Below are 57095 nucleotides of genomic sequence, written 5' to 3'. Positions count from 1 at the left end.
GCCGCGGGCGTAAGCGCGGCGCTTGCTGTCCCGATCGGTCCTCGGCTTCGAGGACGTCACCTCCAGCACCATGGCGACCCCCTCGCAGGGCATCCAGGGGTCGGCGCCCTTGAAGAGCCGCAGTTCCCTGGGCGCGAACGTGCCGTCGGGAATCGAGTGGTCTTTCGGGTGGCTGCCCAAGCTCTCCAGCTTCAGGCCCTTGTTGCCGGAGAACTGCATCCGGGTCCGGGACCGTGCGTACACCTGGCACACAATCAGCTCGATGTAGTCCTCGTGATCCCCGTCCGGCGGCGGTGTCACAACGATCTCCCCCTCGATCAGTTCGGCCCGGAAGCCCTCCGGGGTGTCCAGGGCGAGGAACCCGTCCAGCAGGAGTTCCTGGGTGATCGGTTCGTGCGCCATCGCGGTCATGTCCCGCCCCTCCTTCGGTCGCTCGCCAGACTGGGACATCGCAAGATCACCTGTCCATGAGATCGGGAACCGTTCCCCCGATCGTGGCACGAAAGGGGCGCCTCCCGACACCGGGAAGCGCCCCTGCCCCACGTACAGCCGAAGATGCCTACGGCAGTGCCAGCATCCGCTCCAGCGCCAGCTTGGCGAAGGCCTCCGTCTCCTTGTCGACCTCGATCCGGTTGACCAGGGTGCCCTCGGCCAGGGACTCCAGGGTCCAGACCAGGTGGGGCAGGTCGATGCGGTTCATGGTCGAGCAGAAGCAGACCGTCTTGTCGAGGAAGACGATCTCCTTGCCCTCGGGAGCGAAACGGTTCGCCAGGCGGCGGACCAGGTTCAGCTCGGTGCCGATGGCCCACTTGGAACCGGCCGGAGCCGCCTCCAGGGCCTTGATGATGTACTCCGTCGAGCCGACGTAGTCCGCCGCGGCCACGACCTCGTGCTTGCACTCCGGGTGGACGAGGACGTTCACGTCGGGGATCCGGGCGCGGACGTCGTTCACCGAGTCGAGGCTGAAGCGGCCGTGGACCGAGCAGTGGCCGCGCCACAGGATCATCTTCGCGGCCCGCAGCTCGTCCGCCGTCAGACCGCCGTTCGGCTTGTGCGGGTTGTAGACCACGCAGTCGTCCAGGGACATCCCCATGTCCCGGACGGCGGTGTTGCGGCCGAGGTGCTGGTCCGGCAGGAAGAGCACCTTCTCGCCCTGCTCGAAGGCCCAGTCGAGCGCGCGCTTGGCGTTGGACGAGGTGCAGATGGTGCCGCCGTGCTTGCCGGTGAACGCCTTGATGTCGGCCGAGGAGTTCATGTACGAGACCGGCACCACCTGCTCGGCCACGCCCGCCTCGGTCAGCACGTCCCAGCACTCCGCGACCTGCTCGGCCGTCGCCATGTCGGCCATGGAGCAGCCGGCGGCGAGGTCGGGCAGGACGACCTTCTGGTCGTCGGAGGTGAGGATGTCGGCCGACTCGGCCATGAAGTGCACACCGCAGAAGACGATGTACTCGGCCTCCGGGCGCGCGGCCGCGTCCCGGGCCAGCTTGAAGGAGTCGCCCGTGACATCGGCGAACTGGATGACCTCGTCGCGCTGGTAGTGGTGGCCGAGCACGAAGACCTTGTCGCCGAGCTTCTCCTTGGCCGCGCGGGCGCGCATCACCAGGTCGGGGTCGGACGGCGAAGGCAGGTCACCGGGACACTCGACGCCCCGCTCGCTCTTCGGGTCGGCCTCACGGCCGAGCAGCAGCAGGGCGAGCGGAGTCGGCTGCACGTCGAGCTCCGGGGTCTGGGCGGTGGTCACGACACGCACCCTTTCTACTTTTCGTCTAACTGACGCTATCTATCATATCCGCTTCACGTCACTTTGACGATGGCCATAACGTCGATGTGACATGAATCCCCCTGAGGCGTTTTCCGCTCCGGAGACCATGTGCGAGCATGAAGAAGGAGCCGAAAGACAGGCGCCGGCCCGGAATGAATCCGCGGCCTTGCCGGTTGCACTCGTCGGCAAGCAGTCTCCGTACAACCCGGGAGAGATGTAGATGTCCGTATCGGACGAGACCAAAACCGTCACCGACGGCATCATCCTGACCGACGCCGCCGCGGCCAAGGTCAAGGCCCTGCTCGACCAGGAAGGCCGCGACGACCTCGCGCTGCGCGTCGCCGTCCAGCCCGGCGGCTGCTCCGGCCTGCGTTACCAGCTCTTCTTCGACGAGCGCTCGCTCGACGGCGACGTGGAGAAGGACTTCGGCGGGGTCAAGGTCGTCACGGACCGCATGAGCGCTCCGTACCTGGGCGGCGCCACCGTCGACTTCGTGGACACCATCGAGAAGCAGGGCTTCACGATCGACAACCCGAACGCGACCGGCTCCTGCGCCTGCGGCGACTCCTTCAGCTGAGCCGACGGCCCTGACATAAAAGCCTGACGCACAAGGCGGCGGCCTCCCCCACGGGGGCCGCCGCCTTCGTCGTGTCTCGCCGCGGTCTTCGTCGTGTCTCGCCGTGTCAGCGTGTCAGCGCCGATGCGCCCGGATGCAGCGCCCCGGGCTTCCCCTGGGGGATCTTCTCCCCGTCCGCACCGACCACCGTCCGCCCATCCAGCGGCGCGTTCAGCTGAACGGTCCTCACATACTCCTTGGCGATCATCACGCAGACCTTGTCCGGCCACGGCCGCGCGGTGACGGTGACGGTCACCTTGTCGCCGCTCTCCTGCGCCGCCGCCGAGTAGTCGGCACACACCCCGCCGTAGAAGCTCACGGTCAGCTCCCGCCCGTCGGCCGTGTAGCCCTCGACCTTCACGCTGTGCGGCTTCGGCGCCGAGGTCGGCCCGCCGGAAGGAGCCGTCGCCGAGCCCACGTACGCGGGATCGACCGCCGGATACGTCACCGTGTACGCGCCGCCCGCCGCGTCCCTGCGCACCGAGAACAGCCAGGACGGCACCAGCGTCTGCCGCCCGGCGACGGAGTGCGCGGCCAGCCCGAACACCGCCTTGTCGACGGTGACCGCGTCCGCGCCGGCGTCCGCCCCCGTCCCGGGTCCGGGAGTGGACGCGCCGCAGGGCTGCTCGAACCGGTCCTTCACCGGCACCGGACGCGTGCAGCCGCCGATCCCCATCCGGTGGTCGCTCTTCGGCGCCGCGTTCATCAGCTTCAACGTCTTCGCCGCGCTCAGGACGGGGTACGTGGCCCCCTTCACCGGCGTCCCCAGCAGCCCGTGCCCGCCGACCACCTCACCCTGCCCGCTGACCGTCAGTCCGGTGGTCCAGCCGTACGTCGGCAGCCCGCCGACCACCGGCTCGGCGTTGACCACCCGCTGGACGCCCATGATCTGGCTCGCGTCGATCTTCGCGTCGTCCAGCCCGGCCGCCTTCAGTACCGGAGCCGCGGCTGCGGTCGCCCTGGACACGCTCACCGGGCTGCCCGACGGGCCCATCGGGTCGTGCGCGCACAGGACACCCTTCTTGCAGTTGTCGGTGCCCGGCGCGTACCGGCTGAAGGTCCAGCTGCCCGGGGCGTCCCGGTTCACCGTGAGGCTCGGGCCGGTACCGTCCTTGCCGCCGACCCGCCAGATCCGGCCCTCGGCCGCCGGCGTCCCGTCGACACCGAGCGCGCGGGCGAGGCGGGCCACCGCGTCCTTGCCGACCTCGCCCTGCGGCACGTACACCGGGGCGGAGCCGGGGCCGGCCGGCAGCTCGCCATGGGCGACGTACGTCGCGCCGTAGGGGGCGGAGGCGACACCGTCCAGGGCGAGCGGCGGGGGAGTGCCGTCCCTGCCGCTCGCGCCGGCTCCCTCCGTACGGCCGCCCGTGCCGGCGCTCGCCGCGAGAAGGGCGCCACCCCCGCCGACCAGCAGCACGGCGGCGGCCACGGAGACGACGGCGAACCGGGACCGACGCCACCCGACCCGCTCACCGTCGGCACCCCGCTCACCGTCGGCACCCTGCGCATCACGGTCGGCATCCTGCGCACTGTCCGCACCGTCCGCCGCTGCGGTCGCCGGCTCGCGGTCCTCGGGTCGTTCGGTGTTCACCGCATCGCTCCTCGCTGGTCGTATCCCGCCTCCCCCGCGTGGGGGACGGCGATGGGACGCGGGAGGGGAGCGCACGGTTCCCGGGACATGCGCCCCGCGCGTCAGTCGCCGTAGTCGGACATCGCGTCCAGCAGCCGCGCGGAGCGCACCGGCACGGTCACACCGTGGATCAGGGACGGCGGCACCGGCCGTGACTCGGCGTGCGCGGGAGCCGCCCAGTGCGGTGCCATCCGGGCGCAGTCGACGCGCAGCGCGGCGAGGTCGCCCTCCAGGTCGGCCGGGGCGGGGGAGTGGACCTTGAGGTTCGTCATGACGGCACCGTAAGCATGGTCGAGTGCGCGAAGAAAGATCTACTATCGGGTAGTTTTGCCACCTACAGCGCCGGCAGTCGAACCGGTAGCGTGAAGTGTCAATCCAGCCTCCCGCAGGAGTTTCCCCGTCGTGCGCATCGCAGTCACCGGCTCCATCGCCACTGACCACCTCATGACCTTCCCTGGCCGCTTCGCCGATCAGTTCGTCGCGGACCAGCTGCACACGGTTTCGCTCTCCTTCCTCGTCGACAACCTCGACGTGCGCCGCGGCGGCGTCGGCGCCAACATCGCCTTCGGCATGGGCCAGCTCGGCACGAAGCCGATCCTGGTCGGCGCCGCCGGCTTCGACTTCGACGAGTACCGCGCCTGGCTCGACCGCCACGGCGTGGACACCGAGTCGGTCCGGATCTCCGAGACCCTGCACACCGCCCGCTTCGTGTGCACCACCGACGCCGACCACAACCAGATCGGCTCCTTCTACACCGGCGCGATGAGCGAGGCCCGCCTCATCGAGCTGAAGACCGTCGCGGACCGCGTGGGCGGCCTCGACCTGGTCCTCATCGGCGCCGACGACCCGGAGGGCATGCTCCGCCACACGGAGGAGTGCCGCTCCCGGTCGATCCCCTTCGCCGCCGACTTCTCCCAGCAGATCGCCCGCATGGAGGGCGACGAGATCCGCGTGCTGATGGACGGGGCGACGTACCTGTTCTCCAACGAGTACGAGAAGGGCCTCATCGAGACCAAGACCGGCTGGAGCGACGCCGAGATCCTGGGCAAGGTCGGCCACCGCGTCACCACGCTCGGCTCGCGGGGCGTGCGCATCGAGCGGGCCGGCGACGACCCGATCGAGGTCGGCTGCCCCGACGAGGAGCGCAAGGCCGACCCCACGGGCGTCGGCGACGCCTTCCGCGCTGGCTTCCTGTCCGGACTGGCCTGGGGGGTCTCGCTGGAGCGTGCCGCTCAGGTGGGCTGCATGCTCGCCACGCTGGTCATCGAGACGGTGGGGACGCAGGAGTACCAGTTGCAGCGGGCGCACTTCATGGAGCGGTTCACCAAGGCGTACGGGGACGAGGCCGCGGCCGAGGTGCAGGCGCACCTGAGCTGACGCCGGGGCGACGGCCCCTCAGCTCACCCGGCGTACCAGGTACGCCGTACCCCGTTCCGCCGGCTCCTCTCCGACGTACTCCTGCCCCCGCATCTCGCACCACGCCGGGATGTCCAGGCGGGCGGCCTCGTCGTCGGAGAGGACCCGGACCGTGCCGCCCACCGGGACCTGGTCGAACACCTTGGCCAGTTCGATGACCGGGATGGGGCAGCGTCTGCCGAGGGAGTCCACGACGAGTTCCTCGGCGTGCACGGCCGTCTCGGGGGCCGGTGCGCCCAGCTTCTCCCTGACCCCCGCCACGGCCCCCGGCAGCACCGCCAGGAAGCGCTCCACGTCCTCCTCCGCCGTCCCCGCCGGCAGGGACACCCGCACGTTGCCCTCGCTCAGCACGCCCATCGCCTTCAGCACATGGCTGGGCGTCAGCGTGCTGCTCGTGCAGGACGAGCCGGACGAGACGGAGAAGCCCGCCTGGTCCAACTCGTGCAGCAGAGCCTCTCCGTCGACATAGAGACACGAGAAGGTGACGGTCCCGGGCAGCCGCCGCTCGGGGTCGCCCACCACCTCCACATCGGCCACCAGCTCCGGCACCCGTGCCCGGATCCGTGCCGTCAGCTCCCGCAGCCGTACCGCCTCCTGGGCCGCCTCGGCCCGTACCGCGCGCAGCGAGGCCACGGCCGCCACGATCGCCGGGATGTTCTCGAAGCCGGGCGCCCGCCCCGACTCCCGCTCGTCCACCGGCCCTTGAGCAGCGAACCGTACCCCCTTGCGCACGGCGAGCAGCCCCACCCCCGACGGCCCGCCCCACTTGTGCGCACTGGCCGTGAGCAGCGACCAGTCGCCCTCGACCGGCCCCCACCCCAGCGACTGTGCCGCGTCCACCAGCAGAGGCACCCCGGCCGCCCGGCACACCTCCGCCACCCCGGCCAGCGGCTGCACGGTCCCCACCTCGTGATTGGCCGACTGGAGCACGGCCAGCGCGGTGTCCTCCCGGAGCGCCGCCGCATAGCCCGACGGGTCCACGGCGCCCGCCCGGTTCACCGGCACCTGGGTGACCGTCCCGCCGTCGGACTCGTGCAGGTCGGCCGAATGGAGTACGGAGGAGTGTTCTACGGATGACACGATCAGGTGGCGTCCCACCCGCCGCCGCCCGGCCAACGCCCCCGCGACACCCATGTGTACGGCCCGTGTGCCGGACGAGGTGAACACCACCTCGTCGGCCCGGCACCCAACCGCCTCGGCGGCCGCCTCCCGGGCGGCGTCCAGCAGCATCCGGGCCTTACGGCCCTCCCGGTACAGCCGCGCAGGATCCGCCCATCCCTCATCCAGAGAGGCCAACAGAGCCTGACGGGCGACGGGGTGTAGAGGAGCACTGGAGGCAGCGTCAAAGTAGGCCATACGGCAACGTTAAGACCCCGGCGGAGGCAGCAAACCCACGGGCGCGGGGCTGTTTCGATCGCGGCTCCGCCGCGGGGCGCGACCAGCCACAACGGGCCCGCGGCCGCCAATCCAGCTAACCAGCCACTCCAGTAGGCCCCCCTCCCCGCGAACCCCCGGAGGGGGTGGGCTAGGGTTTGGTCCGCATAAACATCCAAACCCCTGCCCGACGCAGGGCGGCGACCGACCAGCGAGAAGGCCGCAGCCGACCGCGCGGGCGAGACTCTCGGGAAGGCGCTACGTGAGTCCCAACGGCTCCGACCGCTCGCCGCGGCGCCCGATGCGGCGGAAGCTGCTGCAGGCACTGACCGCGGGCCTGGTCCTGGCGACCGCAACCGGTTGCACATACAAGGACTTCCCCCGCCTTGGCATGCCCACCCCGACCACGGAAGAGGCTCCGCGGATCCTCTCCCTGTGGCAGGGCTCCTGGGCTGCCGCGCTCGCCGTCGGCGTGCTGGTGTGGGGCCTGATCCTGTGGAGTGCTTTCTTCCACCGGCGCAGCCGCACCAAGGTCGAGGTACCTCCGCAGACCCGGTACAACATGCCGATCGAGGCCCTGTACACGGTGGTCCCGATCATCATCATCTCGGTGCTCTTCTACTTCACGGCCCGGGACGAGTCGAAGCTTCTGGACCTCTCCAAGAAGCCCGACGTCACCATCAACGTGGTCGGCTACCAGTGGAGCTGGGGCTTCAACTACGTCGAGAACGTCCCCGGTGTCCCCGGCGACGCCAAGACCGACAAGAACCTGGACGCCATTCCGGACCGGTTCAAGAAGGACTTCCCGGCGAACGCCGGCGGTGTCTACGACGCCGGCACGCCCGCCACGCGGAACCCGCAGACAGGCAACCCCGGTCCGACGCTCTGGCTTCCCAAGGGCGAGACGGTCCGCTTCGTCCTCACCTCTCGTGACGTCATCCACTCCTTCTGGGTGGTGCCGTTCCTGATGAAGCAGGACGTCATCCCGGGCCACACCAACGCGTTCCAGGTGACCCCCAACCAGGAGGGCACCTTCCTCGGCAAGTGCGCCGAGCTCTGCGGCGTCGACCACTCCCGGATGCTGTTCAACGTGAAGGTCGTCTCCCCGGCGGCGTACGAGCAGCACCTCAAGGACCTCGCCAAGAAGGGGCAGACCGGTTACATTCCCGCCGGCATCGCGCAGACGAGCCACGAGAAGAACCGGGAGACGAACAACCTGTGAGCATCCTCAACGAACCCCAGGGTGCCGCGGCAGCTGAGGACTCGTACGAGAACGAGCTGCCGGTCAGGCGCAAGCAGCCCGGCAATGTCGTGGTGAAGTGGCTGACGACCACCGACCACAAGACCATCGGAACGCTGTATCTGACGACGTCGTTCGCGTTCTTCCTGATCGGCGGCGTGATGGCGCTCCTCATGCGCGCCGAGCTGGCCCGGCCGGGCCTGCAGATCATGTCGAACGAGCAGTTCAACCAGGCGTTCACGATGCACGGCACCGTGATGCTGCTGATGTTCGCGACGCCGCTGTTCGCCGGTTTCGCGAACTGGATCATGCCGCTGCAGATCGGCGCGCCCGACGTGGCGTTCCCGCGGCTGAACATGTTCGCCTACTGGCTGTACCTGTTCGGCTCGCTCATCGCGGTGGGCGGCTTCCTCACCCCGCAGGGCGCGGCCGACTTCGGCTGGTTCGCCTACTCCCCGCTGTCGGACGCGGTCCGCTCGCCGGGCGTCGGCGCCGACATGTGGATCATGGGTCTGGCCTTCTCCGGCTTCGGTACGATCCTCGGCTCGGTCAACTTCATCACCACGATCATCTGCATGCGCGCCCCGGGCATGACCATGTTCCGCATGCCGATCTTCGTGTGGAACGTGCTGCTGACCGGTGTCCTGGTCCTGCTCGCCTTCCCGGTGCTGGCCGCCGCGCTGTTCGCCCTGGAGGCGGACCGCAAGTTCGGTGCCCATGTGTTCGACGCGGCAAATGGCGGAGCCTTGCTATGGCAACACCTCTTCTGGTTCTTCGGACACCCAGAGGTGTACATCATCGCGCTGCCATTCTTCGGAATCATTTCCGAAGTGATCCCGGTGTTCTCCCGTAAGCCGATGTTCGGCTACATGGGTCTGATCGCCGCGACCATCTCGATCGCCGGTCTGTCCGTGACCGTGTGGGCCCACCACATGTACGTCACCGGCGGCGTGCTGCTGCCGTTCTTCTCCTTCATGACCTTCCTGATCGCCGTACCGACCGGTGTGAAGTTCTTCAACTGGATCGGCACGATGTGGAAGGGCTCGCTGTCCTTCGAGACGCCGATGCTCTGGGCGACCGGCTTCCTGATCACCTTCACGTTCGGTGGTCTGACCGGTGTCATCCTGGCCTCGCCCCCGATGGACTTCCACGTCTCCGACTCGTACTTCGTGGTGGCCCACTTCCACTACGTGGTCTTCGGTACGGTCGTCTTCGCGATGTTCTCCGGCTTCCACTTCTGGTGGCCGAAGATGACCGGCAAGATGCTGGACGAGCGGCTCGGCAAGATCACCTTCTGGACGCTGTTCATCGGCTTCCACGGCACCTTCCTGGTCCAGCACTGGCTGGGCGCCGAGGGCATGCCCCGTCGTTACGCCGACTACCTGGCGGCCGACGGCTTCACCGCCCTGAACACGGTCTCGACCATCAGCTCCTTCCTGCTCGGCCTGTCGATCCTGCCGTTCCTCTACAACGTGTGGAAGACGGCCAAGTACGGCAAGAAGGTCGAGGTCGACGACCCGTGGGGCTACGGCCGCTCGCTGGAGTGGGCGACCTCCTGCCCGCCGCCGCGGCACAACTTCCTCACCCTGCCGCGGATCCGCAGCGAATCCCCGGCGTTCGACCTGCACCACCCCGAGATCGCTGCGCTGGAGCAGCTTGAGCACGCCGGTCACGGCGCCATCGCGGGCAGCAAGGAGGCCGGCAAGTGAAGATCCAGGGCCGGATGTTCATCTGGCTGAGCGTCTTCATCCTCGTCATGGCGATCGTCTATGGCGTGTGGTCGAAGGAGCCGGCCGGTACCACCGCACTCTTCCTGGCCTTCGGCCTGAGCGTCATGATCGGCTTCTACCTGGGCTTCACCGCCCGGCGGGTCGACGCGGGCGCCCAGGACGACAAGGAGGCCGACGTCGCGGACGACGCGGGCGAGCTGGGCTTCTTCAGCCCGCACAGCTGGCAGCCGCTCATGCTGGGCTTCGGCGGTGCGATCGCCTTCCTCAGCATCGCGGTCGGCTGGTGGCTGATCTACTTCTCCGCGCCGTTCATCGTGATCGGCCTGTTCGGCTGGGTGTTCGAGTACTACCACGGTGAGAACCGCACCCAGTAGCACGTGAGAGCGCACCGGAAGCCCGGACACTCCGTCAGGAGAGTCCGGGCTTCCTGTTTTTCCGCAAGTGGCGCAGCGCCGTTCCCTCGTACGGGTTACGTGGCGCGCAAATGGGATCAACGCCTCATAGCGTGATCGTATGAACCACACTCCGCGGACCCGCACCGTCGTCAGCTGCACGCTGCTGCTGACCGTCCTCGGCACGGGCGTCACCGCCTGCGGTTCGGACGGCGGCAACCCCCTCGCGGCCAAGCCGTACGACGCGGCGGACCTGATCTCCTTCAACGCCCCCACCGGTGCGGGAAAGCAGGCCGACCCGGACAAGCCCCTGGAGATCACCGTGAACGACGGTGACGACCGGATCACCGACGTGACCGTCCAGGACGCCGCAGGGCGCTATGTGGCGGGCGAACTCGCCGCCGACGGCAGCCGCTGGCACAGCACCTCCCCGCTGGCCGCCAACGCCCGTTACACGGTCACGGTGAGCACCGAGGACGGCGACGGCGCGCCCGGCCGCAAGGTCCTCACGTTCGAGACCGGCAAGCCCACCGCCCAGAAGCGGCTGAACATCACGCTCGGCCCGAACTCGGGCCAGTACGGGGTCGGACAGCCCATCACCGCCGAGCTCGACCAGGCGGTCAAGGACAAGGCGCAGCGCGCCGTCGTGGAGCGCGCCCTCAGGGTGGACTCCACGCCGGCCGTGCAGGGCTCCTGGTACTGGGTGAGCGACAAGGAACTCCACTACCGGCCCAAGGAGTACTGGCCCGTCCACGCCACCGTCTCGGTGCACAGCAACCTCGACGGCATCAAGATCGGCGACCGGCTGTGGGGTGGCGCCTCCAAGCCGCTGAAGCTCACCATCGGCGACCGGATCGAGGCCGTCACGGACGCCGCCGCGCACCGGATGACGGTCTACAGGAACGGCCAGGCGATCAACCAGATCCCGGTCACCACCGGCAGGCCCGGATGGGAGACCCGCAACGGGGTCAAGGTCATCATGGACAAGCAGTACTTCGTACGGATGCGCGGCACCACGGTCGGCATCGCCGAGGGCACCTCGGACTCCTACGACCTGTCGGTCTACTACGCCATCCGGGAGACCTGGTCCGGCGAATACGTCCACGCCGCGCCCTGGTCCGTGGGCTCCCAGGGCTATGCGAACGTCAGCCATGGCTGCATCGGCATGAGCACGGCGAACGCCGAGTGGCTTTTCAACACCGTCCGTCTGGGCGACATCGTCAAGGTCGTCAACTCGGGCGGCCGGCAGATGGAGCCCTTCGGCAACGGCTTCGGCGACTGGAACGTCGACTGGAAGAAGTGGGGCACCGGCAGCGCCCTGACCAAGGCCACCCCGGACGGCCAGGCGCCCGGACACGCGGTATACCTTCAGCCGACGGCGCTGTGAGGCGCCCCGAGCTCCTACGCGCTCAACAACCGCTTGTGCCGCAGCAGGGAAGCGAGCGAGGCGGCGAACTCGACAGGGTCCACCGGAAGGGTCACCGCGGCATCGGCCCGGCTCCACGTGGCCAGCCACGCGTCCTGAGGCCGGCCCATGAGCAGCAGCACCGGCGGGCAGTTGAACACCTCGTCCTTGATCTGCCGGCACACCCCCATGCCCCCCATCGGCACGGCCTCACCGTCGAGCACACAGACGTCGATCCCGCCCTTGTCCAGCTCACGCAGCACGGCGCCGGGCGTCGCACACTCCACGAACTCGACGAAGGGGACGTCAGGAGCCGGCCTGCGGCCAGCGGCCATCCGTACCTGCTCGCGGGTGTTGGAGTCGTCGCTGTAGACCAGCACGGTGGCGGTCGGCTGCATGGTTCCTCCGGGACGTCAGCGTCGTACGGACGGGACGGACAGGGCCGTTCGGCCGGATGTTACTCCCGTCGAAGTCCCCATGAACACCACGTCAACACTGGTTCGGCGGGCAGCAACACTCCGAACGGCACCCCCCGGAGTGAGGGCGGGATAAGCGACCGACATAATGTCGGTCGTGGCGACAGCAACGACAGTAGAAACCGGGCACGCGCACCCGTCGGTCAATCGACCGAACCTCACCAGCGTCGGAACCATCATCTGGCTGAGTTCCGAGCTGATGTTCTTCGCGGCCCTCTTCGCGATGTACTTCACCCTGCGATCGGTGACGGGTCCGGCGCACTGGAAGCACATGGCCGACGCGCTCAATGTGCCCTTCTCGGCGACGAACACCACGATCCTGGTGCTCTCCTCGCTCACCTGCCAGCTCGGCGTGTTCGCGGCCGAGCGCGGTGACGTGAAGAAGCTCCGGATGTGGTTCATCGTCACCTTCATCATGGGTGCGATCTTCATCGGCGGTCAGATCTACGAGTACACGAGCCTGGTGAAGGACGAGGGCATCTCGCTGTCCTCGGACCCGTACGGCTCGGTGTTCTACCTGACCACCGGCTTCCACGGCCTGCACGTGACGGGCGGGCTCATCGCCTTCCTGCTGGTCCTCGGCCGCACCTACATGGCCAAGAGGTTCACTCACGAGCAGGCGACCGCCGCCATCGTCGTGTCCTACTACTGGCACTTCGTCGACGTGGTCTGGATCGGCCTCTTCGCCACGATCTACCTGATCAAGTAGCGGGACCGGCTCCCGCACATCCAGAAGCATCGACGCAGAAGATCCTGACACCGGGGTAATCCGTGAAAAAGCTCTCCGCACGACGACGCCATCCGCTGGCGGCGGTCGTCGTCCTACTCCTCGCGCTGGCGGCCACTGGGGGGCTGTACGCCGCGTTCGCACCCGCGGGCAAGGCGCAGGCCGATGAAACCTCCCAGTCCCTGACCATCAAGGAGGGCAAGAAGCTCTACGAGGTCGGCTGCGCCAGCTGCCACGGCACCGGTGGCCAGGGCTCCTCCGACGGGCCGAGCCTGGTCGGCGTGGGCGCCGCGGCCGTCGACTTCCAGGTCGGCACGGGCCGTATGCCGGCCGCCACCTCACAGGGCGCCCAGGTCCCGCGCAAGAAGGTCATCTACAACCAGACGCAGATCGACCAGCTCGCCGCGTTCGTCGCCTCGCTGGGCGCCGGCCCGAACGTGCCCACCAGCGATCAGTACGGCCCGGCCGGCGCGGACATCGCCAAGGGTGGCGAGCTGTTCCGCACCAACTGCGCGCAGTGCCACAACTTCACCGGCAAGGGCGGTGCCCTGACGAAGGGCAAGTTCGCGCCGAGCCTGGAGGGTGTCGCTCCGAAGCACATCTACGAGGCCATGCAGACGGGCCCGCAGAACATGCCGTCCTTCCCGGACACCACGCTGTCCTCGAAGAACAAGAAGGACATCATCGCGTACCTGAACGCGGTCAACGGCGACAAGACGGAGAACCCGGGCGGTCTGGATCTGGGCGGCATCGGGCCGGTCAGTGAGGGTCTGTTCGCCTGGATCTTCGGCCTCGGCGCGCTGATCGCGGTCGCCGTCTGGGTCGCCGCTCGGACCGCAAAGGCCAAGAAGTCATGAGTAGCCAAGACATTCCAGAAGAGAACCTGCCCGCTGAGCAGGAGCACGCGCACGGCGCCGTGAGCGTGGCGGACGAGAAGAACCCGTTCGCCGACCCGGGCCTGCCCCCGCACGAGCACCGTATCCAGGACATCGACGAGCGGGCCGCCAAGCGGTCCGAGCGCGTCGTCGCCCTGCTGTTCACGGTGTCGATGCTGGCCACCGTCGGCTTCATCGCCGCCTACCTGGCGATCCCGCACGACAAGTCGATCTTCGTCTTCCCGATCGGGCACATCAGCGCGCTGAACTTCGCGCTGGGTCTGACCCTCGGCACGGCGCTGTTCTGCATCGGCGCGGGCGCGGTCCACTGGGCCCGCACCCTGATGTCCGACGTGGAGATGGCCGACGAGCGGCACGCGATCGAGGCCTCGCCGGAGCTCAAGGCGAAGGTCATGGACGACTTCCGCCAGGGTGCCGAGGAGTCCGGTCTCGGCCGGCGCAAGCTGATCCGCAACACGATGTTCGGCGCGCTGACCCTGATGCCGCTCTCCGCGGTCTTCCTGCTCGGCGGTCTCGGCCCGGCGCCGAAGTCCAAGCTGCGGCACACCCTGTGGGCCAACGGCAAGCGCCTGGTCAACATGAACACGAACCAGCCGCTGCGTCCCGAGGACGTCGCCGTCGGCTCCCTCACCTTCGCCAAGCCGGACGGCCTGGAGGAGACCAACGAGGACTTCCAGAACGAGATCGCCAAGGCCGCCCTGATGATCGTCCGGCTCCAGCCCGACAACATCAAGGACAAGCGCGAGCTCGACTGGTCGCACCAGGGCATCGTCGCCTTCTCGAAGATCTGCACCCACGTCGGCTGCCCGATCTCGCTCTACGAGCAGCAGACGCACCACGTGCTGTGCCCGTGCCACCAGTCCACCTTCGACCTCTCCGACGGTGCCCGAGTGATCTTCGGTCCCGCCGGCCACGCCCTGCCGCAGCTGCGCATCGGCGTGGACAGTGACGGTTACCTCCAGGCGCTCGGCGACTTCGAGGAGCCCGTCGGTCCTGCATTCTGGGAGCGCGGATGAGCACTAACGCGAACGACAACTCCCGCTCTCGCGGGAACGCCCCGGCCGGCGAGCGCGTCGCCGACTGGGTCGACGGCCGCCTGGGGATCTACTCCCTGGCCAAGAGCAACATGCGCAAGATCTTCCCCGACCACTGGTCGTTCATGTTGGGCGAAGTGTGCATGTACAGCTTCATCATCATCATCCTGACGGGTGTCTATCTGACGCTGTTCTTCCACCCGTCGATGAACGAGGTCGTGTACCACGGCTCGTATGTCCCGCTCCAGGGACAGCTGATGTCCGAGGCGTTCAACTCGACCGTGCACATCTCCTTCGACGTGCGTGGTGGTCTGCTCATCCGGCAGATCCACCACTGGGCCGCGCTGATCTTCCTCGCGGGCATGTTCGTGCACATGATGCGCGTGTTCTTCACCGGCGCGTTCCGCAAGCCGCGTGAGATCAACTGGCTGTTCGGCTTCCTGCTGTTCGTCCTCGGCATGTTCACCGGCTTCACCGGTTACTCGCTCCCGGACGACCTGCTCTCCGGCACCGGTGTGCGCTTCACCGAGGGCGCGATCCTGTCGATGCCGATCGTCGGCACGTACATCTCGATGTTCCTCTTCGGCGGCGAGTTCCCCGGCCATGACTTCGTCGCCCGGTTCTACTCGATCCACATCCTGCTGCTGCCGGGCATCATGCTCGGCCTGATGGTGGCGCACCTGATCCTGGTCTTCTACCACAAGCACACGCAGTTCGCGGGTCCCGGGAAGAGCGAGAAGAACGTCGTCGGCATGCCGCTGCTGCCGGTGTACATGGCCAAGGCCGGAGGCTTCTTCTTCCTGGTCTTCGGTGTCATCGCGGTCATCGCGGCGGTCGCTCAGATCAACCCGATCTGGGCCATGGGCCCCTACCGTCCGGACCAGGTGTCCACCGGCGCCCAGCCCGACTGGTACATGGGCTTCGCCGAGGGTCTGATCCGCTTCATGCCGGGCTGGGAGATCAACATCTGGGGCCACACGCTCGTCCTGGGCGTGTTCATCCCGCTGGTGATCTTCGGTGTGGTCCTGGCGGCGATGGCGGTCTACCCGTTCATCGAGTCCTGGGTCACGGGCGACAAGAGCGAGCACCACATCCTGGACCGCCCGCGCAACGCCCCGACCCGTACCGGCCTCGGTGTCGCCTGGGTGACGATGTACATGATCACTCTGGTCGGCGGTGGCAACGACCTGTGGGCCACCCACTTCCACCTGTCGATCAACGACGTCACCTGGTTCGTCCGCATCGGCTTCTTCGTCGGCCCGGTCATCGCGTTCATCGTCACCAAGCGGATCTGCCTGGGTCTGCAGCGCCGTGACCGCGAGAAGGTGCTGCACGGTCGCGAGACCGGCATCATCAAGCGCCTGCCGCACGGTGAGTTCATCGAGGTGCACGAGCCGCTCAGCCAGGAGCAGCTGCACACCCTCACGGCTCACCACCAGTACGAGCCGGCCCAGGTCGGCCCGGCGGTCGACGAGAACGGTGTCGAGCGCAAGATTCCGGCCTCGGAGAAGCTGCGGGTGAAGCTGTCCAGCGCCTACTACGGCGAGGACAGCCAGATCCCGAAGGCCACCGTCGAGGAATACAAGGAGATCACGAGCGGCCACGGCCACCACTGATCCACGCGTCGCCACGCCACGCTGAAGGGCCCCGTCCGTACCCCAAGCTCAACAGAGCAGGGGGTACCCCCACCGGACGGGGCCCTTCGCCATGTCCGGGGCCGATAGGCTGGGGAACAACCATTGGTTTTGCAGGTACGACACCCCAGGAGCGGCTATGAGCGCTGTGACCCCCGCTGGAGGCGACACCGCGGCGGGCCGCTCCTGGCCCGCCCTGCTGAACGGCCTGCTCGGCGGCCAGGACCTGTCCGCCGACGACACCGCGTGGGCGATGGACCGGATCATGCGCGGAGAGGCGACCGACGCGCAGATCGCCGGGTTCGCGGTGGCGCTGCGGGCCAAGGGCCAGACGGTCGAGGAGATCACCGGTCTGGTCCGCACGATGTACGAGCACGCGAACGTGATCGAGGTGCCGGGCCGCACCGTCGACATCGTCGGCACCGGCGGTGACGGGGCGAAGACGGTGAACATCTCCACGATGTCCTCGCTGGTCGTCGCCGGTACGGGCGCCAAGGTGGTCAAGCACGGCAACCGCGCCGCCTCCTCCGCCTCCGGAGCCTCCGACGTCCTGGAGAAGCTGGGCGTCAACCTCGACCTCACGCCCCGGCGGGTGGCCGAGGTCGCCGACGAGGCCGGCATCACCTTCTGCTTCGCGGTGAAGTTCCACCCGGCGCTGCGTCATGTGGGCGCCGCCCGCGGCCAGTTGGGCATCCGGACGGTGTTCAACCTGCTCGGTCCGCTGACCAACCCGGCGAAGGTGCGTTCCCAGGCGGTCGGCGTGGCCGTCGCGCGGGAGGCGCCGATCGTCGCGGGCGTGCTCGCGGAGCGCGGCAACTCCGCGCTGGTCTTCCGCGGCGACGACGGCCTGGACGAGCTGACGACCACGGCCACGTCCCATGTCTGGGTCGTCAGGGACGGCAAGGTCACCGAGGAGGTCTTCGACCCGCGCGAGGCGGGCATCGACCTCGTCCCCCTGGAGGCCCTGCGCGGCGGCGACCCGGCCCACAACGCGGAGGTGGCCCGCCGCCTCCTCGACGGCGAGCGGGGCCCGGTCCGGGACGCCGTGCTGCTGAACTCGGCGGCGGCCCTGGTCGCCCTGAACCCGGCGGACGCCTCGCTGACCGAACAGATCCGGGCCGGCATGGCCCAGGCCGCCGAGTCGATCGACTCGGGTGCGGCGAGGCAGGCGCTGGAGCGGTGGGTGGCCGCCACGAATCGCTAGCCGGCCACCCATGGGTGACGGCGAGTCCGGCACCGCCGGACCGCGCCGTCGTGGCTGATCGCCGTCGCTGCGGAGAATCGTGCCCGGCATACGGACACGACTTGCGTGACGGTGATCAGCTCGGCTAGCTTCCTGACCAGGTCATGAGTGACAGCCTTCAGGCCCCGGCCGGCTGTCCGGCAACCCTCCGTCCGTGGCGGGGTGCCCCGGGTGAAGACCAGGTCGTAGGCAGAGAGGTCTACGGCAAGCGCGGACCCCTCGATCAGCCAGGGGTCCTGGTCGTCGAGGAGCCTTCCGTGAGCAAGCGAATGCGATAGGGCCGCAGAGCCCCGCCTCCGCACCCCTTTTCTCTTCTTTCCGTACGCCTTCTCGCCGTACGTTCTCACGGGAGTTCCCCATGTCTGTCTTCACCGCTGCCGCCGACCAGTCCGTCTGCTCCCCGCTGCCCGTTCTGGGCCGGGATGTCACCGTCCCGCTCGTCACCGGTGGCGAGGTCACCTACGCGGCCCTCGACTACGCGGCCAGCGCCCCCGCCCTGCAGCGCGTCTGGGACGACGTCGCCGCCTACGCGCCGTACTACGGCAGCGTCCACCGCGGTGCCGGCTACCTCTCGCAGCTCTCCACCGACCTGTTCGAGAACGCCCGCCGGACGGTCGCCGAGTTCCTCGGCTGCTGCGCCGACGACCAGGTGGTCTTCACCCGCTCCACGACCGACTCCCTGAACCTGCTGGCCCGGGCGATCCCGGCCGACTGCGAGGTCTTCGTCTTCGAGACCGAGCACCACGCCTCCCTGCTGCCCTGGCAGGACGCGAAGGTCACGTACCTCGATGCCCCGCGCACCCCGCGGCAGGCCGTGGAGACCCTGGAGCGGGCCCTGGCCGACCGCGACCCCTACGGCCCGGCCCTGGTGTGCGTCACCGGCGCCTCCAATGTCACCGGAGAGCTGTGGCCGGTGCGCGAGCTGGCCGCCGCCGCGCACGCCCACGGCGCCCGGATCGTCCTGGACGCCGCCCAGCTCGCCCCGCACCACCCGGTGGACGTCCGCGACCTGGACGTCGACTGGGTCGCCTTCTCCGGGCACAAGCTGTACGCCCCCTTCGGCTCCGGTGTCCTCGCGGGCCGCGCCGACTGGCTGCGCGCGGCCGAGCCGTACCTCGCGGGCGGCGGCGCCAGCCGCAAGGTGACCCGGCGCCCCGACGGGGGAGTGGCCGTGGAGTGGCACGAGAGCGCCGCCCGGCACGAGGCGGGCTCGCCGAACGTCATCGGCGCCTACTCCATCGCGTCGGCCTGCAAGGCGCTCACCGAGGCCGGCTGGGAGACCCTGGTCGCCCGCGAGCAGTACCTGATCGGCAAGGTCCGGGCGGGTCTGGCCGAGGTCCCGCAGGTGAAGGTGCTGTCGCTGTTCGGGGACGACGCCCCGCGCGTCGGCGTGATCTCCTTCGTGGTGGAGGGCTGGAACAGCTCCCACTTCGCCGCCGCGCTCTCCGCCGAGTACGGCATCGGCGTCCGCGACGGCCTCTTCTGCGCCCACCCCCTGGTCCGCACCCTGCTCGGCAGCGACCCGCAGACCCAGGGCGAGTGCGGCGCCCCCGAGGCGGCGCCGGGGGAGAAGTCCCTCAACGCCATCCGCGTGAGCTTCGGCGCCGGCACCCCCGACGAGCACGTGGACCGCTTCGTGACGGCGGTGCGGGAACTGGTGACCGAGGGCGCCCGGTGGACGTACCGCACGGAGGACGGCCGCTGCGTCCCGGCGGTGTGAGGGACTGAACCCCCGTTCGAGGCGGCTTTCAGTCGATCAGGAGTCCAGCCCGATCGCGAAGGCCGCCTCAAGGTCGTGCTGCGAGTACGTCCGGAACGCCACATGCGTGTCCGTGGCCTCCACGCCGGGGATCTTGCTGATCCGGCCGGGGATGACGTCCGCCAGGTCCTCATGCCGGCGCACCCGGACCATTGCGATCAGGTCATAGGTGCCCGTGACGGAGAAAACCTCGCTCACCGACTCCAGCGAAGCGATCTGCTCCGCGATCTCGGGGATCCGGTCCACGCTGGTCTTGATGAGGACGATCGCGGTGATCACGGCTGGTTCTCTCCCTCGGGTGCCGGAGCTGCGGTGCACTTCACTCTAGTCCCACGTCCGTAACGCACCCACGCGTAGAGGAACCCCAGCCCGAACCCCACCAGATGCGCCAGATACGCCACCCCGGGCCCGTCGGAGGCCTGCTCGGCCGCCGCCCACTGCACCGCCGCCCAGAACGGCAGCACGACCCATGCGGGGAACCGCAGCGGCAGGAAGAGCAGGAACGGCAGAAGGCTGGTCACCCGGGCCCGGGGGAAGAGATACAGAAAGGCACCGAGGACCGCCGAGATCGCCCCGGAGGCACCCACCAGCGACTGCTCGGAGCCGGCGTTGGCGACCGCGTACCCCAGCAGGGCCAGGTAGCCGCAGCCGGCGTAGAAGAGCGTGAACTCGACGCGGCCCATGCGTTCCTCGGTCATCGCCCCGAAGACGAAGAGGAAGAGCATGTTGCCGAGCAGATGGACCCAGCTGCCGTGCACGAACAGGGCCGTGGCGGGTGTGAGGGCCTCGCGGGCCGGCCCGTGGAACAGCTCGGCCGGCACCACGCCCCAGTGCCGGAAGTAGGCCCGCTGCGCGGCCGCGAGGGCGTCCCCGGAGCCGTAGGCCGGGGTGAGTCCGGAGGCCGGGCCGAGGACGAAGAGCAGACAGCACAGGGCGATGAGGCCGTAGGTGAGGGGCGCCGAGGTGCTCCGCACCGCTCTGAGGGTCCGGCCGGCCGCAGTGCTCCACTCGCTGATCATGAATACAGAGCATGACGTAACGGGACGCATGCCAACAGACCGCCTCGCCGTCATGGACGGACGGGCGGCGAGTACCCGCCAGGCCGTAGGGTTACGAGCCACACGCGTCGGCCGACGGCGCGGACAGAGACGAGAAGGAAGCGGACTGCCACGATGACGGTTCCCCTGCCGACCGCGACCACCCGGTGGCGCTGCACCCTGTGCGGCAACCTGACCCGGTTCGACGTGACCCGTTCGTCGAAGGTCGTCGAGTACGTCCACCTCGATCTGGCCGGAGAGCCCACCGTGGAGGAGCGCGAGGTGGTCAGTGAGACCATCGAATCGGTGCGCTGCCGCTGGTGCAACGCGGTGGACCAGGTGGAACTCGTGGACAGGCCGGGCGCCGACTCCTGAGCGGAGCGGTCCCGAAGAAGTGGACTAGTGGGGTGTGACGGATGGTGGAGACCGCAGGCGGGGGGCCGGGCGACGGCACCGCTGAGGTGCTTGACCGTCCGCTGCCCGACGGCGTGCGCCGCCGGGTCGTGCAGATCGTCTCGGACGGCTTCGGCGGGCTCACCGTGTCCGAACTGCCCGCCCAACTGCGGCAGTACGCCCGGTTCACCCCCAGTCGCCGGGCGAAGTTCGCCGGGAACGCGATGGCGGCGGCGCTGGAGACCGATCCGCTGTTCCGGCAGCGGATCGGGGAGAAGCTCAGAGAGGCGCAGCCGGAACTGACCGGCGCCCTCGACTCCGGTTCCCCGCCCCCGGCCGCGGACCCGCTCGACGTGGCGGCCGCGGCCTACGTACTGCGCCCGGCGGGCTGGGTGAAGCTGGTCGCCGCGGCCGGCGAGGAGGCCCAGCGCGCGGACGCCGAGCGGGCCGACGAGGAGAGCCGGGCCGAGCTGGAGCGGCTGCGCGCCGAGCTGGCCCAGGCCCGCGAGCACACCCGCGCCGAGACCGAACGGCTGCGCGCGGAGCTGGAGTCGGCACGCAGGGAAGCGGAATCGCTTCACCGTAAGCTCCGTGCCGCCCTCAGCGACGTCAAGCGGGGTGAGGCCGCGCTGCGCAAGGCCCAGGGCGAGATGGACGCCGTACGGGCCGAGGCGCAGGCGCAGGTGTCGTCCGCCGAGAGCGAGTCCCGCCGGCTCAAGTCCCGGCTCGGTGAGGCCGAGGCGGCGCTGGAGGCCACCCGCCGCGCCGCGCGCGAGGGCCGCAGCGTGGAGGACATGCGGGTACGGCTGCTGCTGGACACCCTGCTGGACGCCACCCAGGGCCTCCGGCGCGAGCTGGCCCTGCCGCCGGTGTCCGTGCGGCCGGCGGAGACCGTGGACGCCGTCGAGCCGGGCCGGATGACCCCGAAGGACATCGCGGCGCGCGCCCTGTCCGAGCACGATCCGGCCATCCTCGACCAGCTGCTCGCGCTGCCGCAGGCGCATCTGGTGGTCGACGGCTACAACGTCACCAAGACCGGCTATCCGCAGATGCCGCTGGAGAAGCAGCGCCTGAGGCTGCTCGGCCAGCTCTCGGCGCTCGCCGCGCAGACCGGCGCCGAGGTGACGTGTGTCTTCGACGGCGCCGAACTGGCCGCGCCGGTGCTGCTCGCGCCGCCGCGCGGGGTGCGGGTGCTGTTCTCCAAGCCGGGCGTGACGGCCGACGAGCTGATCCGCCAGCTGGTGCGCGCGGAGCCGCCGGGCCGTCCGGTCATCGTCGCCTCCACCGATCGTGAGGTGGCCGACGGGGTCGCCAGGGCGGGTGCCCGTCCCGTCGCCTCTGCGGTGCTTCTCAAGCGACTGTCCTGAAGGCCCAACGGGCATATGCAATGCCCGAATTGGCCGTATCGTCACGCAACGTAGTGTCGATCGCGCATCACAGCATGTGAGTTCTGTGCAAAGAATGCATTGCGTGATGGGATTTTCTGCTGAGAGGATTTGAACTGATCACAACTGGGTCACTAAGGTCTGGGCTCGAACCTCCGAACGGGTGATCAGTCACTCACTCACACGAAGGAGTTCGTCCCTCGTGGCGTCCCACCGTCGACCCAAGCAGCAGAGTCGCGCCCGCGTGACCGTGCTGACCACCGCAGCAGCCGCCGCCGTCGTGCTGAGCGCGAACGCCGCCAACGCCGCGCCGAGCGAGAAGCTCAGCAAGGACCAGGTCAAGGCCAAGGTCGACGACCTCTACCAGCAGGCCGAGCAGGCCACCGAGAAGTTCGACGGGGCGCAGGCCAAGCAGCAGAAGCTGCAGAAGGAAATCTCCACCATCCAGGACAACGTCGCCCGAGGCCAGCAGGACCTCAACAAGCTGCGCGACAGCCTGGGTTCGCTGGCCACCTCGCAGTACCGCTCGGGCGGCATCGACCCCTCGGTCCAGCTCTTCCTGTCCTCCAACCCGAACGACTTCCTCGACAAGGCCTCCACGCTCGACCAGCTGAGCGCCCAGCAGGTCGACGCGCTGAAGAAGATCCAGGACAAACAGCGCGAACTGGCCCAGGAGCGCGCCGAGGCCCAGGCGAAGCTCAAGGACCTCTCCGCCACGCGCGCCCAGCTGGCGCAGAACAAGAAGGACGTCCAGGGCAAGCTCGCCGACGCGCAGAAGCTGCTCAACACCCTGACCGCCAAGGAGAAGGCGGACCTGGCCGCCCAGCAGGCGCGCGCCGACCGCTCCTCCAGCTCGCGCGTCGACCTCGGCAACAGCACCCCCGCCTCCGGCCGCGCCGGTGCCGCCTTCGCCGCCGCCCAGAGCGTGATCGGCTCGCCGTACGTGTACGGCGCCTCCGGCCCCTCCTCCTTCGACTGCTCGGGCCTGACCTCCTGGGCCTACGCCCAGGCCGGTGTCTCCATCCCGCGCACCTCGCAGGAACAGGCGACCATCGGCACCCGGATCAGCTCCATCAACGACCTCCAGGTCGGCGACCTGGTCTTCTTCTACGGCGACATCCACCACGTCGGCCTCTACGCCGGCAACGGCCAGGTGCTGCACGCCCCGCACACCGGCGCCGTGGTCCGCTACGAAGCCATCTCCGACATGCCGTTCCAGTTCGGCGTCCGGGTCTGACCCCACCGGCAGGACCCCCGCGGACCACGCGCGAAACGCGGACACGGGGCGCCCGAACGGGCGAATCCCGGGAACCGGAACTGACGCCACGCCCCGCCGATGACCTGCGTCAGCGGCGGGGCGTCACTGTGTGTTGCCGTCACGGTCTTTGGTCCGGGCCCTCACGGACGGCTACTGTCTGGCCCGCTCCCCCGGCGCCGGGGCCTCCCCGTCCCCAGGCGCCGGGGGAGCGGTATCTGTCCGCCAGCAGAAGGACCGCCGTGGGGTCTCACCGCCGCCTTGCCTCCTTTGGATTCACCGGATTCAACCGGGGCGCCACCGCTTTGTGCGTGCTGTCGGCCGCGGCCGCCGCGCTCGGCGCCGTACCCGCGCAGGCGGCGCCGCACGACGGCACCCGCGCCGAGGTGGACCGCCTCTACCAGGAGGCCGAGCAGGCGACCCAGGCCTTCGACAAGGCCGAGGAGCAGGCCGACTCGCTGCGCCGGGAGGTGCAGGGCGCCCAGGACCACATGGCCCGCCAGCAGCAGCGCATCAACACCCTGCGCGAGCACCTCGGTTCGCTGGCCGGCGCCCAGTACCGGGCCGGCGGCATCGACCCGGCCGTCGCGCTGCTGTTCTCCGACGACCCCGACGACTACCTCGACAAGGCCTCCACCCTCGACCGCATCACCACCCAACAGGCAGGCCAGTTGCGGGAGTTGAGGTCGGCGCTGCGGGAGCTCGCCCAGGAGCGCGCCGAGGCGGCCGGGAAGCTCGCCGAGCTGGACAAGAGCCGCAAGGCCGTGGCCGTGCACAAGAAGACCGTCGAGCAGAAGCTCGCCAAGGCCCGGCAGCTGATCGACTCCCTGCCGGCCGCCGCCCGCGCCGCCTACGACCGCGCCTCCCGGGACACCCGCGCCGACCTGCCCGACCTGTCCGGCGTGGTCGCCCCGGACGCCCGTGCCGCGGCCGCCGTGGCCGCCGCGCAGTCCGCCCTCGGCCGGCCCTACGTCTGGGGCGCGAACGGCCCCTCCGGCTTCGACTGCTCGGGCCTGATGCAGTGGTCGTACGCGCATGCCGGCATCCATCTGCCGCGCACCTCGCAGGAGCAGCGCTTCGCCGGCCGGCACGTCCCGCTCTCCCAGGCCCGGCCCGGCGACCTCGTGGTCTACCGGTCCGACGCCAGCCATGTGGCCATGTACGTCGGCAACGGCCAGGTCATCCACGCGCCCTACCCGGGGGCGGCGGTGCGGTACGACCCCGTCGGGATGATGCCGATCTCCTCGGTGACCCGGCCCTGACGGTGTCGGCCGCCGTTACGATCGGGAAATGACCGGTCGCGCAAGAGTGGGGTGGCTCGGGGCCGCCGGCCTCGCCCTGCTGCTGCCCCTGACCGGATGCGCGGGCAGCGGCACGACGGCCGACACCGCCCGCACCGAGGTGCAGCACCTGCTCGACCGGCGCTCGGCCGCCCTCCTCCGGCACGACGAGCCGGCGTACGCGGCCACCGGCACCCGCACCGAGTACACCCGGCTACGGGCGCTCCCGCTGGCCTCCTGGGCCTATCGGGTCACCGGCGTACGCCGTACCGCCACCGGCGCCACGGCCGACGCCGAGCTGAACTATCGCGTCGCCGGGTACGACACCGCCCCGGTCGACGCCCAGCGCACCCTCACCCTCGGCCGTACCGCGGACGGGAAGTGGTACGTCGCCGCCGACGAGCCCGCCAGGCAGGCCGGGCAGCAGCTGTGGGACCAGGGTTCGGTGACCGTCGTCCGGGGTGCGCACAGCCTGGTGCTGGGCACCGGCCGGACGCAGGCCGAGCTGCGTGCCTACGCCGGGCTCGCCGACCGGGCCGTGCCGACCGTCTCCCGGGTGTGGGGCGGTGACTGGAGCCGCCGGGTCGTCGTGCTCGTGCCGCGCTCGCTGGCCGGCATGGGCGGGCTGCTCGGCTCGCCCGCCGCGGACTACCGGGGCATCGCGGCCGTCACCACCGGTGAGGTGGGGGGTTCCGGGAAGGCGCCCGCGGACCGGGTGGTGGTCAACCCGGAGGCGTACGCCGTCCTCGGTGACCTCGGCAAACAGGTCGTCCTCACGCACGAGACCACCCATGTGGCGACCCGTGCCCACACCACCGCCGCGACCCCGCTGTGGCTCTCCGAGGGGTATGCGGACTGGATCGGCTACCTCGGCACCGGCCGCACCCCCACCGAGGTCGCGCCGGAACTGACCCGCGCCGTCCGGGACGGTCTCACCCCCGCCGCCCTGCCCACCGACAAGGACTTCGGCTTCACCAGCGACCCCGTCAAGCTGGCCCAGGCCTACGAGAGCGGCTGGCTGGCCTGCCGGATGATCGCCGGTCACTGGGGCACGGCCCGGCTCGGCGCCTTCTACCGGGCCGTCGGCGACCGTCAGCAGCGGGCGGGCGCGGTCGAGGCGGCGCTGAAGACCGTGCTCGGGACCACCCCGGAGGCGTTCACCGAGAGTTGGCGGGCGTACGTCAGGAGTCAGCTCGGCTGAGCGTCTCCAGGGCCTCGCGCAGCCAGGCCCGCTCGGCCTGCCCGGTGGCCCGGGCCACCCGCAGCATCCCCTCCCGGAACAGGTCCCCGGCCTCCTCGGCCCGCACCGGCTCGCCCTGCCGGTAGAAGAAGCTGGCCGGAGTCTGGAGGAAGTCCAGCCGGCGGCGCAGTACGGCGGCCTGCCCGGCGGGGTCGTCCAGGTGCCGCAGGAAGGCCAGCACGGTGTTGAAGCGGACGTGGTCGGTGATCTCCGCCTGCTTGGGGCTGCGCAGACGCTCCAGCAGCTCCGCGCGTCCCTTCCCGGTCAGGGACAGCACCCGGCGCGGGGCGGCGCTCGCGCCCTCCTCGGTGCGCTGGTCCAGCAGTCCGGCGGCGACCAGCCGGTTGATGGCCGGGTAGAGCGCGCCGTCGCTGACCGGGCGGACATGCCCGCTCAGCGCCTTGATCCGCTCCTTCAGCTCATAGCCGTGCAGCGGCTCCTCGGCGAGAAACCCCAGGATCGACAACTCCAGCACCGGTTCTCCTCAGCGTGCGGTGCCCCCTTGCGGCGGCCTCGGACGCCATGTTACCTCTTATCGAGCTACCTCGATTAGTGGTAGCTCGATAAGAGGGGGATCACGTGAACGCCCACCGCAGACAGCTCATCGCGCTCGCCCACCCCGTCTACCTCTCGCTGCTCGCCTCGGTCGCGTCGGGGATCATCAACACCGTCTGGGTCTCCCGGCTCGGCGGAGCCGCCGTCGCCGCCGTGGCCGTCGCCACCAACACCGAGAACGTGCTGCTCGGGGTCGCGCTGGTCTTCGCCTCCGGTACGACGGTGCTGGTCGCGCATGCCCGGGGCGCCCGGGACCCGGCTGCCGTACGGGCCGCCGTACGCGGGGGCTGGGCGCTGTGCGCGCTGGTCACCCCCGTGGTCGCGGCCGGCGGCTTCCTGCTGCGCGGGCCGCTGGCCGGGCTGGTCCTCGGCGGCGACGACAGCGCGGCCCTGCGCCTGGCGGGCGCCTACTTCGCGATCTCCCTGCCCGGCATGGCCGTCTTCTTCGCCCAGCAGCTCGTCGACGGCATCCTCAAGGGCGCCGGCGACACCCGCACGCCGATGCGGCTCGCGCTGCTGGCGAACGGCCTGATCCTGGTGTGCGACCCGGTCCTCATCCACGCCTACGGGGTCCCGGGCGCCGCCGCCTCCACCGTGCTGTGCCGCTGCGCCGCCCTCACCGTGGGCCTGCGCGCCCTGCGCCGTGACGCCCTGCTGCGGACGGCGGCCGGGGCCCCGCCCGCCGGACCGGTCACGGGCGCCCTGCGCCGCACCTTCGCCACGGGTCTGCCCATGTCCGCCGACTTCACCGTGCGCCAGGGCGGAGCGCTGGTCCTGATTGCGATCGTGGCGCGGCTCGGGGTGACCGTGGTGGCCGCCTACGCCATCGCCTACAAGGTCATGTACGTCGCCACCATGGCTTTCTACGCCGTACGCCAGGCCGCCGCGATCCACACCGCGCACACCCGGGGCGCCGGCACGGACGCGCGGCGGGAGATCGGCCGGCAGGCGGTGCTGCTCGCCGGACTCCTGGGGCTCACCGCCACCGCCTTGTTCGCCGTCTCGGCCCCCTGGATCATGGCCGCCTTCGGCGCCGGACCCGAAGTCGCCCGCCAGGGCGTGCTGTTCCTGCGCTGCATCGGCCCCTACCTGCTGCTGATGGCCTGCTTCATCGCGCTCGGCGGAGTCTTCGAGGGCAGCGGGGGAGCGCCCGCCCTGCTCCGGGTCACTCTGCTCGGCACGGCCGTCCAGCTGCCGCTGGCGTACGCCCTGGCCGGGCTCGGGCTGCCCGGCGTCTGCCTGGCGCTGGCGCTCGCGATGGGCGTGCAGTGCGCGGCCGTGACAGCGCTGCTGCGAAGGGCCGGCCACCACGAGAACGCCGGGATGTCCCTGGCCCGCGCCGGGTGAGCCGCGAGGGACCGGGGCCGCGTCGCGGTCGGTCCGGTGTGCTGCGGCGGCCGAGGCTTCCCTGGCAGCAGCGCGCTGCCGTGGCCTGCCGGGTGCCGTGGGCCGGCCGTCGTCTCCTGGCGTGGGCCGACCGGGTCAGGACGAGACCGGGGTCTCCCGGGGCCGGGCCGGCTCGGGCGGCAGGGGTGCGGCGGGGGCCGGGGGGACGGTCGCGCGCCACAGGCGGCGGGCCGCCAGGACGGTGGCGGCGACCAGCAGGCCATTGCGGACCGCCAGCAGCAGCACGCCGTACCGGTCGCTCGTCACCACGTGCCCGAAGCCGAGCGGGAACTCCAGCACCGTCACGAAGGACGCGAGCACGACCAGCAGCGCGGGCACGCCCATCCGGCTCGCCCGGAACGTCAGGCAGACCGCGGCCAGTCCGACCAGCCACACCAGGTACTGCGGGCTGATCACCCGGCTGGTCACCGTGAACACCAGCACCGCCGTGAACGCCGCGTCCGCGAGGGTGTGCGGCGGCCGGCGCGTCACCCGCAGCCGCCACAGCAGCAGCCAGCCGAACGCGGCCCCGGTCAGCGCCAGCGCCGCCGTGCTCACCTGCTCCACATGCGGGCCGAGGAATTCCAGCGACCCGTAGTTCAGCAGCACCTGTCCGTGCCAGCCGAAGTGCCGGGCCACATGGAAGACCAGGGCGCCCAGCGACTCCACCTCGGTGCCCCGGTCCCGCTGAAAGGTCAGGAAGGCGAAGGCGCCCGGCATGGACACCGCGAACAGCGCGGCGAGCCCGGCCGCGGTCACCGCCGCCGACGCCCACGCCCGGCGCCGGAAGCAGCCCACCAGCAGCAGCGCCGGCCACACCTTCAGCAGTGCCCCGAACGCCGTCAGCGCGCCCATCACCCGCGGATGGCGGACGCCCGCGAGCAGCGCCGCCACGGCCACCGCGGTCACCATCACGTCGTAGCGGGCGAACACCGTCGGGCCGAGCAGCGGCACGCCCGCCACCCACACCCAGGCCCCGCGCAGCGACCGGCCGCTGCGCCCGGCCGGGTACAGCAGCAGCTGGAGCACGACCGCGTCGGCGAGGAACGCCAGCATGAAGAAGGCATGCGCGTACGACAGGAAGGGCAGGGCGGCGGGGGCGAGGACCGGCAGGGCCGCGGCGGGCGGGTACTGCCAGGTCACGTCGTCCAGCGGAAACGTTCCGTGCCGCAGGACCTCGTACCAGCCGCGGTAGATCACCGACACGTCGGAGGTGACGTCCGGGCCCGGGAAGACCCACACCTGGAAGACGAACAGCAGGAGTACCAGACGGGTGACGCCCCAGATCGTGAGCAGCCATGCCAGGGACCGCCCGGCACCCTTCGTCTCCACGTGATCCCCTGCCGTTCGCGTTCAGGCCGGTCACCATGATGTCGTGTCTGGCTGTGTACCTGCCACAGATTCGGCCGTACCCGGCTCCGGACGGCCGATTCGGTAGGGTCGGCGGTGATGCGCAAGACCCTGATCGTCACGAACGACTTCCCGCCCCGGCCGGGCGGAATCCAGGCCTTCCTGCACAACATGGCCCTGCGCCTGGAGCCCGGCCGGCTGGTCGTCTACGCCTCCACATGGAAGCGCGGCCGGGAGGGCGCCGAGGCCACGGCCGCCTTCGACGCCGAGCAGCCCTTCACCGTCGTACGCGACCGGACGACCATGCTGCTGCCCACCCCGCGGACCACCCGGCGGGCGGCCGGGCTGCTGCGCGAACACGGCTGTACGTCGGTGTGGTTCGGGGCGGCGGCCCCGCTCGGCCTCATGGCACCCGCGCTGCGCAAGGCCGGCGCCGAGCGGCTGGCGGCCACCACCCACGGGCACGAGGCCGGCTGGGCCCAGCTGCCCGCCGCCCGGCAGCTGCTGCGCCGGATCGGGGAGTCCACGGACACGATCACCTATCTGGGTGACTACACGCGGTCGAGGATCGCCACCGCCCTCACCCCGGCGGCCGCCCGGCGCATGGTCCAGCTGCCGCCCGGGGTCGACGAGAAGACCTTCCACCCCGGCTCCGGCGGCGACGAGGTCCGCGCCCGCCTCGGCCTCACCGACCGCCCGGTCGTGGTCTGCGTCTCCCGGCTGGTCCCGCGCAAGGGCCAGGACACCCTGATCCAGGCCATGCCCCGCATCCTCGCCGCCGAGCCCGACACCGTGCTCCTCGTCGTCGGCGGCGGCCCCTACGAGCAGGACCTGCGCCGTCTGGCCCAGGAGACCGGCGTCGCGGACTCGGTCCGCTTCACCGGCGCGGTCCCCTGGTCCGAGCTGCCCGCCCACTACGGCGCCGGCGACGTCTTCGCCATGCCCTGCCGCACCCGGCGCGGCGGCCTGGACGTGGAGGGCCTGGGCATCGTCTACCTGGAGGCCTCCGCCACCGGCCTCCCGGTCGTGGCGGGCGACTCCGGCGGCGCCCCGGACGCGGTCCTGGACGGCGAGACCGGCTGGGTGGTCCGGGGCGGCGACCCGGCGGAGGCGGCCGACCGCATCATCCCGCTGCTCCAGGACCCCGAGCTGCGCAGGAGGATGGGGGAGCGGGGCCGCCAGTGGGTGGAGGAGCGCTGGCGCTGGGACCTGCTCGCGGAGAAGCTCAAAGCCCTTCTCTAAAACGTCCCGGGGACTCTAGGCGGAACGGAAAAATCCGCCCATGCTGCGCGCATACAGCAAAACTGATGCAGCGTCAGCTGACGAGACGTCACATCCTCGGCATGGTCGCCCTCCAGACGGCCGCCGCCCTCGGCTTCACCCGCATCGGCCTGAAGTCGGCCCACGCCGCCGAACCCGACTCCGTCGACAACTCCCCGGCCATCGTGGTCGGTTCGGGCTACGGCGGTGCCGTCGCCGCCCTCCGGTTCGGCCAGGCCGGCATCCGTACCCTCGTCCTGGCGATGGGCCGGCTGTGGAACACCGCCGGCGGCGACGGCAAGGTGTTCTGCTCCACCCTCGCCCCCGACCAGCGCTCCATGTGGTTCCGCACCCGCACCGAGGCCCCGCTCGCCACCTTCCTGTGGCTGGACGTCGTCAACAAGGACATCAGCGCCTACCCCGGTGTCCTGGACCGGGTGCACTACGACGGCATGTCCGTCTTCGTCGGCCGGGGCGTCGGCGGCGGCTCCCTCGTCAACGGCGGCATGGCGGTCACCCCCGTGAAGTCGTACTTCGCCGAGCAGTTCCCGACCGTCGACGCCGACGAGATGTACGGCACCTACTACCCGCGCGCCCGCGCCATGCTCGGCGTCAATACCGTCGACCCCACCTGGTTCGAGTCCACCGAGTGGTACCAGTTCGCCCGCACCTCCCGGAAGGCCGCCGGCAACGCGGGCCTGAAGACCACCTTCGTGCCGAACGTCTACGACTTCGGGTACATGGAGCAGGAGGCCGCCGGTGCGGCGTTGTAGTCGGCGAGGTTGTGCCCATGGCTGGCGCCAATGTTTGACTCGCCACCCTATTGAGTGAATGTGTCGGGCAACGAGGTGCGCCCGCTGCCTGCGCCTCGCTACGGTCAGGGGCGGCTGGAGGCGACAACCAAGCTTCCCGCTTCCCTTGGACTGGTCGCGACCGGTCCCCGCCGCAGGGCCTGTGGTGGACGGACATCGGGCTCCGCCAGGTGTCAAACCTTCCGGCGTGAGCCAGGAAGGAGTCCCCCTCGTGGGGAGAAGGCCAAGGCAACAACCACGGCAACGAGTGGACCGTAACAGGGGTAGTGACTCCGCCTCGCCGAGAGCCGGTCCGGCACCGCTGGACCGGCTCAGCGCCTATGAAGGCCGAGGTCCGCCGGGGGATCGCCCCGCTGCCCATGCGCTTCGAGCACTGGGTCAGCCTCTATCTGGCGATCACCAAGAACCCCGAGCGGGCGTCCTTCTCGTACGACTCCTCGTCCGGGGCGGTGAAGCTCGGCTGGACGCCCGCCCAGAGCGCGGTCTCGGTGGCCATGGCCAAGAAGCTGTTCGACCGGATCAACCTGGCCAACGCCACCATCTACCGCTACGACCTGTTCGGCTCCAGCAGCAAGGTCTTCGCCGACGACTTCACCTATCACCCGCTGGGCGGCTGCGTCCTCGGGAAGGCGACGGACGACTACGGCCGGGTGAAGGGGTACGACCACCTCTACGTCACCGACGGCTCGCTCGTGCCCGGCAACATCGGCGTGAACCCGTTCGTCACCATCACCGCGCTCGCCGAACGCACCATGGCGCGGGTCCTCGCCGAGGACACCGCGCCATGAGACAACTGCCGGGCTATTTGGCGTAGATGGCCTCGATCTCGTTCGCGTAGTCCTTCGCCACCACGTTCCGCTTGAGCTTCAGCGACGGGGTGAGGTGGCCCGACTCCTCCGTGAACTGGGAGGACAGAATGCGGAACTTCCGCACCGATTCCGCCTTCGACACCGCGGCGTTGCCGTCGTCGACCGCCGCCTGGATCGCCGCGTTCAGATCCGGGTCGTCCTTCAGCGACGCCGCGGTGGAGCCCGCCGGCTTGCTGTGCTCCTCGGCCCAACGGCCCAGGAACTCCTCGTCGATGGTGACCAGCGCGCCCACGAACGGCCGCCCGTCGCCCACCACCATGCACTCCGCGACCAGCGCGTGCGCCCGGATCCGGTCCTCGATCACCGCGGGGGCGACGTTCTTGCCGCCCGCCGTGACGATGATCTCCTTCTTGCGGCCGGTGATCCTGAGGTAGCCGTCCTCGTCCAGGGTGCCGATGTCACCGGTGTGGAACCAGCCGTCGGCCAGCGCCTCGGCGGTCGCGCCCGGGTTGTTCCAGTACTCCTTGAACAGGTGCTCGCCGTGCAGCAGCACCTCGCCGTCGTCCGCTATCCGCACCACCGAGCCCGGCAGCGGCTGGCCGACCGTGCCGATCTTCTGCCGGTCCCACGGGTTGAACGTGGTCGCGGCACAGGACTCGGTCAGGCCGTAGCCCTCCAGCACCGTGAAGCCGATGCCCCGGAAGAAGTGGCCGAGCCGCTCGCCGAGCGGGGCGCCGCCGGAGATGGCGTACTCGCCCCGGCCGCCGAGCACCGCGCGCAGCTTGCTGTAGACCAGCTTGTCGAAGACCTTGTGCTTGACCTTCAGGCCGAAGGACGGGCCGGAGGCGCTGTCCAGCGCCTTGCTGTAGGCGATCGCGGTGTCCGCCGCCTTGTCGAAGATCGCGCCCTTGCCGTCCGCCTGGGCCTTGGCCCGCGCGGAGTTGTACACCTTCTCGAAGACCCGCGGCACGCCGAGGATCAGCGTCGGCCGGAACGCGGCCAGTTCGTCGGTGAGGTTCTTGATGTCCGGGACACAGCCGAGCTTGATCGGCGCCATCATCGGCGCGATCTGCACCAGCCGCCCGAAGACATGCGCGAGCGGAAGGAAGAGCAGCACCGAGCACTCACCGGTGCGGAACAGCGGACGCAGCCGCTCCACCGCGTTCCCGCACTCGGCGAAGAAGCTGCGGTGGGTGAGCACACAGCCCTTGGGCCGGCCCGTCGTACCGCTCGTGTAGACGATGGTCGCCGGGTCGTCGGCGCGGGCGAGCGAGCTGCGCTCCTCCACCGTCTGGTCGGAGACGTCCTGCCCGAGCCGGCCCAGCTCCTCCACGCCGCCGGCGTCGATCTGCCAGACGTGCTTGAGGGCGGGCAGCGACTCGCGCACCGACTCCACGGCCGCCGCGTGACCCGCCTGCTCCACGATGCACGCGGTCGCGCCCGAGTCGGACAGGATCCACCCCACCTGCTCCGGCGAGCTGGTCTCGTACACCGGCACGGTGACCGCGCCCGCGCTCCAGATCGCGAAGTCCAGCAGCGTCCACTCGTACCGGGTGCGGGACATCAGGCCCACCCGGTCGCCCGGCTGCACCCCGGCGGCGATGAGGCCCTTGGCGGCGGTGTGCACCTCGGCCAGGAACTGCCGGGCCGTCACGTCCTGCCAGGCACCGCCGGTCTTGCGGGCCATGACGGCGACGTCGGGATGCTGCGCGGCGTTTCTGCGGACGATATCGGTCAGATTGCCGTCCGCAGGGACCTCGTACAAAGCCGGAAGGCTGAACTCGCGCAAGACTGCTGCTCCTCATAGGGCGCCGGCGCCACGACACTGTGTGATGCGACGGTGTGGTCCAAGGCTCGGGCTGATGCTCGGGTTTTCGGTGGCTGAAATCCGGAGCACGACTGGACTGCCCGGACGTTACCCGCCGGTATGGCGTTCCCGACAGGGGGTCCGAGCCAGATGTTCGCTGCGTCACACACGTTGGCGTTCCTTTTGCGCACAGTAGTCCACGGCTGAACCGACCGGCGAGTAACCCCAGGCCGGACCGGCACTGTTCACGCACATCACACACGCCTACGCTTGATCGCCATGGCATCCACACCGCCCGCAGAACCGCCCGCCGCAGACCGAGCCGCCCCGGGTCGCAGGACCCGCGTCCACGTGGTCAGCGACGTGCACGGCAACGCCCGGGACCTGGCCCGGGCCGGCGAGGGTGCCGACGCCCTGATCTGCCTGGGCGACCTCGTCCTCTTCCTCGACTACGCCGACCACTCGCGCGGCATCTTCCCCGACCTGTTCGGCAAGGAGAACGCAGACCGCATCGTCGAGCTGCGCACCGCCCGCCGCTTCGAGGAGGCCCGGGAGTTCGGCGCCCGGCTGTGGGGCGGCATCGGCACCGACCGGGCCGCCGCCATCGAGAAGGCCGTGCGCAAGCAGTACGCCGAGATGTTCGCCGCGTTCCCCACCCCGACGTACGCCACGTACGGCAATGTCGACATGCCGCCGCTGTGGAGCGAGTACGCCCGCCCCGGCACCACGGTCCTCGACGGCCAGCGGGCGGAGATCGGCGGCCGTGTCTTCGGCTTCGTCGGAGGTGGCCTGAAGACACCCATGCGGACGCCGTACGAGATCGACGACGAGGAGTACGCGGCGAAGATCGAGGCGGTCGGCGAGGTCGACGTGCTGTGCACGCACATCCCGCCGGAGGTCCCCGAACTGGTCTACGACACCGTCGCGCGCCGCTTCGAACGCGGCAGCCGCGCCCTGCTGGCCGCCATCCGCCGCACGAAACCCCGCTACGCGCTCTTCGGGCATGTCCATCAGCCGCTCGCCCGCCGGATGCGGATCGGCTCCACGGAATGCGTGAACGTGGGCCACTTCGCCGGGACGGGCAAGCCCTGGGCGCTCGAATGGTGACGGGGGCGACGACCGGTGTCCGGGGGCGCGGGACGGGGTGAAGGCCGCGGACCGGTGGCGCGGTAGCCTTCACGCTGCACACACGTGCGCACGACTACCTCAGTACGGCCCGCATCTGGAGGAGCCACGGCGATGGCGGAACACACCAGCTCGACCATCACGATCGAGGCGGCCCCGGCCGACGTCATGGCGGTGATCGCCGACTTCGCCCGCTACCCGGACTGGACCGGTGAGGTGAAGGAGGCGGAGGTCCTCAAGACCGACGACCAGGGCCGCGCCGAGCAGGTCCGCCTCGTCATGGACGCCGGCGCCATCAAGGACGACCAGACCCTCGCCTACACCTGGACCGGCGGTGGCGAGGTCTCCTGGAGCCTGGTGAAGTCCCAGATGCTCCGCTCCCTGGACGGCTCCTACGTGCTGAAGCCGGCCGGTCAGGGCGCCACCGAGGTCACCTACCGGCTCACCGTCGACGTCAAGATCCCCATGCTCGGCATGATCAAGCGCAAGGCGGAGAAGGTCATCATCGACCGGGCGCTGGCCGGTCTGAAGAAGAGGGTGGAGTCGGGAGAGGCGTCGGGGGAGACGTCAGGGGAGGCGTCGGGGGAGAAGTAGTCGCCCCGTACACCCCCCGCGCACGACGGTACCGTTCACCCTCATGCGCACCATCCTGATCATGGGCCCCGGCGGCAGCGGTCGTACCACCATCGCGGCCGCGACCGCACAGCGCGCGGCGCGTGCGGGCACCCGCACGCTGCTGCTCAGCGCCGACCGCACCGACACCCCCGGCGCGGCCCTGGGCTCCCCGACAGGACCGGCCCCGCACGAGGCGGCGCCGCAGCTCACCGTCTGGCGGCCCGACGCGGCCGACCGCTTCCGTGACGATCTCGCCGCCTTCCAGACCCGCGCCGCCAACGTCCTCGACCTGCTCGGCGCGTCCCGGCTGGACGCCGAGGAGGTCACCCCGCTGCCCGGCGCCGAGGAGCTGTCCTTCCTGCGCGCCCTGCGGGACGCCGCCCTCTGCGAGCGCTACGACCTCCTCGTCGTCGACCTCCCGCCCCTCCCGCAGGCCCTCGCCCTGCTCGGTCTGCCCGAGGAGCTGCGCCGCTACCTGCGCCGCCTGCTCCCGCCCGAGCGGCAGGCGGCCCGCGCCCTGCGGCCGGTCCTCGGCCGGCTCGCCGGGGTGCCCATGCCCGCCGACTGGCTGTACGAGACGGCGGCCCGCTGGGACGTCGAGCTGGCCGCCGTCGAGGCCGTCCTCACCGACCGCGCGACCGCCGTACGCCTGGTCGCCGAGCCCGGTCCGGCCGGCGCCGACGCCGTCCGCACCGCCGGCCTCGGCCTCGCCCTGCGCGGCCTGCCCGTCGAGGCCCTGATCGCCCACCGCACCCTGCCCGAGACCGCTCCCGACAGCTGGCTCGCGGGACTGCTCGCCCAGCAGCGCAAGACCCTCGCCGACTGGCAGGAGCTGCCGTACGACGTCCACCCCGTCCCCCACCTGGGCCGCGACCCCCGAGGCGAGGACGACCTCGCCGCCCTCGCCGTACCGCCCGTCAACCCGGCGCCCGCCCCGGTCGGGTGGCCCGTCGGCGACCGGATCGCCGAGGACGGCGTGCTGGTCTGGCACATCCCGCTGCCCGGCGCGATACGGGACGAGCTGGACCTCATCCGGCGCGGCGACGAACTCGTGATCACCGTGGGCCCGTTCCGCCGCATCGTCCCGCTGCCCTCCGCGCTGCGCCGCTGCACCGTCGCCGGGGCCGGTCTGCGCGAGGGCGAACTGCGCATCCGGTTCGCCCCGGACCCCGGCCTGTGGCCCGTCGCCGGACGGTGAACGGGCACGCCCGTTCGGGTAACGTCGTACGGGCGAACCGTAGTCAGGAGTCCGCCATGAGCGAAGAGCGCCCCGTAAGCGATCCGTACGAGGAGCCGGCGAGGGCGACCGACGCCGACGCCTGGGCCACGGCCTGCGCCGAGGACCTCGCCGCCGAGAAGGCCCGCCGCCGCGCCGAGTACGGCCCGCGGCCGGGCTCGGCCGCCGAGGAACTGAAGAAGTTCGTGGACACGGTCGCCGACAAGCTGTCCGGCCTCCAGTCACCCCTGCTCGGCGGCCTCGCCGGACCCACCGCCCAGCAGGTGGTACGGCAGGTCGTCCAGCAGGCCAAGGCCGCCGTCGAGCCCGTCATAGAGCGCAACCCGGACGTCTTCGACCACCTCGCCGCGGCCGGCGGCGAGCTGCTGGCCGCCTACCGCTCCGCCGTCCAGGCCCAGGAACAGCGCTGGACCGCCCGCACGGCCGAGGACCTGACCCGTGAGGCGCGCGAGGACCGCGACGGCCGGCGCGACGGGGGCGAGGGCACGGGTCCCGGGGAGCGGATCGACCTGGACTGAAGCGCTTTCCCGGCAGGGCCTCGGGTACGGTTGGCCGTAGCGGGGCTCGACCGAAACTGAGGGATTCATGGGACTCACCATCGGCGTCGACATCGGCGGCACCAAGATCGCGGCCGGCGTGGTCGACGAGGAAGGCAACATCCTCTCGACCCACAAGGTGCCGACCCCGGGCACGCCCGAGGCGATCGTGGACGCCATCGCCTCGGCCGTGGAGGGCGCGCGCGCCGGGCACGAGATCGTCGGCGTGGGCATCGGCGCGGCCGGTTACGTGAACCGGCAGCGCTCGACGGTGTACTTCGCGCCGAACATCGACTGGCGCCAGGAACCGCTGAAGGAGAAGGTCGAGGCTCGCGTGGGCCTCCCGGTCGTGGTCGAGAACGACGCCAACGCCGCCGCCTGGGGCGAGTACAAGTTCGGCGCCGGCAAGGGCCACCGCAACGTCATCTGCATCACGCTCGGCACCGGCCTCGGCGGCGGCATCATCATCGGCAACAAGCTGCGCCGCGGCCACTTCGGCGTGGCCGCCGAGTTCGGCCACATCCGGATGGTCCCGGACGGCCTGCTGTGCGGCTGCGGCTCGCAGGGCTGCTGGGAGCAGTACGCCTCCGGCCGCGCCCTGGTGCGCTACGCCAAGCAGCGCGCCAACGCCACCCCCGAGAACGCGGAGCTGCTGCTCTCGCTCGGCGACGGCACCCCCGACGGCATCGAGGGCAAGCACATCTCCATGGCCGCCCGCCAGGGCGACCCGGTCGCCGTCGACTCCTACCGCGAGCTGGCCCGCTGGGCCGGCGCGGGCCTCGCCGACCTGGCCTCCCTCTTCGACCCGTCCGCCTTCATCGTCGGCGGCGGCCTCTCCGACGAGGGCGAACTGGTCCTCGACCCGATCCGCAAGTCCTACAAGCGCTGGCTGGTCGGCGGCAACTGGCGCCCGGTGGCCGACGTGATCGCGGCCCAGCTGGGCAACAAGGCGGGCCTGGTGGGCGCGGCGGACCTGGCGCGGGAGCCCGATCCGATCATGTAAGAAGCGGTGCTGAAAAGGGGCGCGGGGCCGTATGAACATGCGGCTCCGCCGCGTGGGCGCGACAAGCCACGACGACGCGGCAGTCGCACACGAAACCCCGCGCCCCGGGCTGTGAGGCGCCCCAACTCCCCCGCGGCGTAAATTGACGGCATGGCGACCCCGCTGCTTCCCAACTCCCGTACGGAATCCGACGGTTCCGCCGTCATCCGCGTCCTGAGCTACAACATCCGCTCGATGCGCGACGACACCGACGCCCTGGCCAGGATCATCACCGCCTGCGCCCCCGACCTGGTCCTCGTCCAGGAAGCTCCCCGCTTCTTCCGCTGGCGCAAAAAGCTCGCCCGCCTGGCCGCTGCATCCGGCCAGGTCATCCTCACCGGCGGAGCCACCGCCGCCGGCCCGGCGATCCTCTGCTCGCTCCGGGCCACCGTCGAGCGCACGGAAGACGTCCTCCTCCCGCTCACCCCCGGCCGGCACCGGCGCGGCTTCGCCACGGCGGTGGTCCGCATCGGCAGAGCCCGCCTGGGAGTGATCAGCTGCCATCTGAGCCTGGACAAGGACGAGCGGTACGAGCAGGGCGGCATGCTCCTCGACCGCGTCGCCGGACTCGGCGTCGAGCACGCCATCGCGGGCGGTGATCTGAACGAGGGCCCGGACGGCCGCACGTTCCGCCTGCTCTCCGGCACCCTCCAGGACTGCCGGGCCGTGGCCCCCTGGGGCGGCGAGGAGACTTGGCGGTACAGCGAGCCGCACCGTCGTATCGACGCCGTCCTCGCCACGAAGGGCATCGAAGTGCTCGGCTGCGGCGTGCCCCTGGACCAGCCGGGCGTCACTCGCGCCGACCTGATCGCGGCCACGGACCATCTCCCGGTCCTGGCCGCCCTCAGGATCCCGGTCGGCTGAAGCCTCGCTAGACGACGGCTCCGCGCCCCGGGTCGTCGTGCTCGTCGTCGTCCGTGCGCATCCGCATCACCAGCGTGGCGAAACCGCCGAGGAAGCCGCCGATGCCCAGGGTGGTCAGCCACCACGTCATGTCCCAGCCGAGCAGCACGGCCAGCAGGAGCAGGATCGGGCCGCCGACGACGCCCAGCCAGGCGAACTTGGCGGTGGTGTCCGCGGTCGGCAGCGGGGGCGGCTCCGGCGGGACGAAGTGGCCCTCGTCGTCCTCGTCGAAGTCGTCCTCCGAGGGCTCGGGCGCCGTGTAGTCGCGCGGGCCGATGCCGGGCGCGAAGGAGACCGAACTGCCCAGCGGGCGCACGGGCGGCGCCCCCGCCGACTCGTCCCGCTCGGCCGTACCGTCCTTCGCCGTGTCCTTGGCGATGTCCGGCCCGGCGTCCGTCGCCGGCAGCGCGAGGTCCTGCACCGGTTTGAAGGGCTTCGCGCCCGGCGGGTCCGGCGGCTCTTCGCCGTACCCCGCGACGATGGCCCGCCAGGCGGCGTCCTCGTCGAAGGGCACCCCCTGCTCGTCCGGCTCGCGACCCTCGCGGTCCGAGTCGTGCTCAGCCAACTGAGGCCGTCCCTTCCTCACTGTCCTGCCCGGCGCCGTCCCTGCCGGCACCGGGTGCGAGCCGGCCGATGAAGGCGAGGCTCTCCTCGAAGATCCGGTCCGCATCCTCGTCCAACGTCGCCACGTGGTAGCTGTGTTCCAGCACGATCTCCGATACGTCCCTGGACGACACCCGGCTCAGCACCCGGGCGGAGTCGGCCGCCGGGACGACATGGTCCTGGGCGCTGCGCAGCAGCAGCAACGGCTGGGTGACCTGGGGCAGCTCGCCGTCCAGCCGGCGCAGGAACACCCGCAGCGAGTGCGCCGCGTGCAGCGGCACCCGGTCGTAACCCAGCTCCGCCGCGCCCTCCTTGGCGATGTCGCTGGCGATGCCCCGCGTCGTCCGCACGAGATGCCGGGCCACCGGAAGGGCGTACGCCGACAGGCCGTGCACCTTGTTCGCCGGGTTGACGACCACCGCGCCCGTGACCCGCGTGCCGTGCCGGGCCGCGAGCCGAAGGGCCAGCGCACCGCCCATCGACAGGCCCGCGACGAACACCCGGGAGCAGCGCTCGGAGAGCAGCCGCAGCTCGCGGTCCACCTCCGCGTACCAGTCCTGCCAGCCGGTGACCTGCATGTCCTCCCAGCGGGTGCCGTGGCCGGGCAGCAGCGGCAGCGACACGGTCAGACCGTGGGCCGCGTGGTGCTCCGCCCAGGGGCGCAGCGACTGTGGCGAGCCGGTGAAGCCGTGGCAGAGGAGGACCCCCACCTCCCCGCCCTCGTGGCGGTACGGCTCAGCTCCGGGGAGAAGTGGCATGTGCTTCACCGTACGCGACCGCACTGACACCGACCAGGGTCGTCGGGCTCTTTGACGGTCCTGAAGGGTTAAGGTCTGTTCGACGGAAACGGGAGGCACACGGGTGTTGTACGGCACGATGAAGGTCGCCATCGGAGGACCGCTGAAGGTCGCCTTCAGGCCCTGGGTGGAGGGGCTGGAGAACATCCCGGCCGAGGGGCCGGCCATCCTGGCGAGCAACCACTTGTCCTTCTCGGACTCGTTCTTCCTGCCCGCGGTCCTGGACCGCAAGGTCACCTTCATCGCCAAGGCCGAGTACTTCACCACCCCGGGCGTGAAGGGCCGGCTGACGGCGGCCTTCTTCAAGGGCGTCGGCCAGCTCCCGGTGGACCGCTCCGGGGCGCGCGGCGCCGGCGAGGCCGCGATCAAGAGCGGCATAGAGGTGCTGGAGCGCGGCGAGCTCTTCGGCATCTACCCCGAGGGCACGCGTTCGCCCGACGGCCGGCTCTACCGGGGCAAGCCCGGCGGCCTCGCGCGCGTGGCGCTGGCCACCGGCGCGCCGGTCATCCCGGTCGCCATGATCGACACGGAGAAGATCCAGCCGCCCGGCAAGGTGATGCCGAAGCTGATGCGGCCCGGCATCCGGATCGGCAAGCCGCTGGACTTCAGCCGCTACGCCGGCATGGAGCACGACCGCTTCGTGCTGCGCGCCCTGACCGACGAGGTCATGTACGAGATCATGAAGCTCTCCGGCCAGGAGTACGTCGACATGTACGCGACCGCCGCCAAGCGGCAGATCGCGGAGGCGGCGAAGGCGGCCAAGGAGGCCGACAAGGCGGAGAAGGCCGAGAAGGCCGAGAAGAAGCCGGAGTCTCAAGAGGCTTAGCAGAGGGGCTGGGGGGACCGGGGGAGATGCCCAAGCGCGAGCGCGAGGGAGCCGAAGGGCGCGCCGGTGGCGAGAGCCCGAGCGCGCGGAGGCCCGAAGGGTTGAGCACGGCCGGGCTCTCGCCACCGGCTGGAGCGCCCGGAGGCGGACGAGCCAGGAACAGGGGCGTCCTGCGGATGTCGGTCGAGCTGCCGCTGTGGCGCGCGCTCGCCGGCTACCGAGTCCTGACCATGCTGTACGCCATCGGCCTGTGCGCCACCAGGTTCGACCTCTTCGTACGCCCCTGGATCGCCGTCGGCTACCTCGCCGCCATGGCCGTCTGGACCCTCGCCACCCTTCCCAAGGTGCGGAACGCGGCGAGCTGCACCAAGCGTTTCCTGGCCGCCGATCTGACCATCGCCCTCACGGGCATTCTGCTCACCCCGCTCGCCGACAGCCACCAGCGGATCGCCGGCGGCCCCACGCTGCCGTCGATATGGACCGCCGGCGCGGTACTGGCCTTCGCCATCAAGGGTGGCTGGCGCTGGGCCGCCGTCACCTCGACGCCGGTGGCCTTCGCCAACCTCGTCGAACGCGGCCATCCCGCGCGGGACACCGTGCACAGCCTGATCCTCGTCTGGGTCGCCTCCATCGCCATCGGCTACGTCGTCGAGGTCGCCCGCGCCTCCGAGCGCACCCTGGCCCGCGCCCTGGAGATCGAGGCCGCGACCCGGGAGCGGGAGCGGCTGGCCCGGGACATCCACGACGGCGTGCTCCAGGTGCTGGCGATGGTGAAGCGCCGGGGCACGGCCCTCGGCGGCGAGGCGGCCGAGCTGGGCCGGCTGGCCGGGGAGCAGGAGGTGGCGCTGCGCACGCTGGTCTCCGGCGGCCTGGTGCCGGTGTCCCGGGTGTCGCAGGACGCGGCCGCCGGAGCCGTCGTACGGGCCGTCGAGGAGCCGGCGGACGACGGTCCCGTCGATCTGCGCTCCCTGCTCGCCCCCTACGCGTCCGGGCGGGTCAGCCTCGCCGAGCCCGGTGCCCCGGTGCCGCTGCCGGCCCTGGTGGCCCGGGAGCTGGCGGCGGCGGTCGGCGCCGCCCTGGACAATGTCCGGGTGCACGCGGGCGAGGAGGCGCGGGCCTGGATCCTGGTCGAGGACGAGCCGGACGGGATCATCGTGAGCGTCCGGGACGACGGCCCCGGCATCCCCGCGGGCCGGCTCGCCGAGGCCGAGGGCGAGGGGCGGCTCGGGGTCGCCCAGTCGATCCGGGGCCGGCTGCGCGACCTGGGCGGCAGCGCCGAGCTGAGCTCCGTCCCCGGGCAGGGCACGGAAGTCGAACTGAAGGTACCGAAGAAGGCGAAGGCAGGGCGTCGATGAGCGAGCGGCAGGACCCGATCAAGGTCATGGTGGTGGACGACCACCCCATGTGGCGCGACGCGGTCGCCCGGGACCTGGCCGAGTCCGGCTTCGAGGTGGTCGCCACCGCCGGTGACGGCGAGCAGGCCGTGCGCCGCGCCAAGGCCGCCGCCCCCGACGTCCTCGTGCTGGACCTGAACCTGCCGGCCAAGCCCGGCGTCCAGGTGTGCAAGGAACTGGTCGGCCACAACCCGGCGTTGCGCGTCCTCGTGCTGTCCGCGAGCGGTGAGCACGCCGACGTCCTGGAGGCGGTGAAGTCCGGCGCGACCGGATATCTGCTGAAGTCGGCCTCCACCGAGGAACTGCTGGACGCCGTGCGCCGTACCGCCGTCGGTGACCCGGTGTTCACGCCGGGCCTCGCCGGACTGGTCCTCGGCGAGTACCGCCGCCTGGCCTCCGAACCGGCCCCCGCCCCGGACACCGACGAACCCGGCGCACCCCGGCTGACCGACCGGGAGACCGAGGTGCTGCGGCTGGTCGCCAAGGGCCTGAGCTACAAGCAGATCGCCGAACGCCTCGTCATCTCCCACCGCACGGTGCAGAACCACGTCCAGAACACCCTCGGCAAGCTCCAGCTGCACAACCGGGTCGAGCTGGTGCGCTACGCCATCGAGCGCGGCCTCGACGACGAGTGAGCCCGAACGCGGCCTGACGTCCCCGCGAATGCCCCGGAATCACCCGTCCCGCCCCTCCCGGTGTGACCTGGGTCACCGTTAGCGTGACCAAATGTCAGGAAACCGCGGCGAAGGGACTTTTCCATGCGGGTCGGAGTACTGACCGGAGGCGGCGACTGCCCCGGGCTCAACGCCGTCATCCGGGGCATCGTCCGCAAGGGCGTGCAGGAGTACGGCTATGACTTCACCGGCTTCCGGGACGGCTGGCGGGGTCCACTGGAGGGCCGCACCGTTCACCTCGACATCCCCGCGGTGCGCGGCATCCTGCCCCGCGGCGGCACCATCCTCGGCTCCTCGCGCACCAACCCCCTCAAGGCGGACAACGGCATCCGCCGGATCAAGGACAACCTGGCCAAGCTGGACGTCCAGGCCCTCATCGCGATCGGCGGCGAGGACACCCTGGGCGTCGCCGCGCGCCTGTCCGACGAGTACGGCGTCCCCTGCGTCGGCGTACCGAAGACCATCGACAACGACCTGTCGGCCACCGACTACACCTTCGGCTTCGACACCGCCGTCAACATCGCCACCGAGGCCATCGACCGGCTGCACACCACCGCCGAGTCCCATATGCGGGTCCTGGTCGTGGAGGTGATGGGCCGGCACGCCGGCTGGATCGCCCTGCACTCGGGCCTCGCCGGCGGCGCCAACGTCATCCTCATCCCCGAGCAGCGCTTCGACGTCGAGCAGGTCTGCGCCTGGGTCACCTCGCGCTTCCGGGCGTCGTACGCGCCGATCGTGGTCGTCGCCGAGGGCGCCATGCCGAAGGACGGCGACCTGGTGCTCAAGGACGGCTCACTGGACTCCTTCGGGCACGTCCGGCTCTCCGGGATCGGGGAGTGGCTGGCCAAGGAGATCGAGCGGCGCACCGGCAAGGAGGCGCGCACCACGGTCCTCGGCCATGTCCAGCGCGGCGGCACGCCCAGCGCCTTCGACCGCTGGCTCGCCACCCGCTTCGGCCTGCACGCCATCGACTGCGTCCACGACGGCGACTTCGGCACGATGGTCGCCCTGCGCGCCACCGACATCGTCCGCGTCCCCCTCGCCGACGCCACGGCCAGACTGAAGACCGTGGACCCGAAGCTGTACGAGGAGGTCGGGGTCTTCTTCGGCTGAACGGCGCCGGAGCTGTGGGCCGGACGCCCGGCCCACAGCAGGCGTCACGGCTGCTGGAGAAGTGCTCCCTTTAGCAGTTCCGCCACGATCGCCCGGCCGTTCAGCGTCAGCACGGACTCCGGGTGGAACTGCACCGACGCGAAACGATCCGCGCGCAGCCCGTGCACCTCCCCGTTCGCCGCCCGGCTCACCTCGATCCCGTGCGCGGCCAGCTCCCGGGCCGCCTCGTCGTCGCACCGGGCCACGAAGCTGTTGTAGAACCCGACGGTCTCCTCCCGCCCGAACAGGTCCACGGTCGTCTGCGCCCCCTGGTACGGCACCTCCTTGCGGACGATCTCCAGCCCCAGCTCGGCCGCGATCAGCTCATGCCCGAGGCACACCCCGAGCACCCCGTGCCGGTGCTCCCGGAGCACGGAAGCCGTCAGCTCCCGCAGGAACCGCATCTTCGGATCGGCCAGGTCGGACGGGTTGCCGGGCCCGGGGCCCAGCACGAGCGGCCCCTCGTGCGCGAGCACCGCGTCCCGCAGACCCGGCTCGTCGTACCGCCGGACGGTCACGTCGAGGCCGCCGGAGCGCAGTACGTGCGCCAGCATCGCCGTGAAGGTGTCCTCGCCGTCGACGACCAGGGCGTGTCCGTCGAGCTCCGCGGACCGTTCCTGCATCCGCAGCCAGAAGGGGGCGAGGGAGGCCCGGCGCCCGTCGAGCGCGGCACGCACGCGTGGGTCGTCGGCGAGACGCACGCGCGCGTGCTCCTCACGCGGCCGGGACGGCCGTACGCCGAGAGCCGCCAGCACGCCCGCCGCCTTCGCGTGTGTCTCCGCGACCTCGCCCGCCGGGTCCGAGCCGCGGACGAGGGTTGCGCCGACCGGGACGCGGAGCCGGCCGTCGGCATCGATGTCGGCGGTGCGGATGAGGATGGGGGAGTCGAGGGTCTGCGCGCCGCCCGTGTCCCGGCCGAGCAGCGCCAGCGCGCCCGCGTAGTAACCCCGCCCGACACCGTCCCGCCCGAGGGGCTCATACCGCTCGATCACCCGGCACGCGTTCTGCACCGGCGAGCCGGTGACGGTCGCCGCGAACATGGTCTCCCTCAGCACCTCGCGCACGTCCAGGGAGGACTTCCCGCGCAGCTCGTACTCGGTGTGCGCGAGGTGGGCCATCTCCTTCAGCCGCGGTCCGACGACGACCCCGCCCATGTCGCCGACGGTGCACATCATCTTCAGCTCCTCGTCGACGACCATCGACAGCTCCTCGATCTCCTTGCCGTCGGCGAGGAAATCCAGCAGGTGCTCGGGCGTCGGGCCCTCGGCCGGATACCGGTACGTCCCGCTGATCGGGTTCATGACGACGGTCCCGCCGGACATCCGTACGTGCACCTCAGGGCTCGCGCCGACCAGCGTGTGCCCACCCGTCTCCCGCCCCCGCCCTTCCAAGGAAGGCCCTTCGGGCCCTTTTCGATCTCCGGTGTGCACCACGAACGTCCAGTACGCCCCCCGCTCACCCTCCAGCAGCCGCCGGAACAGCGCGAGCGCGTCGGCCCGGCCGAACCCGGGGATCTCGCCCTCGTAGGTGCGCCGGATCACGAAGTTCGCGCCCTCGCCCCGGCCGATCTCCTCGCGCAGTACACGGCCGACGATCTCGCCGTACTCTTCGTCGTCGACGTCGAAGCCGCCGTCCTCGACCCGCACGGCGTGCGCGGGGAGCTGGGACAGCGCCATGTCGAGCGGGATCTCGTACGACTCCTCGGGGGTGAGGACCAGCAGCGGGGTGCCGTCGTCGCGGACGTCGAAGCCGCGCTCGCGGATCTGCCGGAACGGGATGAGCGCGAGCCCCTCGTCGGGCAGGTCCGCCAGGCGGTCGCGGCGCGTGACCGGGCCGATCAGGACCTCCACCGTGCTCTCGTCGCGGCCGGGCGTGCGGCGGCGGAGCAGGGCGAAGGGGCGATCGTCGTGGAGCAGCTGTGTCAGGTCCATGGTTCCTCTGCCAGGTACGGGAGGAACGGCCCCGGAAACACCGAAGGCCGCCCCTCGGGCGGCCTTCGCGAAGTCTGGGTACGCGCAGTCAGTGGGCCGCCGAAGGAGCGGTCCACCACCAGTTCTGGTGGGAAGGCGCGAACATGCGAGGAACCCTACCGCACGGCCGCCCGTCCAGGGGGCAAACCGTGCGTCTCACCCTTCGAGCCGGAAACAACCCCATGCCGCACGACCCCGTAATGTTTACGAGGTGACCGTGAACGCTAAGACCAGCGCGAGCGCTGGCAACACCTGGCGAAACCTGCCCGCGGCGCAGCAGCCCGAGTACCCCGACCCCGAGGCTCTGCGCGCAGTGATCGCGGACCTTGAGTCGTATCCGCCGCTCGTCTTCGCGGGCGAGTGCGACCAGCTGCGCGCCCGGATGGCTGCCGTCGCCAAGGGAGAGGCGTTCCTCCTCCAGGGCGGCGACTGCGCCGAGGCTTTCGACGCGGTGTCCGCCGACCACATTCGCAACAAGCTCAAGACGCTGCTCCAGATGGGTGCCGTCCTCACCTACGCGGCCGCCGTGCCGGTGGTGAAGGTCGGCCGCATCGCCGGGCAGTACTCCAAGCCGCGCTCCAAGCCGACCGAGACCCGCGACGGCGTGACGCTGCCGACCTACCGGGGCGACTCGGTCAACGGCTTCGACTTCACCGAGGCCGCCCGCGTCCCGGACCCCGAGCGGCTGAAGCGCATGTACAACGCCTCGGCGTCCACGCTGAACCTGGTGCGCGCCTTCACCACCGGCGGCTACGCCGACCTGCGCCAGGTGCACGCCTGGAACCAGGACTTCGTGCGGACCTCGCCGTCGGGCCAGCGCTACGAGCAGCTCGCGCGGGAGATCGACAACGCGCTGAACTTCATGCGGGCCTGCGGCACGGACCCGGAGGAGTTCAAGACCGTCGAGCTGTTCTCCTCGCACGAGGCGCTGCTGCTGGACTACGAGTCCGCCCTGACCCGGGTCGACTCGCGCACCGGCAAGCTGTACGACGTCTCCGCGCACATGGTGTGGATCGGTGAGCGCACCCGGCAGCTGGACCACGCGCACATCGAGTTCGCCTCGCAGATCCGCAACCCGATCGGCATCAAGCTCGGCCCGACCACGACGGCCGAGGAGGCGCTGAAGTACATCGACCGCCTCGACCCCGAGCGGGAGCCGGGCCGGCTGACCTTCATCGTCCGCATGGGCGCCGACAAGATCCGCGACAAGCTCCCCGAGCTGGTCGAGAAGGTCACGGCGTCCGGTGCGACGGTGGCCTGGGTGACCGATCCGATGCACGGCAACACCTTCGAGGCGGCCTCCGGGCACAAGACCCGCCGCTTCGACGACGTGCTCGACGAGGTCAAGGGCTTCTTCGAGGTCCACAAGGCCCTCGGCACCCACCCGGGCGGCATCCACGTGGAGCTGACCGGCGACGACGTCACCGAGTGCGTGGGCGGCGGCGACGAGATCTTCGTCGACGATCTGCACCAGCGCTACGAGACGGCCTGCGACCCCCGGCTGAACCGCAGCCAGTCGCTCGACCTGGCCTTCCTCGTGGCGGAGATGTACCGGGACCAGTAAGCACCCCTGGGCCGATCTGGGGCGCGGATCACACCCGATCCGCGCCCCTCGCCCCTTTTACGGGCCCCGTGTGGCGGGTAAGGTTAGGTTTGCCTCACCGATCAAGGGGATGGCGCTCATACGGCAATCCCGTCGGGAGGTGAATCCGCGTGTACGTCTGCAGCTGCTTCGGCATCACCGAGGCCCAGGTCAAGCAGCACGCGGAGGACGGTGCCTGCACCCCCCGCCAGATCGCCTCCGCCTGCAAGGCGGGCACGGACTGCGGCTCGTGCGTCCGCCGTATCCAGGCCCTCCTCGGCCGCGGCGCCTGCCCCCGCCGCGAGCTGGCCGACCAGGGCCGGCCGGTGCTGGCGGAGCTGCCCGGGGAATCCGAGGCGCCCGGCATCCCGAGGGCGGCCTAGGTCTCCGGCTGCTCGATGACCTGGGCGAGGTAGAGCGCCTCGCCGAGCTTCTCCAGCAGCTCCAGCTGGGTGTCGAGGTAGTCGATGTGGTGCTCCTCGTCGGCGAGGATGTCCTCGAAGATGTTCGCGGACGTGATGTCGCCCTTCTCGCGCATCACCTTGATGCCCCGCCTGAGCCGGTCGATCGCCTCCACCTCGATCTGCCGGTCCGCCTCGAACATCTCCTTCACGGTCTGCCCGACCCGGACGTGGAAGAGCCGCTGGTAGTTCGGCAGCCCCTCCAGGAACAGGATCCGGTCGGTGAGCACCTCCGCGTGCTTCATCTCGTCGAACGACTCGTGGCGCGTGTACTTGGCGAGCTTGTACCAGCCGAAGTTCTCCTGCATCTTCGCGTGCAGGAAGTACTGGTTGATCGCGGTCAGCTCGCCGGTGAGCTGCTCGTTGAGGAATTCGATGACCTCGGGGTCGCCCTGCATCGAAACGGCTCCTTCCGGACGGGAGGACGGGGAAAAGACAGGGAGGCGTGCGGCGGCATGATTGCACCGGCGGGGAAGATCGTCCAGTAAGTGCGTACTTAGTAGGTACGGGCAGAATTGATGGGCCTTGTCCGTTTCGGGACAGCGTGGTCAAGGGCACTGCCCGAGGTCTGTCAGGATGGATACATGGGTCATCCGGTGGAGCGAGCGTCTGGAGCGTCGGCAGGGTCCGAGCTTCCGCCGGGTCAGCGGCTCCAGCGTGGCTGGCCGGTCACGCACTACGGGCCGGTCCCGAAGTTCCGCCTCGAGCGCTGGGACTTCCGGGTCTTCGGCGCCACCGCCGACGGTGACAAGCACACCTGGGGTCACGAGGAGTTCACGGCGCTGCCGTACACCACCGTGGTGGCCGATCTGCACTGCGTGACGAAGTTCAGCATGATCGGCGCCGAGTGGGGCGGTGTCCCGGCCGCCGCGATCCTGGACCTGGCCCCGCCGGCCCCGGACGTCACCCATGTGATGGTCTGGGCGGAGTACGGCTTCAGCTCCAACCTCCGCCTGTCGGACTTCGCCTCCGACCGCACGATCTTCGCGACCCACAAGGACGGCGAACTCCTCACCGCCGAGCACGGCTTCCCGGTCCGCCTGATCGTGCCCCACCTCTACGCCTGGAAGGGCCCGAAGTGGGTCCGCGGCGTGGAGTACATGACTGCCGACCGCCGCGGCTTCTGGGAGGAACGCGGCTACCACAACATCGGCGACCCCTGGAAGGAACAGCGGTACTCCTACCAGGAGGAACCGGGGCAGGGACCGGAACTGTAGCGCTCCGGTCACCCCGCCGGTCAGCCGTTCCGCAGCTTCTTCAGCCGCTCCACGTCCGCCGCGTGCCCGGCCTGCCCGCCCGGCGTCTCGATGATCAGCGGGACGCCCTCGGTCGCGGGGTGGGTCATGAGGGCGCGGAACGGGTCCTCGCCGATGTGGCCGGCGCCGATGTTCTCGTGCCGGTCCTTGTGTGCGCCGACCACGTCCTTGGAGTCGTTGGCGTGGATCAGCTTCAGCCGGCCCTCGCCGACGGTGTCCACCAGCAGATCGAGGGTCTGGTGCATGCCGCTCGGGCCGGTGAGATCGTGCCCGGCGGCGAAGATGTGGCAGGTGTCCAGGCACACGCCCAGCTTCGGATGGGCGTCCAGCGCCGCGAAGTACGGTCCGAAGTCCCAGGTCCGGGAGCAGAGCGAGGCCCCTTGCCCCGCGGTCGACTCCAGCAGCAGGAACGGATCGTCGTCGTGGGTCAGCTCGTCCAGTAGCGGCAGCACGTGCTCCCGTACCTGCCGCAGCGCCACCGACCGCTCGCGTCCGCCGGTCGCGCTGCCCGTGTGGACGACGACACCCAGCGCGCCGATCTCCCGCCCGCGCCGCAAGGAGTGCCGCAGCGACTCCACCGACCGCTCCACGGTCGCCTCGGTGTGGGAGCCGAAGTTGATCAGGTAGGGCGCGTGGACGTACGCCGGGATCGACTCCTCGGCGCAGGCCGTGCGGAACGCCTCGTCCTGCTTCGGGTTTCCGGCCGGGGTGGCCCAGCCGCGCGGGTTGGCCACGAAGACCTGCACGGTCTCCGCCCGCAGCGCACGGGCGTACGACAGCCCGACCGAGTGCAGACCGCCGGCCACGGGCACATGGCCGCCGACGGGATTGCGGGGGAGGGACGACCGGGGGGACGGCTGGAAGGACGACTGAACGGGGCTCACCCGTTCAGGGTGTCATGTCCGCCCCTGCCACCGAGCACGCTCCCCGGTGACCCCGGTCACCGGATGGTGATCGTGATCGTCGAGCCCTTGGGCGCCATGTCGCCGCCCTGCACCGACTGCTTCTTCACGGTGTCCCCGAACAGCCCGAGGATCCCGCGGTCGTCGCTCACCTTGAAGCCCGCGCCCTCCAGCGCCTTGTGGGCGTCGTCCACGCTGTCGCCGGTCACGTCCGGCACCTGGACCATCTGCGGACCCTTGGACAGCGTCAGCGTCACCGTGTCGCCCGCGGCGGCCTGGCTGCCGTTGCCCGGGCTCTGCTGGGCCACTTTGCCCTTGTCGTACTCGGAATTGACCTGGTCCGGGGCGATGACCACCTTCAGCCCGGCGTCGGTCAGCGTCTGCTGGGCGTCGGCCGGATCGTCTCCGGTGACGTCCGGGACGTCGATCGGGCTGCCCTTGCTGACGGTCAGCGCGATCGCCGAGCCCGCGTGCCGCTTGGTGCCCGCCTGCGGGGTCGTGCCGATCACGGAGCCCGCGCCGACGTTCTCGCTGAACTCCCGGGTCACCATGCCCGGTTCCAGCCCGTCCGCCCTCAGCAGCCTGCGCGCCTCGGCCAGCGGTTTGCCCGCCACATCCGGCACGTTCACCGTCTCGGGGCCCAGCGACACGGTCAGTGTCACCGTGTCATGGCCGCGGATGCGGGCGCCGGGCGCCGGGTCGGTGCCGATGACCGTGCCGCGCCTGACGGTGTCGTTGTACTCGCGCTTGATCTGCCCGACGTCGAGCCCGGCCGCCCGCAGCCGCTCGCGCGCCTGCGCCTCCGTCTTCGACAGCAGCGGCGGGACCTTCGTGAACTGGCCGGAGTTGATGTACCAGACCCCCGCGCCGACGCCGAATATGACGAGGACGGCGGCGACGATCGTCAGCACCAGCCGCTTCGGCCGCCGGGGTGGCACCGGCGGGGCCTGGAGCCGGCTGGTGTGCCGTACGGCGCCCCCGTCGGACTCGTCCTCGTTGACGGGCAGCGGCCGGGGCACAGTGAGCGAGCGCGGTATCACGCTCGTACGGTCGCCGGCGTTGTCGTGCTCGGCGGACAGCGCCTGCGGCGGCATCGCGTCCAGCTGTGCGTCGCTCAGCCCCTGGTGCGCCTCCCGCACCCGGGCGAGCAGCGCCACAGCGTCCTCCGGACGGCCCTCCGGGGTGCGCGCGGTGGCCACCGCGACCAGCCCGTCCAGCTCCCGCGCCAGCCCCGGCACCAGCGCCGAGGGCGGCGGCACGTCCTCGTGGATGTGCTTGTAGAGCACCTGCGCGGGGCTGTCCCCGGAGTGCGGCTTGCCGCCCGTCAGCATCTCGTAGAGCACGACACCGCACGCGTAGACGTCGACGCGCGGGTCGGCGGTGCCCTGCTCGATCTGCTCGGGCGCGAGATACGACACGGTCCCGAGCACGGCACCGGTGGTGCTGGTCACGGTGTCCACGGACCGCACGAGTCCGAAGTCGGCGACCTTGACCCGTCCGTCGTCGCCTATCAGCACGTTCTCGGGCTTCATGTCCCGGTGCACGAACCCGGCCCGGTGCGCGGCGCCGAGCGCGGCGAGGACGGGCTCCAGGATGTCGAGGGCCGCGCGGGGCTGCAGTGCCCCGCGCTCACGCAGCACGTCCCGCAGGGTGCACCCGGCGACGTACTCCATCGCCAGGTACACATACGACCCGTCGGCCCCCTGGTCGAAGACCTGCACCACATTCGGGTGCGCCAGCCGGGCGACCGACTTCGCCTCCCGGATGAACCGCTCGACGAAGGAACCGTCGGCCGCGAGCGTCGGGTGCATCACCTTCAGCGCGAGCACGCGGTCCAGCCGGGTGTCCAGGGCCCGGTAGACCGTGGCCATCCCGCCGACGGCGATCCGCGCGTCGACGCGATAACGGCCGTCGAGCACCTGCCCGACGAGGGGGTCCTGAAGGGTCGTATCCACGAAAGGGGAGTCTACGAGGACCGACCGACAGTGCCGCACGGTGCGCTGATTCCGGCGACGGAATGCAGCACAGCTGTGACGCGCGCGCGATCAGAAGGGCCGTTCGGAAGACCGTTCAGAAGGCCGGGCGCTCGGGATCCAGGCGGGCGCGTCCCTCGATGGGGGAGGAGGCCTCCGCGAAGTGCCGGCGCGGAATCCGCCCCGCCAGCCGGGCCAGCCGGCCCCCCTCCACCGCATGCCTCATCGCGGCGGCCATGAGCTCCGGCTCCTGCGCCCGCGTCACCGCGGAGGCGAGCATCACCCCGGCACACCCCAGCTCCATCGCCAGCGCGACGTCCGACGCCGTACCGGCCCCCGCGTCCAGAATCACCGGTACGCGCGCGTGCTCCACGATCAGCTGGAAGTTGTGGGGATTGCGGATCCCGAGCCCCGACCCGATCGGCGACCCCAGCGGCATCACCGCCGCACACCCGGCATCCTCCAGCTTCCGCGCGAGCACCGGATCGTCGTTCGTGTACGGCAGCACCGTGAACCCGTCGTCGACCAGCGTCTCCGCCGCCTCCAGCAGCTCCACCGGATCCGGCAGCAGCGTCCGCTCGTCGGCGATGACCTCCAGCTTGATCAGCTCCGTGCCCAGCGCCTCCCGGGCCAGCCGCGCGGTCAGCACCGCCTCCCCGGCGGTGAAACAGCCCGCCGTGTTCGGCAGCACCCGGATGCCCAGCTTCTGCAGCACCGACAGCACCGAGCCGTGCACGGAAGGGTCCACCCGCCGCATCGCGACCGTCGTCAGCTCCGTGCCGGACGCGAGCAGCGCCCGCTCCAGCACCTCCAGGCTGGGCGCACCGCCCGTGCCCATGATCAGCCGCGACGAGAACGCCGTACCCCCGAGGACCAAGGAATCGTCGGCCATGGCTCAGCCTCCCTGCACTGCGGTGAGGACCTCGACCCGGTCGCCCTCGGCCAGCGGGGTGGCCGCCCACTGCGCGCGCGGGACGACGGTCTCGTTGACGGCCGCGGCCACCCCGGCGGGCGCGGCGACCAGGGAGCGTACGACGGAGTCGAGCGCGGTGCCCGCGGCGACCTCCCGGCGCTCACCGTTGACGGAGATGGAGACGGTGACGGAGGTGCTCATGCGGACTGCTCCTGGAGGACGGCGCCGGCGTCGAAGCGCTGCGGGGTGAACGGGCGGGCCTCTTCCGGCAGTTCGCCGTCGGCCAGCAGCTGTGCCATGACATCGCCGGTGACCGGCGTGAGCAGCACCCCGTTGCGGTAGTGCCCGGTGGCCAGCAGCAGCCCGTCGAGCCCGGACGGGCCGAGCAGCGGCGCGTTGTCGGGCGAACCGGGCCGCAGCCCGGCGCGGGTCTCGGTGAGCGGCAGCTCGGTGATGCCCGGCACCAGCTCATGGGCGTCGCGCAGCAGCTCGTACACGCCACCGGCGGTGACCGTCGTGTCCCAGCCCAGCTCCTCGCTGGTCGCGCCGACGACCAGCTCGCCGTTCTCCCGGGGCACCAGATACACATGGCCGCCGCGGACCATGGCCCGCACGGTCCGGCTCAGGAACGGCGCGTACCGGCGCGGCACCGTCAGCCGCAGCACCTCTCCCTTGACCGGCCGCACCGGCGGCAGCAGCCCCTCGGGCACTCCGGCGAGCCGGCCGCTCAGGCTCCCGGCCGCGAGCACCACCCGCCCCGCGCGCAGCCGTGTGCCGTCCGCCGTGGTGACCCCGGCGGCCCGGCCGCCCACGACGTCCAGCCGCTCGGCCCACGCGCGGTGGAACACCACCCCCGCCCGCTCGCACGCGACCACGAGGGCCGCGGCCAGCCGCCGCGGGTCGATCTGGTGGTCGCCGTCGACCCGCAGCCCGCCGCGCACCCCGGGCGCCAGCATCGGCTCCAGACGCCGGCACTCCCGCCCGGACAGCCACTCCGACTCCAGGCCGGAGCGCTGCTGCAGGGCGTGCAGTTCGCGCAGGTGGGCGCGGTCGTCGGCGTCGAGCGCGACCTGGAGGGTGCCGCAGCGGCGGTAGCCGAGGTCGTGGCCGGTCAGTTCGGTCAGCTCCGCCGCGAAGGCCGGATAGCGGCGGGCCGACTCCAGGTTCAGGGCGAGCAGGGTCTCCTCGCCGTAGTGCAGTTCGGTGACCGCGGCCAGCATCCCGGCCGCGACCCGCGCGGCCCCACCGCCGGGTTCGGGGTCCACCACGGCCGGGGTGAGCCCGCGCTGCGCCGCGCGCCAGGCCGTGACCAGGCCGATGATTCCGCCCCCGATGACGAGGACGTCGGACGTACGTGACGACATGGGCGTCCAGCCCCTCCCTTCGCCGGCATGACCCGGATCAGGTTCGTACGGTCGGAGGCCGCCAGCCTCCCTCTCAGCCCGGTGCGCCGGGCTCCCGCGAGTGCGTGTACGGGAGCCACCCTAGCCCGCCGCGCCCGCCACCCGTAAGAGAGCCCCCGCCCGCCGACCGGCGTACGGGCGGTGTGGAGCAGGTCACCGAGTACGCCCGGTGACTCACCCTGCGTCACGTGTCTATGGTGATCAGGTGAGCGAGCACACAGCCCAGGAGGGCACGGCACAGGGGCGGCGCGTGGTCGTCGTCGGCGCGGGCATGGCCGGGGTGCAGACCGCGGTCGCGCTGCGGGAACAGGGCTTCAAGGGCGCCGTCACCCTGCTCGGCGCCGAGCCGCACCAGCCGTACGACCGGCCGCCGCTGTCCAAGGCCGTGCTGCTCGGCAAGGCCGAGGACTCCGCCTTCGAGGTGGACTTCGACTCGCTCGGCGTCGAGCTGCGGCTCGGCTGCGAGGTGCTGGGCGTGCGCACCGCCGAGCACGAGCTGGACACCGAGGCGGGCCCGGTGCCGTACGACGTCCTGGTCCTCGCCACCGGCGCCGAACCGATCACCCTGCCCGGCACCGAGGGCGTGCCCGGCGTGCATCTGCTGCGCACCCTGGACGACGCCGAACGGCTGCGGCCGGTGCTCGCCCGGCAGCACGAGATCGTGGTCGTCGGCGCCGGCTGGATCGGCGCCGAGTTCGCCACGGCCGCGCGCGAGGCGGGCTGCACGGTCACCGTCGTCGAGGCCGCCGACCGGCCGCTCGCCGGCGCCCTGCCCGCCGAGGTCGCGGCCCCCATGGCCGCCTGGTACGCCGACGCGGGCGCCGAACTGCGCACCCACGCGCGCGTGGAGCGCGTCGAGCCCGGCGCGGTGGTGCTCGCCGACGGCACACGGCTGCCCGCTGGCGCTGTCGTCGTCGGCATCGGCGCCCGCCCCGCCACCGGCTGGCTGGCCGGCTCCGGCATCGAGCTGGGCCCGCACGGGGACGTCCTCGCCGACGCCCACCTGCGCACCGGCGTGGCGGACGTGTACGCGGTCGGCGACTGCGCCTCCTTCCCCTCGGCCCGCTACGGCGAACGGCTCCTCGTCCACCACTGGGACAACGCCCTGCAGGGCCCGCGCACGGTCGCCGCGAACATCCTGGGGGAGACCCCGCGGGTGTACGACCCGGTGCCGTACTTCTGGTCCGAGCAGTTCGGCCGCTTCGTGCAGTACGCCGGGCATCACGCCGCCGCCGACCGGCTGGTCTGGCGCGGCGACCCGGCGGGCCCCGCCTGGACGGTGTGCTGGCTGCGCGAGGACCGCCTCGTGGCCGTGCTGGCCGTCGGCCGGCCGCGCGATCTGGCCCAGGGCCGGAAGCTGATCGAGGCGGGCCGCGCCATGGACGCGCAGGCGCTGGCGGACCCGGGCAAACCCCTGAAGGACGCAACCGCCGGCTAGCACACCCTCCCAGCTGGACCTGCCTGACTTCCGACTGTCAGTGAGGGATGGCAGGCTTGTCCCTGTGACCGAGATTGACGCAAAGATCGATGCTCTCGTCCCCGCCTGGCTCACCCTCCCCGACATCGCAGAGATGCTCGACGTCGAGGTGACGCGTGTGCGGCAGCTGGTCAAGGAGGGCCAGCTCATCGCCGTACGCCGAGGTGAGAACCGGGCGCTGCACGTCCCCGCCGCCTTCATCGACGGGGACAAGGTCGTCAAGGGCCTGTCCGGCACCCTGACGCTGCTGCGGGACGACGGCTTCACGGACGAAGAGATGATCGAGTGGCTCTTCACCCCCGATCCGACCCTGCCGGGCACCCCCGCGCAGGCCCTGAGCGAGAATCG

At 71.0% G+C, this 57095-nt stretch carries 54 protein-coding genes, 1 pseudogene and 2 riboswitches (1 of these 57 running past the window's edge); of the genes and pseudogenes, 35 read left to right on the top strand and 20 right to left on the bottom strand.

The annotated features are described in order from the left end of the window. Positions 1–411, bottom strand: the 5' portion of a protein-coding gene (locus tag LE548_RS12280) for a Uma2 family endonuclease (RefSeq protein WP_225096795.1). 165 nt of this gene lie to the left of the window's left edge; the window shows 411 of its 576 coding nt (coding positions 1–411); the start codon lies at positions 409–411; the stop codon falls past the left edge of the window. A gap of 148 nt (positions 412–559) precedes the next feature. After that, a complete protein-coding gene (nadA, locus tag LE548_RS12275; protein ID WP_225096794.1) occupies positions 560–1744 on the bottom strand; it encodes a quinolinate synthase NadA in 1185 nt (394 codons plus the stop codon). 241 nt (positions 1745–1985) lie between these two features. Between nadA and LE548_RS12270 the strand changes: the two genes are divergently transcribed. Further along, positions 1986–2342 carry an iron-sulfur cluster assembly accessory protein gene (locus LE548_RS12270; protein WP_225096793.1) on the top strand — a complete coding sequence of 119 codons (357 nt, stop codon included), beginning with the start codon at positions 1986–1988 and terminating at the stop codon, positions 2340–2342. A 106-nt stretch (positions 2343–2448) separates the two neighbouring features. On the opposite strand, the gene LE548_RS12265 is transcribed toward LE548_RS12270, so the two are convergent. Together LE548_RS12265 and LE548_RS12260 are read right to left on the bottom strand one after the other, a co-directional pair. After that, positions 2449–3972: a hypothetical protein gene (locus LE548_RS12265; RefSeq protein WP_225096792.1), complete on the bottom strand. Its 1524-nt coding sequence runs from the start codon at positions 3970–3972 to the stop codon at positions 2449–2451. Between the two features lie 101 nt (positions 3973–4073). After that, positions 4074–4283, bottom strand: a complete 210-nt coding sequence (locus LE548_RS12260) for a hypothetical protein (protein ID WP_225096791.1) — start codon at positions 4281–4283, stop codon at positions 4074–4076. Between the two features lie 130 nt (positions 4284–4413). On the opposite strand from LE548_RS12260, the gene LE548_RS12255 reads away from it, so the two are divergent. After that, positions 4414–5388 carry a carbohydrate kinase family protein gene (locus LE548_RS12255; RefSeq protein ID WP_225096790.1) on the top strand — a complete coding sequence of 325 codons (975 nt, stop codon included), beginning with the start codon at positions 4414–4416 and terminating at the stop codon, positions 5386–5388. A gap of 18 nt (positions 5389–5406) precedes the next feature. Here the strand turns inward: LE548_RS12255 and LE548_RS12250 are convergent, their stop codons facing one another. Continuing rightward, positions 5407–6783 carry a cysteine desulfurase/sulfurtransferase TusA family protein gene (locus tag LE548_RS12250; RefSeq protein WP_225096789.1) on the bottom strand — a complete coding sequence of 459 codons (1377 nt, stop codon included), beginning with the start codon at positions 6781–6783 and terminating at the stop codon, positions 5407–5409. 280 nt (positions 6784–7063) lie between these two features. Between LE548_RS12250 and coxB the strand changes: the two genes are divergently transcribed. The 4 genes from coxB to LE548_RS12230 all read left to right on the top strand — a co-directional run bounded on the left by coxB (position 7064) and on the right by LE548_RS12230 (position 11550). Further along, positions 7064–8023, top strand: coding sequence for a cytochrome c oxidase subunit II (gene coxB / locus LE548_RS12245; RefSeq protein ID WP_225096788.1), 960 nt, complete (start codon positions 7064–7066; stop codon positions 8021–8023). Continuing rightward, entirely contained in the window at positions 8020–9750 is a 1731-nt protein-coding gene (ctaD, locus tag LE548_RS12240; protein WP_225096787.1) for a cytochrome c oxidase subunit I, read from the top strand. The genes coxB and ctaD overlap by 4 nt, the downstream gene beginning before the upstream one ends. Then, a complete protein-coding gene (locus LE548_RS12235) occupies positions 9747–10145 on the top strand; it encodes a cytochrome c oxidase subunit 4 (protein WP_225096786.1) in 399 nt (132 codons plus the stop codon). Before ctaD ends, LE548_RS12235 begins: the two co-directional genes overlap by 4 nt. 139 nt (positions 10146–10284) lie before the next feature. After that, positions 10285–11550, top strand: a complete 1266-nt coding sequence (locus LE548_RS12230) for an Ig-like domain-containing protein (protein WP_225096785.1) — start codon at positions 10285–10287, stop codon at positions 11548–11550. 14 nt (positions 11551–11564) lie between these two features. Here the strand turns inward: LE548_RS12230 and LE548_RS12225 are convergent, their stop codons facing one another. Continuing rightward, positions 11565–11966: a hypothetical protein gene (locus tag LE548_RS12225; RefSeq protein WP_225096784.1), complete on the bottom strand. Its 402-nt coding sequence runs from the start codon at positions 11964–11966 to the stop codon at positions 11565–11567. A 166-nt stretch (positions 11967–12132) separates the two neighbouring features. On the opposite strand from LE548_RS12225, the gene LE548_RS12220 reads away from it, so the two are divergent. The 6 genes from LE548_RS12220 (at position 12133) to LE548_RS12195 (ending at position 19298) form a co-directional block, all read left to right on the top strand. Next, positions 12133–12753, top strand: coding sequence for a heme-copper oxidase subunit III (locus tag LE548_RS12220; RefSeq protein ID WP_225096783.1), 621 nt, complete (start codon positions 12133–12135; stop codon positions 12751–12753). 62 nt (positions 12754–12815) lie between these two features. Further along, a complete protein-coding gene (locus LE548_RS12215) occupies positions 12816–13628 on the top strand; it encodes a c-type cytochrome (RefSeq protein ID WP_225096782.1) in 813 nt (270 codons plus the stop codon). Then, on the top strand, positions 13625–14683 hold the full coding sequence (locus LE548_RS12210; RefSeq protein WP_225096781.1) for a ubiquinol-cytochrome c reductase iron-sulfur subunit: 1059 nt from the start codon (positions 13625–13627) through the stop codon (positions 14681–14683). The genes LE548_RS12215 and LE548_RS12210 overlap by 4 nt, the downstream gene beginning before the upstream one ends. Continuing rightward, positions 14680–16317: a cytochrome bc complex cytochrome b subunit gene (locus LE548_RS12205; protein WP_225096780.1), complete on the top strand. Its 1638-nt coding sequence runs from the start codon at positions 14680–14682 to the stop codon at positions 16315–16317. Before LE548_RS12210 ends, LE548_RS12205 begins: the two co-directional genes overlap by 4 nt. A 157-nt stretch (positions 16318–16474) precedes the next feature. Next, positions 16475–17539: an anthranilate phosphoribosyltransferase gene (gene trpD / locus LE548_RS12200; RefSeq protein WP_225096779.1), complete on the top strand. Its 1065-nt coding sequence runs from the start codon at positions 16475–16477 to the stop codon at positions 17537–17539. Positions 17540–17678: 139 nt separating this feature from the next. Next, positions 17679–17795: riboswitch (SAM riboswitch) on the top strand. A gap of 141 nt (positions 17796–17936) precedes the next feature. Next, positions 17937–19298: an aminotransferase class V-fold PLP-dependent enzyme gene (locus LE548_RS12195; RefSeq protein ID WP_225096778.1), complete on the top strand. Its 1362-nt coding sequence runs from the start codon at positions 17937–17939 to the stop codon at positions 19296–19298. Positions 19299–19334: 36 nt separating this feature from the next. Here the strand turns inward: LE548_RS12195 and LE548_RS12190 are convergent, their stop codons facing one another. Continuing rightward, on the bottom strand, positions 19335–19616 hold the full coding sequence (locus LE548_RS12190; RefSeq protein ID WP_225096777.1) for an Lrp/AsnC family transcriptional regulator: 282 nt from the start codon (positions 19614–19616) through the stop codon (positions 19335–19337). Further along, a complete protein-coding gene (locus LE548_RS12185) occupies positions 19613–20356 on the bottom strand; it encodes a rhomboid family intramembrane serine protease (RefSeq protein WP_225096776.1) in 744 nt (247 codons plus the stop codon). The genes LE548_RS12190 and LE548_RS12185 overlap by 4 nt, the downstream gene beginning before the upstream one ends. Before the next feature lie 153 nt (positions 20357–20509). Between LE548_RS12185 and LE548_RS12180 the strand changes: the two genes are divergently transcribed. From LE548_RS12180 to LE548_RS12160, 5 genes are all read left to right on the top strand, one after another. Then, entirely contained in the window at positions 20510–20749 is a 240-nt protein-coding gene (locus LE548_RS12180; RefSeq protein WP_225096775.1) for a hypothetical protein, read from the top strand. Positions 20750–20790: 41 nt separating this feature from the next. Further along, the gene (locus LE548_RS12175; RefSeq protein WP_225096774.1) at positions 20791–22134 is read left to right on the top strand and encodes an NYN domain-containing protein; all 1344 of its coding nucleotides are present in this window, start codon (positions 20791–20793) and stop codon (positions 22132–22134) included. Positions 22135–22354: 220 nt separating this feature from the next. After that, positions 22355–23389 (top strand): C40 family peptidase, encoded by a 1035-nt coding sequence (locus tag LE548_RS12170; RefSeq protein ID WP_225096773.1) that lies wholly within the window; start codon positions 22355–22357, stop codon positions 23387–23389. Positions 23390–23649: 260 nt separating this feature from the next. Further along, entirely contained in the window at positions 23650–24669 is a 1020-nt protein-coding gene (locus LE548_RS12165; protein ID WP_225096772.1) for an NlpC/P60 family protein, read from the top strand. Between the two features lie 28 nt (positions 24670–24697). After that, positions 24698–25888: a hypothetical protein gene (locus LE548_RS12160; protein ID WP_225096771.1), complete on the top strand. Its 1191-nt coding sequence runs from the start codon at positions 24698–24700 to the stop codon at positions 25886–25888. Here the strand turns inward: LE548_RS12160 and LE548_RS12155 are convergent. Continuing rightward, positions 25869–26402: a PadR family transcriptional regulator gene (locus LE548_RS12155; RefSeq protein ID WP_225096770.1), complete on the bottom strand. Its 534-nt coding sequence runs from the start codon at positions 26400–26402 to the stop codon at positions 25869–25871. The genes LE548_RS12160 and LE548_RS12155 overlap by 20 nt on opposite strands. A gap of 104 nt (positions 26403–26506) precedes the next feature. Between LE548_RS12155 and LE548_RS12150 the strand changes: the two genes are divergently transcribed. Beyond that, complete coding sequence (locus LE548_RS12150) at positions 26507–27829, top strand: MATE family efflux transporter (RefSeq protein WP_225096769.1); 1323 nt, start codon at positions 26507–26509, stop codon at positions 27827–27829. 135 nt (positions 27830–27964) lie between these two features. On the opposite strand, the gene LE548_RS12145 is transcribed toward LE548_RS12150, so the two are convergent. Continuing rightward, on the bottom strand, positions 27965–29200 hold the full coding sequence (locus LE548_RS12145; protein WP_225096768.1) for a glycosyltransferase 87 family protein: 1236 nt from the start codon (positions 29198–29200) through the stop codon (positions 27965–27967). Between the two features lie 117 nt (positions 29201–29317). On the opposite strand from LE548_RS12145, the gene LE548_RS12140 reads away from it, so the two are divergent. Both LE548_RS12140 and LE548_RS46460 read left to right on the top strand, forming a co-directional pair. Then, complete coding sequence (locus LE548_RS12140; protein ID WP_225096767.1) at positions 29318–30460, top strand: glycosyltransferase family 4 protein; 1143 nt, start codon at positions 29318–29320, stop codon at positions 30458–30460. Between the two features lie 101 nt (positions 30461–30561). Next, a pseudogene (locus tag LE548_RS46460) lies at positions 30562–32078 on the top strand (GMC oxidoreductase). Positions 32079–32091: 13 nt separating this feature from the next. Here LE548_RS46460 and LE548_RS12125 read toward each other — a convergent pair. Beyond that, positions 32092–33888, bottom strand: a complete 1797-nt coding sequence (locus tag LE548_RS12125; protein WP_225096766.1) for a long-chain fatty acid--CoA ligase — start codon at positions 33886–33888, stop codon at positions 32092–32094. Between the two features lie 369 nt (positions 33889–34257). Here LE548_RS12125 and LE548_RS12120 point away from each other — a divergent pair, with 369 nt between their 5' ends. The 6 genes from LE548_RS12120 (at position 34258) to LE548_RS12095 (ending at position 39325) form a co-directional block, all read left to right on the top strand. Next, positions 34258–35013, top strand: coding sequence for a metallophosphoesterase (locus tag LE548_RS12120; RefSeq protein ID WP_225096831.1), 756 nt, complete (start codon positions 34258–34260; stop codon positions 35011–35013). A 132-nt stretch (positions 35014–35145) separates the two neighbouring features. Further along, positions 35146–35625, top strand: coding sequence for an SRPBCC family protein (locus LE548_RS12115; protein ID WP_225096765.1), 480 nt, complete (start codon positions 35146–35148; stop codon positions 35623–35625). A gap of 43 nt (positions 35626–35668) precedes the next feature. Then, positions 35669–36844 (top strand): ArsA family ATPase, encoded by a 1176-nt coding sequence (locus tag LE548_RS12110; RefSeq protein WP_225096764.1) that lies wholly within the window; start codon positions 35669–35671, stop codon positions 36842–36844. A 56-nt stretch (positions 36845–36900) separates the two neighbouring features. Then, positions 36901–37401, top strand: coding sequence for a DUF5304 domain-containing protein (locus tag LE548_RS12105; RefSeq protein WP_225096763.1), 501 nt, complete (start codon positions 36901–36903; stop codon positions 37399–37401). Positions 37402–37468: 67 nt separating this feature from the next. Continuing rightward, positions 37469–38422, top strand: a complete 954-nt coding sequence (locus tag LE548_RS12100; RefSeq protein ID WP_225096762.1) for an ROK family glucokinase — start codon at positions 37469–37471, stop codon at positions 38420–38422. 150 nt (positions 38423–38572) lie between these two features. Next, complete coding sequence (locus tag LE548_RS12095) at positions 38573–39325, top strand: endonuclease/exonuclease/phosphatase family protein (protein WP_225096761.1); 753 nt, start codon at positions 38573–38575, stop codon at positions 39323–39325. Positions 39326–39332: 7 nt separating this feature from the next. Here LE548_RS12095 and LE548_RS12090 read toward each other — a convergent pair whose 3' ends face one another. Together LE548_RS12090 and LE548_RS12085 are read right to left on the bottom strand one after the other, a co-directional pair. Next, positions 39333–39929, bottom strand: coding sequence for a hypothetical protein (locus tag LE548_RS12090; RefSeq protein WP_225096760.1), 597 nt, complete (start codon positions 39927–39929; stop codon positions 39333–39335). After that, entirely contained in the window at positions 39922–40725 is an 804-nt protein-coding gene (locus tag LE548_RS12085; RefSeq protein WP_225096758.1) for a carboxylesterase, read from the bottom strand. Before LE548_RS12085 ends, LE548_RS12090 begins: the two co-directional genes overlap by 8 nt. 118 nt (positions 40726–40843) lie before the next feature. On the opposite strand from LE548_RS12085, the gene LE548_RS12080 reads away from it, so the two are divergent. From LE548_RS12080 to LE548_RS12065, 4 genes are all read left to right on the top strand, one after another. Then, positions 40844–41590, top strand: a complete 747-nt coding sequence (locus LE548_RS12080) for a lysophospholipid acyltransferase family protein (RefSeq protein ID WP_374116066.1) — start codon at positions 40844–40846, stop codon at positions 41588–41590. Between the two features lie 176 nt (positions 41591–41766). After that, positions 41767–42945 carry a MacS family sensor histidine kinase gene (gene macS / locus LE548_RS12075; RefSeq protein WP_225096756.1) on the top strand — a complete coding sequence of 393 codons (1179 nt, stop codon included), beginning with the start codon at positions 41767–41769 and terminating at the stop codon, positions 42943–42945. Continuing rightward, complete coding sequence (locus LE548_RS12070) at positions 42942–43619, top strand: response regulator transcription factor (protein WP_225096754.1); 678 nt, start codon at positions 42942–42944, stop codon at positions 43617–43619. The genes macS and LE548_RS12070 overlap by 4 nt, the downstream gene beginning before the upstream one ends. Before the next feature lie 123 nt (positions 43620–43742). Continuing rightward, complete coding sequence (locus tag LE548_RS12065; protein WP_225096753.1) at positions 43743–44771, top strand: 6-phosphofructokinase; 1029 nt, start codon at positions 43743–43745, stop codon at positions 44769–44771. Between the two features lie 44 nt (positions 44772–44815). Here LE548_RS12065 and LE548_RS12060 read toward each other — a convergent pair whose 3' ends face one another. Next, a complete protein-coding gene (locus LE548_RS12060; protein WP_225096751.1) occupies positions 44816–46741 on the bottom strand; it encodes an anthranilate synthase family protein in 1926 nt (641 codons plus the stop codon). A gap of 250 nt (positions 46742–46991) precedes the next feature. Between LE548_RS12060 and LE548_RS12055 the strand changes: the two genes are divergently transcribed. Then, positions 46992–48344, top strand: a complete 1353-nt coding sequence (locus LE548_RS12055; RefSeq protein ID WP_225096749.1) for a class II 3-deoxy-7-phosphoheptulonate synthase — start codon at positions 46992–46994, stop codon at positions 48342–48344. A gap of 149 nt (positions 48345–48493) precedes the next feature. After that, the gene (locus tag LE548_RS12050; protein ID WP_225096747.1) at positions 48494–48745 is read left to right on the top strand and encodes a bacterioferritin-associated ferredoxin; all 252 of its coding nucleotides are present in this window, start codon (positions 48494–48496) and stop codon (positions 48743–48745) included. On the opposite strand, the gene bfr is transcribed toward LE548_RS12050, so the two are convergent. Further along, entirely contained in the window at positions 48742–49221 is a 480-nt protein-coding gene (bfr, locus tag LE548_RS12045) for a bacterioferritin (protein WP_225096745.1), read from the bottom strand. The two genes, LE548_RS12050 and bfr, sit on opposite strands and share 4 nt — an antisense overlap. 186 nt (positions 49222–49407) lie before the next feature. Here bfr and LE548_RS12040 point away from each other — a divergent pair, with 186 nt between their 5' ends. Beyond that, positions 49408–50040, top strand: a complete 633-nt coding sequence (locus LE548_RS12040; RefSeq protein WP_225096743.1) for a sulfite oxidase-like oxidoreductase — start codon at positions 49408–49410, stop codon at positions 50038–50040. Between the two features lie 20 nt (positions 50041–50060). Here the strand turns inward: LE548_RS12040 and LE548_RS12035 are convergent, their stop codons facing one another. The 5 genes from LE548_RS12035 to thiO form a co-directional block, all read right to left on the bottom strand. Beyond that, positions 50061–50963: a deoxyribonuclease IV gene (locus LE548_RS12035; RefSeq protein WP_225096741.1), complete on the bottom strand. Its 903-nt coding sequence runs from the start codon at positions 50961–50963 to the stop codon at positions 50061–50063. Positions 50964–51019: 56 nt separating this feature from the next. Further along, a complete protein-coding gene (pknB, locus tag LE548_RS12030) occupies positions 51020–52936 on the bottom strand; it encodes a Stk1 family PASTA domain-containing Ser/Thr kinase (RefSeq protein WP_225096739.1) in 1917 nt (638 codons plus the stop codon). A gap of 115 nt (positions 52937–53051) precedes the next feature. Beyond that, positions 53052–53846 carry a thiazole synthase gene (locus LE548_RS12025; RefSeq protein ID WP_225096737.1) on the bottom strand — a complete coding sequence of 265 codons (795 nt, stop codon included), beginning with the start codon at positions 53844–53846 and terminating at the stop codon, positions 53052–53054. A gap of 3 nt (positions 53847–53849) precedes the next feature. Beyond that, a complete protein-coding gene (gene thiS, locus LE548_RS12020; RefSeq protein ID WP_225096736.1) occupies positions 53850–54068 on the bottom strand; it encodes a sulfur carrier protein ThiS in 219 nt (72 codons plus the stop codon). Then, positions 54065–55231, bottom strand: a complete 1167-nt coding sequence (gene thiO, locus LE548_RS12015) for a glycine oxidase ThiO (protein ID WP_225096734.1) — start codon at positions 55229–55231, stop codon at positions 54065–54067. Before thiO ends, thiS begins: the two co-directional genes overlap by 4 nt. Further along, a riboswitch (TPP riboswitch) is annotated at positions 55229–55339 on the bottom strand. Its footprint overlaps the gene before it by 3 nt. Positions 55340–55475: 136 nt before the next feature. Between thiO and LE548_RS12010 the strand changes: the two genes are divergently transcribed. Both LE548_RS12010 and LE548_RS12005 read left to right on the top strand, forming a co-directional pair. Beyond that, complete coding sequence (locus tag LE548_RS12010) at positions 55476–56708, top strand: FAD-dependent oxidoreductase (RefSeq protein ID WP_308030177.1); 1233 nt, start codon at positions 55476–55478, stop codon at positions 56706–56708. Between the two features lie 64 nt (positions 56709–56772). After that, a partial coding sequence (locus tag LE548_RS12005) for an Rv2175c family DNA-binding protein (protein WP_225096732.1) occupies positions 56773–57095 on the top strand: 323 nt, incomplete at its 3' end.

The organism is Streptomyces sp. CoH27 (genome assembly GCF_020181035.1).
GTDB lineage: Bacteria > Actinomycetota > Actinomycetes > Streptomycetales > Streptomycetaceae > Streptomyces > Streptomyces camelliae.
This window is presented reverse-complemented; position numbering and strand designations above follow the sequence as displayed.

What these genes read in the sequence shown, in the direction of transcription:
- LE548_RS12270 (WP_225096793.1), top strand. Translation starts at nt 1,986, where the DNA reads ATGTCCGTATCGGACGAGACCAAAACCGTCACCGACGGCATCATCCTG.
- LE548_RS12260 (WP_225096791.1), bottom strand. Translation starts at nt 4,283, where the DNA reads ATGACGAACCTCAAGGTCCACTCCCCCGCCCCGGCCGACCTGGAGGGC.
- LE548_RS12250 (WP_225096789.1), bottom strand. Translation starts at nt 6,783, where the DNA reads ATGGCCTACTTTGACGCTGCCTCCAGTGCTCCTCTACACCCCGTCGCC.
- LE548_RS12230 (WP_225096785.1), top strand. Translation starts at nt 10,285, where the DNA reads ATGAACCACACTCCGCGGACCCGCACCGTCGTCAGCTGCACGCTGCTG.
- LE548_RS12225 (WP_225096784.1), bottom strand. Translation starts at nt 11,966, where the DNA reads ATGCAGCCGACCGCCACCGTGCTGGTCTACAGCGACGACTCCAACACC.
- LE548_RS12220 (WP_225096783.1), top strand. Translation starts at nt 12,133, where the DNA reads ATGTCGGTCGTGGCGACAGCAACGACAGTAGAAACCGGGCACGCGCAC.
- LE548_RS12210 (WP_225096781.1), top strand. Translation starts at nt 13,625, where the DNA reads ATGAGTAGCCAAGACATTCCAGAAGAGAACCTGCCCGCTGAGCAGGAG.
- LE548_RS12205 (WP_225096780.1), top strand. Translation starts at nt 14,680, where the DNA reads ATGAGCACTAACGCGAACGACAACTCCCGCTCTCGCGGGAACGCCCCG.
- trpD (WP_225096779.1), top strand. Translation starts at nt 16,475, where the DNA reads ATGAGCGCTGTGACCCCCGCTGGAGGCGACACCGCGGCGGGCCGCTCC.
- LE548_RS12195 (WP_225096778.1), top strand. Translation starts at nt 17,937, where the DNA reads ATGTCTGTCTTCACCGCTGCCGCCGACCAGTCCGTCTGCTCCCCGCTG.
- LE548_RS12185 (WP_225096776.1), bottom strand. Translation starts at nt 20,356, where the DNA reads ATGATCAGCGAGTGGAGCACTGCGGCCGGCCGGACCCTCAGAGCGGTG.
- LE548_RS12180 (WP_225096775.1), top strand. Translation starts at nt 20,510, where the DNA reads ATGACGGTTCCCCTGCCGACCGCGACCACCCGGTGGCGCTGCACCCTG.
- LE548_RS12175 (WP_225096774.1), top strand. Translation starts at nt 20,791, where the DNA reads ATGGTGGAGACCGCAGGCGGGGGGCCGGGCGACGGCACCGCTGAGGTG.
- LE548_RS12160 (WP_225096771.1), top strand. Translation starts at nt 24,698, where the DNA reads ATGACCGGTCGCGCAAGAGTGGGGTGGCTCGGGGCCGCCGGCCTCGCC.
- LE548_RS12140 (WP_225096767.1), top strand. Translation starts at nt 29,318, where the DNA reads ATGCGCAAGACCCTGATCGTCACGAACGACTTCCCGCCCCGGCCGGGC.
- LE548_RS12115 (WP_225096765.1), top strand. Translation starts at nt 35,146, where the DNA reads ATGGCGGAACACACCAGCTCGACCATCACGATCGAGGCGGCCCCGGCC.
- LE548_RS12110 (WP_225096764.1), top strand. Translation starts at nt 35,669, where the DNA reads ATGCGCACCATCCTGATCATGGGCCCCGGCGGCAGCGGTCGTACCACC.
- LE548_RS12105 (WP_225096763.1), top strand. Translation starts at nt 36,901, where the DNA reads ATGAGCGAAGAGCGCCCCGTAAGCGATCCGTACGAGGAGCCGGCGAGG.
- LE548_RS12100 (WP_225096762.1), top strand. Translation starts at nt 37,469, where the DNA reads ATGGGACTCACCATCGGCGTCGACATCGGCGGCACCAAGATCGCGGCC.
- LE548_RS12095 (WP_225096761.1), top strand. Translation starts at nt 38,573, where the DNA reads ATGGCGACCCCGCTGCTTCCCAACTCCCGTACGGAATCCGACGGTTCC.
- LE548_RS12085 (WP_225096758.1), bottom strand. Translation starts at nt 40,725, where the DNA reads ATGCCACTTCTCCCCGGAGCTGAGCCGTACCGCCACGAGGGCGGGGAG.
- LE548_RS12080 (WP_374116066.1), top strand. Translation starts at nt 40,844, where the DNA reads ATGAAGGTCGCCATCGGAGGACCGCTGAAGGTCGCCTTCAGGCCCTGG.
- macS (WP_225096756.1), top strand. Translation starts at nt 41,767, where the DNA reads ATGTCGGTCGAGCTGCCGCTGTGGCGCGCGCTCGCCGGCTACCGAGTC.
- LE548_RS12070 (WP_225096754.1), top strand. Translation starts at nt 42,942, where the DNA reads ATGAGCGAGCGGCAGGACCCGATCAAGGTCATGGTGGTGGACGACCAC.
- LE548_RS12065 (WP_225096753.1), top strand. Translation starts at nt 43,743, where the DNA reads ATGCGGGTCGGAGTACTGACCGGAGGCGGCGACTGCCCCGGGCTCAAC.
- LE548_RS12060 (WP_225096751.1), bottom strand. Translation starts at nt 46,741, where the DNA reads ATGGACCTGACACAGCTGCTCCACGACGATCGCCCCTTCGCCCTGCTC.
- bfr (WP_225096745.1), bottom strand. Translation starts at nt 49,221, where the DNA reads ATGCAGGGCGACCCCGAGGTCATCGAATTCCTCAACGAGCAGCTCACC.
- LE548_RS12040 (WP_225096743.1), top strand. Translation starts at nt 49,408, where the DNA reads ATGGGTCATCCGGTGGAGCGAGCGTCTGGAGCGTCGGCAGGGTCCGAG.
- LE548_RS12025 (WP_225096737.1), bottom strand. Translation starts at nt 53,846, where the DNA reads ATGGCCGACGATTCCTTGGTCCTCGGGGGTACGGCGTTCTCGTCGCGG.
- thiS (WP_225096736.1), bottom strand. Translation starts at nt 54,068, where the DNA reads ATGAGCACCTCCGTCACCGTCTCCATCTCCGTCAACGGTGAGCGCCGG.
- thiO (WP_225096734.1), bottom strand. Translation starts at nt 55,231, where the DNA reads ATGTCGTCACGTACGTCCGACGTCCTCGTCATCGGGGGCGGAATCATC.